This is a genomic window from Arthrobacter oryzae, from assembly GCF_037911235.1.
Lineage (GTDB): Bacteria > Actinomycetota > Actinomycetes > Actinomycetales > Micrococcaceae > Arthrobacter > Arthrobacter oryzae_E.
The window spans coordinates 1-42,609 of the sequence record NZ_JBBLYW010000044.1 but is presented as its reverse complement, the minus strand read 5'-3'; the positions used below and the strand labels follow the sequence as shown (position 1 = coordinate 42,609).

48 protein-coding genes, 2 tRNA genes and 1 pseudogene are annotated in these 42,609 nt (G+C 65.4%); 16 read left to right on the top strand and 35 right to left on the bottom strand.

Annotated elements, in window-relative coordinates; translation table 11 throughout:
* Positions 1-69 precede the first annotated feature (69 nt).
* The 6 genes from rlmB to WMN78_RS13270 form a co-directional block, all read right to left on the bottom strand.
* Positions 70-1,056 carry a 23S rRNA (guanosine(2251)-2'-O)-methyltransferase RlmB gene (rlmB, locus tag WMN78_RS13295; RefSeq protein WP_340534183.1) on the bottom strand — a complete coding sequence of 329 codons (987 nt, stop codon included), beginning with the start codon at positions 1,054-1,056 and terminating at the stop codon, positions 70-72.
* A 102-nt stretch (positions 1,057-1,158) separates the two neighbouring features.
* Entirely contained in the window at positions 1,159-2,622 is a 1,464-nt protein-coding gene (cysS, locus tag WMN78_RS13290) for a cysteine--tRNA ligase (RefSeq protein WP_340534182.1), read from the bottom strand.
* 57 nt (positions 2,623-2,679) lie between these two features.
* Complete coding sequence (locus tag WMN78_RS13285) at positions 2,680-3,006, bottom strand: hypothetical protein (RefSeq protein WP_340534181.1); 327 nt, start codon at positions 3,004-3,006, stop codon at positions 2,680-2,682.
* Between the two features lie 68 nt (positions 3,007-3,074).
* Entirely contained in the window at positions 3,075-3,572 is a 498-nt protein-coding gene (ispF, locus tag WMN78_RS13280) for a 2-C-methyl-D-erythritol 2,4-cyclodiphosphate synthase (RefSeq protein ID WP_340534180.1), read from the bottom strand.
* 1 nt (position 3,573) lies between these two features.
* Positions 3,574-4,395, bottom strand: coding sequence for a 2-C-methyl-D-erythritol 4-phosphate cytidylyltransferase (gene ispD, locus WMN78_RS13275; RefSeq protein ID WP_340534179.1), 822 nt, complete (start codon positions 4,393-4,395; stop codon positions 3,574-3,576).
* Between the two features lie 112 nt (positions 4,396-4,507).
* On the bottom strand, positions 4,508-4,990 hold the full coding sequence (locus WMN78_RS13270; protein WP_011690592.1) for a CarD family transcriptional regulator: 483 nt from the start codon (positions 4,988-4,990) through the stop codon (positions 4,508-4,510).
* 350 nt (positions 4,991-5,340) lie between these two features.
* Between WMN78_RS13270 and WMN78_RS13265 the strand changes: the two genes are divergently transcribed.
* Positions 5,341-5,877 (top strand): hypothetical protein, encoded by a 537-nt coding sequence (locus WMN78_RS13265; RefSeq protein ID WP_340534186.1) that lies wholly within the window; start codon positions 5,341-5,343, stop codon positions 5,875-5,877.
* A 100-nt stretch (positions 5,878-5,977) separates the two neighbouring features.
* Here WMN78_RS13265 and WMN78_RS13260 read toward each other — a convergent pair whose 3' ends face one another.
* Complete coding sequence (locus tag WMN78_RS13260; protein ID WP_043478332.1) at positions 5,978-6,658, bottom strand: response regulator transcription factor; 681 nt, start codon at positions 6,656-6,658, stop codon at positions 5,978-5,980.
* Entirely contained in the window at positions 6,655-7,875 is a 1,221-nt protein-coding gene (locus tag WMN78_RS13255; protein WP_340534185.1) for a sensor histidine kinase, read from the bottom strand. The genes WMN78_RS13260 and WMN78_RS13255 overlap by 4 nt, the downstream gene beginning before the upstream one ends.
* Positions 7,876-8,079: 204 nt before the next feature.
* On the opposite strand from WMN78_RS13255, the gene phoU reads away from it, so the two are divergent.
* On the top strand, positions 8,080-8,742 hold the full coding sequence (gene phoU / locus WMN78_RS13250) for a phosphate signaling complex protein PhoU (protein WP_340534178.1): 663 nt from the start codon (positions 8,080-8,082) through the stop codon (positions 8,740-8,742).
* 149 nt (positions 8,743-8,891) lie between these two features.
* Here the strand turns inward: phoU and WMN78_RS13245 are convergent, their stop codons facing one another.
* Positions 8,892-9,638, bottom strand: coding sequence for a phosphoglyceromutase (locus tag WMN78_RS13245; protein WP_340534177.1), 747 nt, complete (start codon positions 9,636-9,638; stop codon positions 8,892-8,894).
* A gap of 111 nt (positions 9,639-9,749) precedes the next feature.
* Between WMN78_RS13245 and WMN78_RS13240 the strand changes: the two genes are divergently transcribed.
* Positions 9,750-10,610, top strand: coding sequence for a class I SAM-dependent methyltransferase (locus WMN78_RS13240; RefSeq protein ID WP_340534176.1), 861 nt, complete (start codon positions 9,750-9,752; stop codon positions 10,608-10,610).
* A gap of 28 nt (positions 10,611-10,638) precedes the next feature.
* On the opposite strand, the gene WMN78_RS13235 is transcribed toward WMN78_RS13240, so the two are convergent.
* Both WMN78_RS13235 and WMN78_RS13230 read right to left on the bottom strand, forming a co-directional pair.
* The gene (locus tag WMN78_RS13235) at positions 10,639-10,995 is read right to left on the bottom strand and encodes a DUF2516 family protein (protein WP_305939783.1); all 357 of its coding nucleotides are present in this window, start codon (positions 10,993-10,995) and stop codon (positions 10,639-10,641) included.
* A gap of 9 nt (positions 10,996-11,004) precedes the next feature.
* On the bottom strand, positions 11,005-12,189 hold the full coding sequence (locus WMN78_RS13230; protein WP_340534175.1) for an aminotransferase class I/II-fold pyridoxal phosphate-dependent enzyme: 1,185 nt from the start codon (positions 12,187-12,189) through the stop codon (positions 11,005-11,007).
* Positions 12,190-12,278: 89 nt separating this feature from the next.
* Here WMN78_RS13230 and tmk point away from each other — a divergent pair, with 89 nt between their 5' ends.
* The 3 genes from tmk to WMN78_RS13215 all read left to right on the top strand — a co-directional run bounded on the left by tmk (position 12,279) and on the right by WMN78_RS13215 (position 15,743).
* Positions 12,279-12,959 (top strand): dTMP kinase, encoded by a 681-nt coding sequence (gene tmk, locus WMN78_RS13225; RefSeq protein WP_340534174.1) that lies wholly within the window; start codon positions 12,279-12,281, stop codon positions 12,957-12,959.
* Complete coding sequence (locus WMN78_RS13220) at positions 12,956-14,098, top strand: DNA polymerase III subunit delta' (protein WP_340534173.1); 1,143 nt, start codon at positions 12,956-12,958, stop codon at positions 14,096-14,098. Before tmk ends, WMN78_RS13220 begins: the two co-directional genes overlap by 4 nt.
* Positions 14,099-14,168: 70 nt before the next feature.
* Positions 14,169-15,743: an alpha/beta hydrolase gene (locus tag WMN78_RS13215; protein ID WP_340534172.1), complete on the top strand. Its 1,575-nt coding sequence runs from the start codon at positions 14,169-14,171 to the stop codon at positions 15,741-15,743.
* 31 nt (positions 15,744-15,774) lie between these two features.
* On the opposite strand, the gene WMN78_RS13210 is transcribed toward WMN78_RS13215, so the two are convergent.
* A complete protein-coding gene (locus WMN78_RS13210) occupies positions 15,775-16,551 on the bottom strand; it encodes an HAD family hydrolase (protein WP_340534171.1) in 777 nt (258 codons plus the stop codon).
* A 237-nt stretch (positions 16,552-16,788) separates the two neighbouring features.
* On the opposite strand from WMN78_RS13210, the gene WMN78_RS13205 reads away from it, so the two are divergent.
* Positions 16,789-16,861 (top strand) — tRNA-Thr (locus tag WMN78_RS13205).
* Positions 16,862-17,323: 462 nt separating this feature from the next.
* On the opposite strand, the gene WMN78_RS13200 is transcribed toward WMN78_RS13205, so the two are convergent.
* The 11 genes from WMN78_RS13200 to WMN78_RS13150 all read right to left on the bottom strand — a co-directional run bounded on the left by WMN78_RS13200 (position 17,324) and on the right by WMN78_RS13150 (position 23,668).
* Positions 17,324-17,848 (bottom strand): hypothetical protein, encoded by a 525-nt coding sequence (locus WMN78_RS13200; RefSeq protein ID WP_340534170.1) that lies wholly within the window; start codon positions 17,846-17,848, stop codon positions 17,324-17,326.
* 166 nt (positions 17,849-18,014) lie between these two features.
* Positions 18,015-18,476 carry a hypothetical protein gene (locus WMN78_RS13195; RefSeq protein ID WP_340534169.1) on the bottom strand — a complete coding sequence of 154 codons (462 nt, stop codon included), beginning with the start codon at positions 18,474-18,476 and terminating at the stop codon, positions 18,015-18,017.
* A gap of 234 nt (positions 18,477-18,710) precedes the next feature.
* A complete protein-coding gene (locus tag WMN78_RS13190) occupies positions 18,711-19,493 on the bottom strand; it encodes a maleylpyruvate isomerase family mycothiol-dependent enzyme (protein WP_340534168.1) in 783 nt (260 codons plus the stop codon).
* Between the two features lie 47 nt (positions 19,494-19,540).
* Positions 19,541-20,140, bottom strand: a complete 600-nt coding sequence (locus WMN78_RS13185; RefSeq protein WP_340534167.1) for a TetR/AcrR family transcriptional regulator — start codon at positions 20,138-20,140, stop codon at positions 19,541-19,543.
* Between the two features lie 147 nt (positions 20,141-20,287).
* Positions 20,288-20,470, bottom strand: a complete 183-nt coding sequence (locus WMN78_RS13180; protein WP_340534166.1) for a hypothetical protein — start codon at positions 20,468-20,470, stop codon at positions 20,288-20,290.
* A gap of 171 nt (positions 20,471-20,641) precedes the next feature.
* Entirely contained in the window at positions 20,642-20,773 is a 132-nt protein-coding gene (locus WMN78_RS13175) for a hypothetical protein (RefSeq protein ID WP_340534165.1), read from the bottom strand.
* A 15-nt stretch (positions 20,774-20,788) separates the two neighbouring features.
* Positions 20,789-21,658 carry a hypothetical protein gene (locus WMN78_RS13170; protein WP_340534164.1) on the bottom strand — a complete coding sequence of 290 codons (870 nt, stop codon included), beginning with the start codon at positions 21,656-21,658 and terminating at the stop codon, positions 20,789-20,791.
* Between the two features lie 46 nt (positions 21,659-21,704).
* Positions 21,705-21,989 carry a hypothetical protein gene (locus WMN78_RS13165; protein ID WP_340534163.1) on the bottom strand — a complete coding sequence of 95 codons (285 nt, stop codon included), beginning with the start codon at positions 21,987-21,989 and terminating at the stop codon, positions 21,705-21,707.
* Between the two features lie 91 nt (positions 21,990-22,080).
* A complete protein-coding gene (locus WMN78_RS13160) occupies positions 22,081-22,605 on the bottom strand; it encodes a hypothetical protein (RefSeq protein WP_340534162.1) in 525 nt (174 codons plus the stop codon).
* Between the two features lie 109 nt (positions 22,606-22,714).
* The gene (locus WMN78_RS13155; protein ID WP_340534161.1) at positions 22,715-22,906 is read right to left on the bottom strand and encodes a hypothetical protein; all 192 of its coding nucleotides are present in this window, start codon (positions 22,904-22,906) and stop codon (positions 22,715-22,717) included.
* Positions 22,907-23,089: 183 nt separating this feature from the next.
* A complete protein-coding gene (locus WMN78_RS13150) occupies positions 23,090-23,668 on the bottom strand; it encodes a TetR/AcrR family transcriptional regulator (protein WP_340534160.1) in 579 nt (192 codons plus the stop codon).
* 97 nt (positions 23,669-23,765) lie between these two features.
* Between WMN78_RS13150 and WMN78_RS13145 the strand changes: the two genes are divergently transcribed.
* From WMN78_RS13145 to WMN78_RS13140, 3 genes and pseudogenes are all read left to right on the top strand, one after another.
* Positions 23,766-24,287 carry a hypothetical protein gene (locus tag WMN78_RS13145; RefSeq protein ID WP_340534159.1) on the top strand — a complete coding sequence of 174 codons (522 nt, stop codon included), beginning with the start codon at positions 23,766-23,768 and terminating at the stop codon, positions 24,285-24,287.
* A gap of 78 nt (positions 24,288-24,365) precedes the next feature.
* A pseudogene (locus WMN78_RS21145) lies at positions 24,366-24,548 on the top strand (DUF6454 family protein); the annotation flags it as partial.
* A 415-nt stretch (positions 24,549-24,963) separates the two neighbouring features.
* Positions 24,964-25,500 (top strand): hypothetical protein, encoded by a 537-nt coding sequence (locus WMN78_RS13140; RefSeq protein ID WP_340534158.1) that lies wholly within the window; start codon positions 24,964-24,966, stop codon positions 25,498-25,500.
* 139 nt (positions 25,501-25,639) lie between these two features.
* Here WMN78_RS13140 and WMN78_RS13135 read toward each other — a convergent pair whose 3' ends face one another.
* From WMN78_RS13135 to WMN78_RS13120, 4 genes are all read right to left on the bottom strand, one after another.
* Positions 25,640-26,146, bottom strand: a complete 507-nt coding sequence (locus tag WMN78_RS13135; RefSeq protein WP_340534157.1) for an HAD domain-containing protein — start codon at positions 26,144-26,146, stop codon at positions 25,640-25,642.
* A 6-nt stretch (positions 26,147-26,152) separates the two neighbouring features.
* A complete protein-coding gene (locus WMN78_RS13130; RefSeq protein ID WP_340534156.1) occupies positions 26,153-26,437 on the bottom strand; it encodes a DUF4190 domain-containing protein in 285 nt (94 codons plus the stop codon).
* Positions 26,438-26,541: 104 nt separating this feature from the next.
* Complete coding sequence (locus tag WMN78_RS13125; protein WP_340534155.1) at positions 26,542-27,633, bottom strand: hypothetical protein; 1,092 nt, start codon at positions 27,631-27,633, stop codon at positions 26,542-26,544.
* An 84-nt stretch (positions 27,634-27,717) separates the two neighbouring features.
* Complete coding sequence (locus tag WMN78_RS13120; RefSeq protein WP_340534154.1) at positions 27,718-28,125, bottom strand: hypothetical protein; 408 nt, start codon at positions 28,123-28,125, stop codon at positions 27,718-27,720.
* Positions 28,126-28,283: 158 nt separating this feature from the next.
* On the opposite strand from WMN78_RS13120, the gene WMN78_RS13115 reads away from it, so the two are divergent.
* The gene (locus WMN78_RS13115) at positions 28,284-29,531 is read left to right on the top strand and encodes an MFS transporter (RefSeq protein WP_340534153.1); all 1,248 of its coding nucleotides are present in this window, start codon (positions 28,284-28,286) and stop codon (positions 29,529-29,531) included.
* On the opposite strand, the gene WMN78_RS13110 is transcribed toward WMN78_RS13115, so the two are convergent.
* The gene (locus WMN78_RS13110; RefSeq protein WP_340534152.1) at positions 29,487-32,324 is read right to left on the bottom strand and encodes a cation-translocating P-type ATPase; all 2,838 of its coding nucleotides are present in this window, start codon (positions 32,322-32,324) and stop codon (positions 29,487-29,489) included. The two genes, WMN78_RS13115 and WMN78_RS13110, sit on opposite strands and share 45 nt — an antisense overlap.
* A gap of 143 nt (positions 32,325-32,467) precedes the next feature.
* Here WMN78_RS13110 and WMN78_RS13105 point away from each other — a divergent pair, with 143 nt between their 5' ends.
* Together WMN78_RS13105 and WMN78_RS13100 are read left to right on the top strand one after the other, a co-directional pair.
* Positions 32,468-33,469 carry a hypothetical protein gene (locus WMN78_RS13105; RefSeq protein WP_340534151.1) on the top strand — a complete coding sequence of 334 codons (1,002 nt, stop codon included), beginning with the start codon at positions 32,468-32,470 and terminating at the stop codon, positions 33,467-33,469.
* Positions 33,470-33,508: 39 nt separating this feature from the next.
* Positions 33,509-33,745 (top strand): hypothetical protein, encoded by a 237-nt coding sequence (locus WMN78_RS13100; RefSeq protein ID WP_425341152.1) that lies wholly within the window; start codon positions 33,509-33,511, stop codon positions 33,743-33,745.
* Between the two features lie 60 nt (positions 33,746-33,805).
* On the opposite strand, the gene WMN78_RS13095 is transcribed toward WMN78_RS13100, so the two are convergent.
* From WMN78_RS13095 to WMN78_RS13065, 7 genes are all read right to left on the bottom strand, one after another.
* Positions 33,806-34,651: an aldo/keto reductase gene (locus tag WMN78_RS13095; RefSeq protein WP_340534150.1), complete on the bottom strand. Its 846-nt coding sequence runs from the start codon at positions 34,649-34,651 to the stop codon at positions 33,806-33,808.
* 77 nt (positions 34,652-34,728) lie between these two features.
* The gene (locus WMN78_RS13090) at positions 34,729-35,184 is read right to left on the bottom strand and encodes a hypothetical protein (RefSeq protein ID WP_340534149.1); all 456 of its coding nucleotides are present in this window, start codon (positions 35,182-35,184) and stop codon (positions 34,729-34,731) included.
* Positions 35,185-35,191: 7 nt separating this feature from the next.
* Positions 35,192-35,815 carry a bacterial proteasome activator family protein gene (locus WMN78_RS13085; protein ID WP_340534148.1) on the bottom strand — a complete coding sequence of 208 codons (624 nt, stop codon included), beginning with the start codon at positions 35,813-35,815 and terminating at the stop codon, positions 35,192-35,194.
* Between the two features lie 183 nt (positions 35,816-35,998).
* Entirely contained in the window at positions 35,999-36,187 is a 189-nt protein-coding gene (locus tag WMN78_RS13080) for a YbdD/YjiX family protein (RefSeq protein WP_340534147.1), read from the bottom strand.
* 13 nt (positions 36,188-36,200) lie between these two features.
* Positions 36,201-38,501 carry a carbon starvation CstA family protein gene (locus WMN78_RS13075; protein ID WP_340534146.1) on the bottom strand — a complete coding sequence of 767 codons (2,301 nt, stop codon included), beginning with the start codon at positions 38,499-38,501 and terminating at the stop codon, positions 36,201-36,203.
* 153 nt (positions 38,502-38,654) lie between these two features.
* A complete protein-coding gene (locus WMN78_RS13070) occupies positions 38,655-39,194 on the bottom strand; it encodes a PadR family transcriptional regulator (protein WP_340534145.1) in 540 nt (179 codons plus the stop codon).
* Positions 39,195-39,327: 133 nt separating this feature from the next.
* Positions 39,328-40,311, bottom strand: coding sequence for an NAD(P)H-quinone oxidoreductase (locus WMN78_RS13065; protein ID WP_340534144.1), 984 nt, complete (start codon positions 40,309-40,311; stop codon positions 39,328-39,330).
* Positions 40,312-40,433: 122 nt separating this feature from the next.
* On the opposite strand from WMN78_RS13065, the gene WMN78_RS13060 reads away from it, so the two are divergent.
* The 3 genes from WMN78_RS13060 to WMN78_RS13050 all read left to right on the top strand — a co-directional run.
* Positions 40,434-40,521: transfer RNA gene (locus tag WMN78_RS13060), tRNA-Ser, on the top strand.
* Positions 40,522-40,726: 205 nt separating this feature from the next.
* Entirely contained in the window at positions 40,727-41,548 is an 822-nt protein-coding gene (locus tag WMN78_RS13055; RefSeq protein WP_340534143.1) for a VOC family protein, read from the top strand.
* Positions 41,549-41,924: 376 nt separating this feature from the next.
* On the top strand, positions 41,925-42,609 hold a 685-nt coding region (locus WMN78_RS13050), incomplete at its 3' end, for a lamin tail domain-containing protein (RefSeq protein WP_340534142.1).

Below are 42,609 nucleotides of genomic sequence, written 5' to 3'. Positions count from 1 at the left end.
TCGGGGAGCAGTTCACGGGTGAGAGAGCGTCGCTGTTTAAGCTGCAGGAACTGAGAGAGCGTTTCCGGGTTACTTCGTGGCGCGCTGCCTGGAAACTTCGTACAGCGAGATGCCGACGGCCATGGAGGCGTTGAGCGATTCCATGGCGGAGTCGATCGGGATGGAGATGATCTGGTCGCAGTTTTCGCGGACCAGGCGGCTGAGGCCCTTGCCCTCGGATCCCACCACGATGCACACCGGTTCCTTGGCCAGGCTGAGATCCGGCAGCGAAACGTCGCCGTCGCCGTCCAGTCCCAGCACGTAGATGCCCATGTTCTTGAACGCCTTGAGCGTGTTGTTCAGGTTAGCGGCGCGTGCCACCGGGACCCGGACTGCCGCACCGGCGCTGGTCTTCCAAGCGGAGGCGGTGACGCCGACCGAGCGGCGCTCCGGCACGATGACGCCATGGCCGCTGAAGGCTGACACGGAGCGGATGATCGCACCGAGGTTGCGCGGGTCCGTGATGCCGTCCAGGGCGACAAAGAGCGGGGCGTTGGCAACGTGGCCCTTCTTCCAGCTTTCTACCGTTTCCTCGGCGAGCTCGTAGGCGTCCTGGTATTCGTAGGGCGGAATCTGCAGCACAAGGCCCTGGTGGATTGCATCGTCCGTCATCCGGTCCAGCTCGGGCTTGCCCGTTTCCAGCAGCGGAATGCCGCGTTCGGCCGCAAGTTTGAGGGACTCCTTGACGCGGTCATCCATTTCGATGCGGATGGCAACGTGGAGGGCCTTCGCGGGGATTCCGGCGCGCAGCGCTTCGACCACGGAGTTGCGCCCTGTGACGACTTCCTCCGTGGCACGGCCCTTCGGGCCTGAACGGGCACCCGCGCCGCGGGCTGCCCCCGGGCGCTTGGCGGCGGACCGCTCGGCGAGCTGCTTGTTCTTGTGGGCCTTGTGGTACGGGCGGTCTTCCGCTTTGGGAGTGGGCCCCTTACCTTCGAGGGCCTTTCGGCCGTGGCCACCCGTCCCGATGGTGGGGCCCTTCTTCGCTTTGACCGAGCGGCGACCGTTGTTGGCCATGAGTTTCACCCTTGCTTTGTTGAGTAAGTCTGACCTCCAGTCTACTGACTCAGGTTAAATCGCCGGCGCAGCGCGCGTGCCTGCCGGCTGGACTCCCTCAGCTCAGCCGCGCTTGAGGCTCCAGGTGGCACCGTCCGGACCGTCCTCGACGAGGACTCCCGCCGCCGCCAGCGTGTCCCGGATGGCGTCCGATGCCGCCCAGTCCTTGGTGGCCCGCGCCTGCGCCCGCGCTCCAAGCTGGGCGTCGATGAGCACGCCCAGGGCTGTGTCCGCCTGGTCGTCCCGGGCAGGGGCCGCGACATCGTTCAGGCCCAGGACGCGCAGCATGTCCGTGACGGAGTGCAACGCTGCCCGGGCTGCCGTGTTGTCGCCCGCAGTGAGGGCAGTGTTGCCGGCCCGCACCGTGTCGTGGAGGGCAGCCAGGGCCTGCGGAACGTTAAGGTCATCGTCCATGGCCGCGGCGAAGGCGTCCGGCACTGTGCCGTGGCTACCGAACAGCAGGCCGGCGCCGGAAACGTCCTCTGACAACGTCCGCACTGCCCGGGCGACGAAACCCTCAATCCGTTCCATCGCGGCGGCCGCCTCCTGCAGCGACGTGGGCTGGTAGTCCAGCACGGAGCGGTACTGCGCCTGGCCAAGGTAGTAACGCACCACCCGCGGCGAAGCGAGCTCCAGCATGTCCGCCGGGCTGACGGTGTTGCCGATGGACTTGGACATCTTTTCGCCCTGGTACGTCACCATGCCGTTGTGCATCCAGAAGTTGGCGAAGGGGTGCCCTGCCGCCTGGGACTGGGCCATCTCGTTTTCATGGTGGGGGAACCGGAGGTCCAGGCCGCCGCCATGGATGTCGAATTCGGTGCCGAGGTATCTGGTGACCATGGCCGAGCATTCCAGGTGCCAGCCCGGACGGCCGGCACCCCAGGGCGAAACCCAGCTGGCCGTCGTCGGCTCCCCTTCCTTGTGGCCCTTCCACAGCGCAAAGTCCCTCGGATCCTTCTTTCCCCGGGGGTCGGCGTCGGGAGCTCCCTGCATGTCATCGATCTTCTGGCGGGTGAGCGAGCCGTAGCGGTCCCACGAGCGGACGTCGAAGTAGACGTCGCCGGAGTCATTGAGGGCGGGGTAGGCGTGGCCGCGGTCGATCAGGCGCTGGATCAGGGCGTGCATTTCCGGAATGTGGCCGGTTGCCCGCGGCTCGTAGGTGGGGCGGGAAACGCCGAGCGTGTCGTAAGCCTTGAGAAACGCCTGTTCGTAGCGGTAGGCCAGCGCCCACCACTCTTCCTCGCGGATCTCGTCCGGGCCTTCCTCGAAGTCCGGTTCAAAGGAAAGGGCGGACTTGGCAAGAATTTTGTCGTCGATGTCCGTGACATTCCTGACGACGGTCACGCGGAACCCGCGGTACTCCAGCCAGCGGGTGAGCTGGTCAAAGGCGATGGCGGACCGGATGTGCCCCACGTGCGGCAGGCCCTGCACCGTTGCGCCGCAGTAGTACAGGCTCACCTTGCCCGGTATCAGAGGAACGAAGTCGCGGACTTCGGCGGATGCTGTGTCGTAAAAGCGCAGGGTCACCGCTCCAGATTAGCCGATGGCCCCTGCGGCAGGACCCACCAGCCCATTTGCACCTTTTTACTTGCAGACTTCGCCGATCTTGTTGTTCTGCTCGCTCAGCTGGGCTGTCTGGTCCGCGCTTTTGGTGCCCAGCGACGTAGCGGCGACCTTCTTCATGATGTCCGCCATTTTTTGGATGGGCTCGGCAACCTCCGGGGCCACCTTGTCCGCCACTTCCTGGTAATGCTTGGCAATCTGGTCAGCCTGCTGCTGCTCATTTCCGGTGGGCACGAAGGTATCGCCGTTGAGGAACTTGCAGCTTTCCTCGACGCTCATCTTCGGAGTGCCGCAGCCGCTCAGCAGCATCCCGGCAACCAGTACGACGGCGGCAAACGGCTTCTTCACGAGGGGTCTCCTGGAGTGTTGGGCAGAGGAATGGCTCCCTTAAGCCTAGGCGAAAGGCATGCCCTGCTTCAGCCCGCCCGGTACACCAGTGCGGTGGCGAGAGCGGAAATACCTTCCCCCCGGCCGGTGAAACCGAGTCGGTCGCTGGTGGTGGCGCTGACGCTGACGGGGGCGCCCGCCGCTGCGCTAAGGACAGCTTGGGACTCCTCCCGGCGCGGACCGAATTTTGGCCTGTTGCCCACGAACTGCACCGCGATGTTGCCGATTTCGAAGCCCTCAGCACGCACGATGCGGGCTGCCTCGGCGAGGAGGGTGACTCCGGAGGCACCCGCGAATTCCGGCCGGTCCGTTCCGAAATGCGTGCCCAGGTCGCCGATCCCGGCGGCCGAGAACAGTGCATCCGCCGCTGCATGGGCTACGGGGTCGCCGTCGGAGTGGCCCGCCAGGCCCTGCTCGCCCTCCCATAGCAGCCCTCCGAGCCACAGGGCGCGCGGATTGTCCGGGGTGGCAAAAGCGTGGACGTCAATCCCGATTCCGGTCCTGGGGATGATGGGAACGGCGGCCATGTCAGCCTTCCACCCAGCGGGCGCCCAACGGGCCTTCCAGCAGGCCCTCGGCAATGATGAGGTCCAGGGGTGTGGTGATCTTCAGTGACTGGCTGGCTCCGCGGACGGCATGGACGGGAACACCGAGCCGTTCCACGAGCATGGCGTCATCGGTTATCGCGGCGGCCTGGGCTTCGTCGAATCCTGCCGCCTCCCGGTGCGCCTTCATGAGTGTCTCAAGGTCGAATCCCTGCGGGGTCTGCACGGCCCGGAGCTTCTCCCGCGGAGCCGTGCCCACCACAACCTCCGGCGCGATACGGGCGTCTTCGTCACTCGTTGCTTCAACGGTCTTGACGGTGTCTACAACGGGTATTACCGGAATGACAGCCAACGCGCCAGCCGCCAGGGAGTCAACCACGCGATGGAAGACAGACTCCGGTGTCAGGGCGCGGGCAGCGTCATGGACCAGCACCGCCTGAGTGCCCTCTTCCAAGGCAGCCAAGGCTGCACGGACCGATTCCGTACGCGTAGCCCCGCCGTCGACGATCGTCAGGAGCGGCCCGCCGTCGGCGAGTTCGCTGGTGAAGTCATCGCACATCCGCCGGAGTGCGCCGTCATTCGGCGGCAACGCGACGCAAACCTGCTGCGCTACGCCGGAGGCGACTATCCCGCGCAGGGCATGCATCAGGATGGGTTCTCCGCCGAGGGGGACCCTTGCCTTGGGCATGCCATAACCGAGCCGCTGCCCTGATCCGGCCGCGACCAGTACGACGGCGACGACAGGGCGGGTGGCGTGGTCCCCGGCATCCGGCGCGGCTCCGGCGGAAATTTCTGTTGCAGTCATGGGCACAACACTACGTGGCCGGGCCCTTCCGGTGCCGGGCAAAATTCCGGATTTTGTCCAGAAAAGGGCAAAAAGAAACCCCGGCGGCTGGTGAGCCACCGGGGTTCAATTCTTAGGAAGCCAAGACTTCGTCGAGAACGCTTGCAGCCTTCTCTTCATCCGTCTTTTCAGCCAGCGCCAGTTCTGAAATCAGAATCTGGCGGGCCTTGGCCAGCATACGCTTCTCACCTGCGGAAAGGCCGCGGTCGTGATCCCGACGCCACAGATCGCGAACGACCTCTGCCACCTTGATGACGTCCCCGGAAGCAAGCTTCTCCAGATTTGCCTTGTAACGACGCGACCAGTTGGTAGGCTCTTCAGTGAACTCGGCCCGCAGCACGTCAAAGACATGCTCCAAACCTTCTTTGCCCACTACGTCACGAACACCAACAAGGTCAACGTTCTCTGCTGGAACTTCAATGGTCAGATCACCCTGGGCCACCTTGAGCTTGAGATACATTTTCTCTTCGCCCTTGATGGTGCGCATCTTGATTTCTTCAATTTTTGCTGCACCGTGGTGAGGGTAAACTACTGTCTCGCCGACCTCAAAAACCATGTGGACTTTCCCCTTTCCCGCAGACCAGTTTATCACGATTCAGGCATACAACTGGCACGGATCGGGGCCTCGAACCCAGTAAATACAAGGAAAATGGGGCCAATCCACCCCTCCAACCCCTTGACGGATGCGGATATTAGTGCATGGCGGGGGCTATGCCAAGGGCGTTGGGATGCAACTGGCCGGCCTGGTTCCGGGCAGCGCGGACGGGCACGCAGTGCTGCGGGAGGGCAAGTTTCCGGACGCTAATGTGTAGGCCCCGAATCCTTGTTTGAGACCGTTTGAGGATAGGCTATGGCTGAATAATGTTTCAAGACTCTCAAGGAGTGCGTGACGTGCGTTTCACTGCGATGAACCGGGGCCAGCGCGGCAAGCTGGCAATGGCAACGGCAGCACTTGCCATCGGCCTGCTGTCGGTGACTGGCTGCGGCTACATCAACGCCCAGCAGACCACAGAGCAGTACTCTGCCTCGGACGGGACCCGGGAAGATCTTGGCCCGCTCCAGATCCGCAACTTCATGATCGTCTCCGCCGGCGAGGACAAGCCGGGCCGCGTCATCGGCGCCGTCTACAACTCCTCGTCCAGCGACGTCAAGCTGACCATCAGCGGGGCGGCCGGCTCGCAGACGCAAGTGTCTGTGAAGCAGAATTCCTACACGCTGCTTAACGAATCGACGGATCCGGCGATCCTCAGCAGCACAGGAGCCATCCCGGGCTCCCTGTCCGACGTGACCATCTCCGAGGACGGCACCAACCAGACCGCCAAGGTCAAGGTTCCCGTCCTGGACGCCACGTTGCCCGAGTACAAGGAGTACCTGCCGGCAGGCAGCGAGCCCACCGTCACCGAGACCGCGACGCCGACCCCGACGAGCGGCGAAGGCCACTAGCACGCACAGCAGAAAGGAGGGCTCCCGCAGCGCGGGGGCCCTCCTTTCTGCATGTCCGGGTAAGCCCCGTCCGGCGAGTGCGCCCGTCCGGCGAGTGTGCCTAGGGCTCGAACTTGTAGCCGAGGCCGCGGACCGTCACGAGGTACCTCGGCGCCGACGGGTCCGGTTCGATCTTGCTGCGCAGCCTTTTGACGTGGACGTCGAGGGTCTTGGTGTCGCCCACGTAGTCCGACCCCCACACCCGGTCGATCAGCTGGCCGCGGGTCAACACCCGGCCGGAATTGCGCAGCAGCATCTCCAGCAGTTCGAATTCCTTCAGCGGCAGTGACACCTGTTCGCCGTCGACGCTCACCACATGGCGTTCGACGTCCATCCTCACCGGGCCGGCCTGGACCGTGTTGGTGATGAGCTCTTCCGGCTCGCCCTGCCGGCGGAGGACGGCCCTGACCCGGGCAACGAGTTCTCGGGACGAATACGGCTTGGTGACGTAATCGTCAGCCCCGAGCTCCAGTCCCACGACCTTGTCGATCTCGGCGTCCTTGGCAGTCAGCATGATCACAGGCACGGTGGAGCGCTGGCGCAGCTGCCGGCACACCTCAGTGCCTGACTGGCCGGGAAGCTGGAGGTCCAGGAGCACCAGGTCGGCGCCGTTCCGGTCGAACTCCGTGATGGCGTCCAAGCCGTTGTCCACGACTTCCACCTCGAATCCTTCCTTGCCCAGAAGGTAGGACAGAGGGTCGCTGAACGACTCCTCATCCTCGACTATGAGAATCCTGCTCAAGCGCTGGCTCCTTGTTCATGGACGCCGGTGGCGTCGTTACTGTGGGGTGAGGTGCTGCGGGCGGACGCTGCCGGCGCCGCGGGGGCGTCGCCGTCGTCCTGGCCCTCCATCTCAGGAAGCCTGATGGTGAACGTTGATCCTTGGCCGGGCTGTGACCACAGCGTCACTTCCCCGCCGTGGTTGGAGATCACGTGTTTCACGATGCTCAGGCCCAGTCCGGTTCCGCCGGTCTGCCGCGACCTGGCGGCATCCGCGCGGTAGAACCGTTCAAAGACCCGTTCCTGGTCCTCAGGGGACATGCCGTCGCCCTGGTCCGTGACCGAGATGGAGATCAGGCCTTCCTTGGCGCGCACGCCGATACCCACCCGGGTGTTCTCCGGCGAGTAGCGGATGGCATTGTCTATCAGGTTTCGCAGTGCCGTCACGAGCAGGTCCTGGTCGCCGTAGACCATGGCGTCCACCCGGCCGCCGACCACGATGGAGATGTTTTTGCTTTCCGCGGGCAGCTGCGAACGGTCAACGGCTTCAGTGACCACGGCGTTGATGTCCACGGGGTGTCCCTGCTGGGCCACGTTGGCACCCTGCAGCCGGGAGAGCTCAATGATGTCCTGGACCAGAGCGGCAAGCCGCGTCGATTCCTTCTGCATGCGCTTGGCGAAGCGGCGGACGGCCACTTCGTCGTCCGCCGATGATTCCAAGGCCTCTGCCAGCAGGGAGATGGCGCCCACCGGAGTTTTGAGTTCGTGGGAGACGTTGGCCACGAAGTCGTTCCGGATCTCCTCGGTGCGGGTGAGTTCGGTCCGGTCGTCCGCGAGCAGGAGGATGTATTCCTCGCCGAGCATGGCTGCCCGGACCTGGACGATGATGGTCCCCTGCCCGAGCGGACCGCGTGGCAGTTCGAATTGCTTTTCGAGGATGACGCCGTCGCGCCGCACCCTGGCCGTCATGTCGAGGAGCTGTTCGTGGACTACCGTGTGCCCGCGGACCAGGCCGAAGGCGTACGCCGCGGGACTCGCCCTCACGACGCCGTCGATCGCGTCCACCACTACGAAGGCACGGCCGACGACGGCAAGCACCTCCGCGGCGCCGGCAGGCAGCGCCGGTTCGTCGAACTCAACGTCCACCAGCTTGCGCTGTTGCTCGCTGACCCTGAACGCGAGCACGCCAAAGATGCCGAATGACAGGCCGATTAGGCCTGCGATGACACCGATGAGCATAGGATCCACCGCTCCAGCTTATGCTCTGCTTCGGGCGTCGAAGTCGAATCTGATGCGTTTCACCTACGGGTTCAGCTAACGTTCACCTATAGGTGCGTAACAGTTCACCGGCCGCTGACAGAGTAATTAGTTGGACTGCAGAGCGGTGACACGAAATCTGCCTCCTATCGCGTGGGAGGTGGGTTTCCAAGGAAAGGACGCGGAGTGCGTAAGGTTTTTCAGGAGGAGCTCACACAGGTGGGCGAGCAGCTCGTCGAGATTTCAAAGCTGGTCAGTGAGGCCATTTCCAAGGCAACGACTGCCTTCGAGGGGGCCGACGTCGACCTCGCCCAGGACGTCATCGCCGCTGACGCCAGAATCGATTTCCTGCAGAACAGCCTGGACGAGAGGGCCATCGACATTCTGGCCCTTCAGGGTCCCGTGGCCAGTGACCTCCGGATGATCGTTGGTTCACTGCGGATGAGTGCCTCGCTGGAGCGCATGGGAGACCTTGCCCGGCATATCGCCCAGCTTGCGCGGCTCCGGTACCCGGCCAACGTGATTCCGCCGCAGCTCGCAGACACCTTCAAGAGCTTCGCCGAGCAGGACCAGCTGATCGCCGACAAGCTCACCGAGCTTCTGGAAACCCGCAACCTGGAAGTAGCCCGCGACATCCTCAAGGCGAATGCCACTGTCAACGACCTTCACCTGAGCGTCTTCAAGGCAATCGCCCGCAGCGACTGGAACGAATCCCCGGCCACAACCGTGGACGTCGCCCTGGCAAGCCGCTACTTTGAGCGGTTCGCTGACCACGGCGTGTCAGTCGCCCAGAAGGTCACGTACCTGGTCACCGGCGCGTGGCACCCGCACAGCACCGAAATCAGCTGATTTCCTGCGGAGTTTTTGTCCAGATAACGGCCTTTTGAGGGCGTTTTGGCCGCGTTATCTGGACAAAAACTCCGGCGGTGGAGAATACGACGGCGGGCCGGTCACCTGAGGTGACCGGCCCGCCGTCGTTTTATACCTGCGACGTAGCCTTACTTCTTGCCCTGGTTGGCGACTGCCTTGATGGATTCGGCGGCGGCCTCGGGGTCGAGGTAGGTGCCGCCCGGGTTCAGCGGCTTGAAGTCATCGTCGAGGTCGTAGACCAGCGGGATGCCGGTGGGGATGTTCAGGCCGGCGATGGCTTCGTCGCTGATGCCGTCAAGGTGCTTGACGAGCGCGCGCAGGGAGTTGCCGTGGGCCGTGACCAGGACGGTCTTACCGGCCTTGAGGTCTTCCTTGATGTCCGATTCCCAGTAGGGCATCAGGCGGATGAGGACGTCCTTCAGGCACTCGGTGCGCGGCAGGGCGTCGCCCAGGTCCGCGTAGCGGGGGTCATGCGCCTGGGAGAACTCGCTGTTGTCGTCCAGGGGCGGCGGCGGGGTGTCGTATGAACGGCGCCATTCCATGAACTGCTCTTCACCGTATTCGGCCAGCGTCTGCGCTTTGTCCTTACCCTGCAGGGCGCCGTAGTGGCGTTCGTTCAGGCGCCAGTCGCGCTTGACGGGGATCCAGCCGCGGTCCGCCTTGTCCAGGGAAATGTTGGCCGTGTTGATGGCACGCTTCAGGAGGGAGGTGTAGAGGACGTCCGGGAGAACATTGTTCTCAACCAGGAGCTCGCCGCCGCGGGCTGCTTCCTCGCGGCCCTGGTCGTTGAGGTCAACATCCACCCAGCCGGTGAACAGGTTCTTGGCGTTCCATTCGCTGTGGCCGTGGCGCAGCAGAATCAGCTTGTAAGTCATGGTTTTCATCCTAGCCGAGCAGGTGGCGGCACTGCCGAGCGTTACATCGGGTGCACGGGCGGAACCAGAAATCCGGGCTAAGCGCGGCGGCGGGACGGTTAAGCTTGTCCGGTGGTGCAGAAAGCTGAACGGGTCGCCCCTGCCCGGACCGGAAAGGGGGCCGGCGGCGGAACCGGCGGCGCAGGCAGGACCGGCAAGCCGGTAGGCAACGTCACCCGCGGCACCACAAACCCCAACAGGATGCGGCGCCTGGACCGGTGGCTCACGGGGACGCAGGCCTGGCGGCTGCGCCGGGCATCCGACCCGCTGGTCGTCGACCTCGGCTACGGCGCCTCGCCGGCCACCGCCGTCGAACTGTTCGAGCGCTTGTCCGCGGTGCGCGCGGACGTCCGGGTGGCCGGGATAGAAATTGAGCCGGAGCGGGTCCGGGCGGCCAAAGCACTGGAACGGGCCGGGCTGAGCTTCCATGTGGGCGGATTTGAGATTCCCGTGCCCGGGCAGCCGGTGATGGTCCGTGCGTTCAACGTCCTGCGGCAGTACGAGGAAGCGGACGTTGAGGGCATCTGGGCGCTGGTCCGGGGCCGGCTCGGCCCGGACGGACTGTTCATCGACGGCACCTGCGACGAGATCGGACGGCGCGTGACGTGGGTGGCGCTCGACGCCTCCGGACCGCTGAGCCTGAGCATCTCCATGCGCTTCGGCGGTTTTGTGCTGCCCTCGGACATTGCCGAGCGGCTACCGAAGGCCCTCATCCACCGAAACGTGTCCGGCGAGAGAATCCACGGCTTCCTGCAGGCACTGGACAGGGCCTGGCTGGACGCCGCACCGCTGGCTGCCTTCGGGAACCGGCAACGGTGGACGGCCATGTGCCGGTCAATGCTCGACGGCGGCTGGCCCGTCCACGACGGACCTTCCCGCTGGCGGTTGGGAGAGTTAACGGTGAGCTGGGACGCTGTGGCGCCGTCCGCTTAGCGGCCGGCCGCCTGCCCGGGCAACCCGGCTACCAGGGCCCGTAAGGACCCATGTTGCGGCTGCCGCCGCGGCCGGCGTCCTTCACTGCGGGCCGCACGTCGGCGAGGTACACGGAAGCGGCGGTCACAGCGGCAAGTCCGAACAGGCCGAGCGGGCCGAGAAGGCCGCCGCCGCCCCCGCCGAAGACGGACAGGGCGCCGATGGCCAGGGCACCGCCGGTCAGGGCCAGCCAGAAGGTCTTGGTCCGCTTGGACACGGCCTCGAAGGCATTCGCCTTGTGGCGCAGGCAATCGAAGAAAGCCCACACCTCGATGCCAAGGGCGACGAGCGCCAGGATGAAGTACACCCAGTTCTCGACGAACATAATCAACTGTTTTCCGTCCACGTCCCCAGCCTAGCCGTCCAGAGCGTCCAGGGCCTGCTCCAAATCGGCCCAAAGGTCCTCGATGTTTTCGATCCCGACGCTCAGGCGGACCAGGTTGTCCGGTACGCTGACCGGCTCGGCCGCGTGGCGTCGTCGTCGTTCAATCAGGGACTCAACGCCGCCCAAAGAGGTGGCGGGAAGCCACAGCTGCAGGGCGCGGACCAGTTTGTCCGCCGCATCCGCACCGCTGAGTCCGCCGGCCGGGGCGATCTGGATGCACAGAACCGAACCGAAGCTCTTCATCTGTGACTTGGCGCGCTCGTGCCCGGGATCCGTTGGCAATCCCGGGAACCGGATGCTGTCGATCCTGGGGTGATTGCTCAACCGAGCGGCGAGGACGGCGGCCGACGCCTGGGAGCGTTCGATGCGCAGGGCCAGAGTCCGCAGCCCGCGCAGTGCAAGCCACGCCTCGAACGGCCCCGCGATGCCGCCGTGGATGATGCGGTGGTGCAGCAGGGTTGCGCGGATCCCGGCGTCCGAGGTCACCAGGGCGCCAAGGACGACGTCGGAATGTCCGGCCAGGTATTTGGTGACCGAGTGCAGGACGACGTCGGACCCCAGGCTCAGCGGCTGCTGGACCAGGGGCGTGGAAAAGGTGTTGTCAGTGACAACGACCGCGCCGGCCTCGTGTGCGGCAGCAGTCAGGGCCCGGATGTCCGCGATCCCGAGCATCGGGTTGGTGGGGCTTTCCAGCCAGAGCATGCTGGCGGCCTTGCCCTCGGCCGGCGCCAGCAGTGCTTTCACGGCATCCGTGTCCGCAATGTCCACGGTGCGGAGCTCGAACAGCCCCTTCTCCGCGAGTTCCGTGGCCATCACCAGGGAACCGGCATAGCTGTGCGAGGGCATAACCAGCACTCCCCCGGCCGGGATGAGGGACAGCGCCGAACTGACGGCGGCCAGGCCGGACGCGTAGAGCAGGCCCGGCAGGGACGCGCCCTCCAACTGACCCAGCGCTTCTTCGAACGGATCCCAGGTGGGATTGGAGTAGCGTCCATAGCCGCGGTCGCCGTCGGCGAGCGGCCCAGTGCCGAAGTAAGTGGAGGACAGGACGATGGGCTGGTTGACCGGCGCATCGCGTTTACGGGGCGGGCGGCCGGCGGCGACAACCACCGTTTCGGCCGACAGCGCGGCGGCCTGCTGTTCGGAAAGACTCATGGTCAAAGAGTACGTGGGAGGCCCGCAGCGCCGGAAAGGCGTTACGGCCGGGCACCTGCGGTGTCAGTGATTGTCGGTAGGCTGGTCTTGTGACTACCCAGAACCCCGGACTGTTCATCGCCTTCGAGGGCGGCGACGGCGCAGGCAAGTCCACGCAGGCCGCGGCGCTGGCCGGGGCCCTTGAATCGCGCGGCTTCACGGTGCTGCGCACCCGGGAGCCGGGCGGCACCCCGATCGGCGAAAAGCTGCGGTCCCTGGTGCTGGACCACGGCCACGGCCACATCGACGCCCGCACCGAAGCCCTGATCTTTGCCGCCTCCCGTGCGGCCCACGCTGACCAGGTCATCCTGCCGGCACTGGAACGCGGCGACATCGTGCTGACGGACCGCTACATTGACTCCTCGGTGGCCTACCAGGGCGCCGGGCGGGGGCTCGGCACCGCTGCCGTGCGCCAACTCAACGAGTGGGCCACGTCCGGCCTGCAGCCGGACCTTACAGTGCTGCTCGACGTCGAACCCGCGGTCGGCCGTCTCCGCCGCACTGCCGGCGACGCCGCCGAGGACCGGATGGAATCCGAGGCGGACGAATTCCACGCCAGGATCCGCACTGCGTTTCTGGACCTCGCCGCCGACCGCCCGGACCACTATCTGGTGCTGCCCGCGCGTCAGCCCGTCGCCGAGCTGGCCGGGCTCATCCTGGCGCGGGTGGACGCGCTGATCCTGTCGCGGCCGGTTTCCCCGCAGGTTTCCAGGGAAGGCGTGGCCCCGTGACCGTCTGGGATGACCTGCAGGGCCAGCCCGCCGTCGTCGCCCAGCTCCGCCAGGCCGCGCAGGGCGAGGGCCTGACCCATGCCTGGCTTTTTACCGGCCCGCCCGGGTCAGGCCGGTCCAACGCCGCGAAGGCCTTTGCCGCCGCCCTCAACTGCGACCAGGAGGACGTCACCAGGCGCGGCTGCGGCGAATGCGCGGCCTGCCGCACCATTCTGGGGGAAACGCATTCAGACGTGGTTTTCGTCCGCACCGAAAAGGTCACCATCACCATCGACGAAGCCCGTGACCTTGTGGCGACGGCGGGAAACCGCCCCTCGTCCGGACGGTGGCGGATCATCGTGGTGGAAGACGCCGACCGCATGGCGGAACGCACCACGAACGTCCTCCTTAAGGCCATTGAAGAGCCCACTCCCCGCACCGTGTGGATGCTGTGCGCGCCGTCACCGGCGGACGTCCTGGTCACCATCCGGTCCCGCTGCCGCCCGGTGGCGCTGCGGCTCCCGCCTGCTGCCGACGTCGCGGCCCTGCTGGTAAGGCGCGACGGCGTCGACCCCGCCCTGGCCGAACGCGCTGCCCGCGCGGCACAGAGCCACGTGGGCATTGCCCGCCGGCTGGCCCGTGACGAGGACGCCCGCGAACGCCGGATGGAAACCGTCCGGTTCCCGCTGGGATTGCGGGGCATCACCGCAGCGGTCCTGATGGCCGAAAAGCTGGTGAAGATCGCCACCGAGGAAGCCAACAGCTCCAATGAAGTGCGCGACGCCGAGGAAAAAGCAGCGCTCCTGGCCACGCTCGGCGCGCCGGAAAGCGGCACCCTGCCGCCTGCCATGAGGAGCCAGATCAAGCAGCTTGAGGACGACCAGAAGCGGCGCGCCAAACGCTCCATCACCGATTCCCTTGACCGGACGCTCACGGACCTGCTCTCCTTTTACCGCGACGTGCTGATCATCCAAATGGGGAACGCCGTAGAATTGGTGAACGTTGAACTTAGGAGCGAGCTGACGGAGTTTGCCGGGCGTTCCAGCGCAGAGGCAACGCTTGCACGGATGGATGCGATCAACAAGGCGCGTCAGAGAATCACCACCACAAACGTTGCGCCGTTGCTGGCCATCGAATCCATGGCCGCAAGCCTGATCTGATGCCGTCCCGATCCGACCCTTTCCGCTGATGTTTCCCCGAGCCCACGCCACTTCCCCCAAGGAGCCCTGCATGAAGCCTGCCCGACGCCTGCCCTCACGGTCACGGTCCGGATCGACGGCGGTCAAGGCAGCTGCCGGCTCCCTGGCCGTGCTGCTGGCGCTGACGGGCTGCACCCTGTTCGGCTCGTCCAACGGCGGATCGAACGGCAGCAGCACTGGCAAGGCCGATCCTTCGATCGCTCAGGCGGCTCCCGAAGAGCTCCGGAACTTCTACTCGCAGGAGGTGTCCTGGACGTCCTGCGAGGACAGTTTCCAGTGCGCCAAGATCAAGGTGCCCCTGGACTACAGCAAGCCCGACGGCGACAGCATCGAGATCGCGGCCCTCAAGATGCCTGCAGAAGGCCAAAAAACCGGCAGCCTGCTGGTCAACCCCGGCGGCCCGGGCGGGTCCGGGTACGACTTCGTCAAGGACGCGGGGGCGACGAACATTTCCAGTGAGGTCCGCGCCAAGTACGACCCGGTGGGCTTCGATCCCCGCGGGGTGAAGCGGTCCTCCCCGGTCACCTGCCTCACCGACCAGGAACGCGACGAGTCCCGGGCAAAGAACTATGACCTCAGCTCGGACGCAGGCCTGGCCGCCGCCGTGGCCGACAACAAGGCAACAGCGGCCAAGTGCGCCGAGAAGACGGGCCCGGTGCTGGCGCATGTGGACACTGTCAGCGCGGCCAAGGATCTGGACATCCTGCGCGCCGTGGTCAACGACGCCAAACTGAACTACCTGGGCTACTCCTACGGCACTTTCCTCGGATCCACCTACGCCTCGCTGTTCCCGGACAACGTGGGCCGCATGGTGCTGGACGGTGCGCTGGACCCTTCCCTCAGCAACGAGGAGCTCACCAGCGGCCAGGCCCGCGCCTTTGAGAAGGCCATCCGCGCCTACGTAGAGAAGTGCCTCGGGGACGACGGCTGCCCCCTGAGCGGAACCGTGGACAACGGCGTCCAGCAGATCCGCGACATCGTGGCGGCCGTCGACGCCAATCCCCAGCGCGCCCAGGACGGCAGGATGGTCACCGGCTCAGCGTTCGTCAGCGGCCTCATCCTGCCCCTTTACAACGACGACAACTGGCCGCTGCTGACCCAGGCGCTGGACGCGGCCCTCAAGGGTGACCCCTCGCCGATGTTGCGGCTGGCGGACTTCGGCGCCGACCGGGATCCGAGCGGCAAATACACGTCCAACAGTGCCTTTGCCTTCAACGCCATCAACTGCCTGGACTACCCCATGGTTAGCGATCCGGCTGCTATGCGGGCCGAAGAGCAGAAGCTGCGGCAGGACTCCCCCACCCTGGGCTACTTCTTCGCCTACGGCGGCACCAACTGCCAGGACTGGCCGCACAAGAGCACGCGCACACCGGCACCCGTGGAGTACCCGGGCTCGGCCCCGATTGTAGTGGTGGGCACCACCGGCGATCCGGCGACCCCGGTGGAATGGGCCGGCGCCCTGCGCAAGCAGCTGGGCAACGCCTCCCTGGTGACGTGGGAGGGCGAGGGCCACACCGCCTACGGCCGCGCGAACAGCTGCGTCACCGATGCGGTGGACGGCTACCTCCTGACCGGCGAGGCACCGGCGGATAACACGAAGTGCTAGGCCGGCCGGCGGCCGGGCTCGGCGTAACAGGCTAGACGGACCGGGGCTCCAGCAGCACCGGCAGATCGCGGATGGACTGCACGACGGCGGTGGCCCCCGCCGCGCGCAGCGCGTGCTCCCCGTGTGCCCCGGTGAGGACGCCTGCCACCGTGGTGGCGCCGGCCCGGAGTCCTGACTGGATGTCCGCACAGCTGTCCCCCAGCACAGCCACCTTCCGGACGTCGTCCACGTCCAGGGCAAGGACCGCCGTCAGGATCATGTCCGGGTACGGCCGGCCCCGCCCTGCGTCGGCCGGGCAGAGGCTGAGGTCCGCCAGCCCCATCCAGCCAAGGCTCTCCAAAACCATGTTCTGGGTGTGGCGTCCGAAGCCGGTGGCCAGGCAGACCATGATCCCGGCCTCGCGGAGCCAGCCAATGGCGTCCTCTGCACCGGGAACTGCCTGGATGACGCCGTCCGCTATCAGCTCATCGCAGCTGCGTTCGAAGTAGGTGTTGGCTGCGGCGGCACGGTGCTGGTCCTCAAACAGGTGGCTGAAGACACCGAGCTTCGACATGCCTGCAGTGTCCCTGGCGTAGCGAAGCATCCGCTCGAACTGTTCCGAGCCTTCCTCGACCCCCTGGTCCGCCAGGGTGAGGGTCATGGCGCGCTCGAGGAGGCCGCCGTCGAACACTGTAGTTCCCACCATGGCCAGCACGGCAAGCTCGACGTCGTGGGGGGCGTCCGGCGGCAGCGTGCGGTGCAGTGCGGGTACGGCTTCGCGAGCAGATGCGGCTGCTTGTGCGGACGTGTCCGCGGTGTCCGGAGTCATGGAAAAGCCCCTTCGCTGGCACGCAGCCGCCGACGCGGCCGCGTTTGGTCGTTCCACAGTGCAAGCCCTCCGGGACACCCCGCTGAACCCGCATCGACCGCAGGGTGAACATCCAGACAACGTCCGCCACGGCAATCTTCGGGGCCGCCGAACCGCTCATTTTGACCCGGGCAAGGGACTCTATTACAGTTGTCTCTTGCATGATCCGCCCGGTTCTTCCGGGAGTTTTTGTGCGGTGCTTCCTTAGCTCAGTCGGTAGAGCGTTTCACTCGTAATGAAAAGGTCATCAGTTCGATTCTGATAGGAAGCTCGGGAAGAACCCCGTGTTGTCGCTGGTTCGGCGATGATGCGGGGTTTTTTACTGGTTTCGTTAGGACCTCGATCTGAGGCCAGGGCACACTCATGGCAACACTTTGAACTGCGTCCGTAAATTTTGTGCGATCGGCGGGACGCGATCGTAGCCCTGCCCCAGTAGACGTTCCGCCGTCGGAGCAGACCACTGTGGGACGAGTTCAATTCCGAGCGATCGTGATGATGAGCGGCGACGAAGACTACGACGCCGACCACGTCGAGAAATACCTGCGAGTGACCGCCACCTGCGGCTTCCGGCCCCCTGCGGTTCCCGGCCGCGGTGGCGTAATATCTGCCCCGCGTGGCGGAGTCACCTGCACCTCGCCGAGCCTCTGCCGTTTGATCACTGCATGGCAAGCGAACGGGTTTATGACCTGCGGGACAAGGAAGTTGTCTTCACCCGGTACCGGGTTATCGGAGACTACGACTGGTCGTGGACTATGAAGTTGCCGGAAGTGACCGGGATGTTCTCAACGAAGTTCGTGGCACAGAAGCCATTGGTGAGCGCGTCCGCGGGCCCTAGGGTAGATAAGCCGAAGACAGCTGTATCCGGCACACTGGGATTTCCCTGCCCGCCGTCCGTCACGCGCACCAAAATGGTTCTGCCGACGGTACCCTCGGGGCCTTGTGTGACCGTGCCTACAACAACGCCGCGGCTGCCGTCAGCGTTCACGCAGAATGCCTCGGCCTCTAAGCTGGCGGGCGGGTTGTTGCTTGGCGCATCCGTGACCGACAGAGTCCCTGCGGCGTCCAGCCCGATCCCGGGCGAGGCGTCGCTTGCAGCGACTCTGATGGTGGTGTCGCTGAACGATCCGGGCCCTTGTGCTCGGAAGGTTCCCTTTCCGAGGACCTGGTCCGGCGCCGCGGCGTAGGCCGGGCCGGTGAACGTTGTGGCGGCGACGAGTGCCGACAAGGGTAGGACCAGTAGAAGCGGGATTTTTTGCACTTTGGATTCCTCCGTTTGCTGGTGCGCACTGCGCACGGTGGGTACCGGCGGGACTCAGCACGACGCGCGAAGTGCCCGCGGTGTTTCGGGACATTGCCCTGACGAACCAGGGTTTGAGATGCGGCGCTAATGAGATGCCAGATGGTCGTGTGATGCCTTGCGGCAGTCAGGGAGCTGCCGGGTCAACGAATGAGACCTGGGCGACGTACTGCTGGAAAAGCTTGAGTGCGTCCTCCGGGTTGAGGTATCCAAGTTGCAATGCCACCTGCAGGGCCCGGAGTTGGGCGAGGCACGTTTCGGCGGATGTTACTTTGGTGGCGACTGAGTGGGAGCTGGCAAGGTTGGCGGCCAAGGCTGCAGCGCCCGACAAGAGGACCGCGGCCAGACAGAGAAGTTGCCATACCGTTGACGACTCCTGCAGGGAGAACACTTTCTGCAGGGCTGAGGTGAACTTAGTCCCGCCGAAGGCAGGACCGGCTGTCAGGATAGCTGCCAGGACGCTGCCCCAGACGGTGAAGTTCACGAGCCGGTTCCGGCGCGGCCGTTCCCGGCGTAGATAGGCGCCGATTGCGGCCTCCTGCACTCCAATTCGGTCGGACAATTTCTGGCGGGCTTCTGTCGGTTTCATTTTCTCTATCAGCTTTCCATCGGGAATGGGTCGGTGATCGCTAGTACTCATGCAGGGATCATGAGTCCGTGGCCTGTGACGAACATGAAAGGTTCCGTCCTTGTGGCCTGGGCCCACAGCGCACCGGGCCTGAGTGCCTTCCAATCGGCCTCAAGAAACCCTTATGGCCTGGGTAATTCCTCTCGCCGTCCGGATATGGAACGGAGGGGAGCCTGAATGCCCGTCTCTGACGCCTCAGAGTGGCAGAGGGTGGCGAAGGACTCCGTGGGCTTGTCCCCGTCCGGACAGGATGCGGCAACATTCGAGGGCGTCGATTTCGAGCCACCCGCCGTCTGACCCACCTTTTCTGGTGAACGTACCGCCGGCCGGTCCGGTCAGTCTTAGGGCGAACGGCTCGCTGTGCAGGGTGGCCCATTCGGCGATGATGTCCGCTACGATCCGGCCATCGTGGTCTCGGGTCGGCTCCATCGGCATGCCAGCGGCCCGGCACACGTCAATGCGGTGCATCCACACGTCGCGGGTAAACCCAATGCCGAACAGGTAGCCCAGCGGCTGCCAACCGAGGTCGACTCCACCCACGCTGCCCAAAGGCAGCACCGGCAGCTTGCGGACAAGGACGGGCATCCGTTGGCGGGCCTTGAGAGCAGCGGCGGACGCCCGCTCCCAGCGGGCTGGGATGTCATCCGGCGTCAGTTGGCCCCTCTCTCGGAGCTGGGCTTCATTGAGTCCATCAACCCAGTGGTGGCCACCACTCTCGGAAATGAGTCTGCGCCCTTGCCACAGCTGGCGCAGGAACTCCACGGGCGAAGCCTGGGCCTCCGCGGAGGCAGTGACGTGGACGGCGACATCGCGCACCGTCCAGCGCGGGCAGTCTGTCGCCTTCTGCCAGTCAGCTGAACCTAACTGCGTAAGGAGCGCAAGGAACCGCCGGTTTTCATCAGCCGCGAGCTGCATGGCTTCGTTATGGACAATCCGGTGGACCGTCGCGACGTCGGTCGGATGGTCTTCTGCAGGCATGATGATCCCTGCCTTCTCGTAGGTCCGGCCCCTTAGGTCCGGGTCCGTTAGGTCCGGCTCCGTCGGTCCAGATGGTCGAAAAACATATCCAGCACGGTGTCCAGTTGTGAGACCCACCGGTCGCCGCCCGGGTCGTTGGCGAGCTGTTGGCTGGCCAGTCCGGCGACGAGGGCGGTAAAAATGTCCACATCCGCGGGTGCTGTCACGCCGGCGTCGGCGAGTTTTCGCACGTACCGGTGCTGCATCTGCAGCGCGGGTGCGTACGCATCGGCGGAGGGTTCATAACCGGGGATGGTGCGTTGGAAGATGAGCTGGCTTTGCGTCGGGTTGGAGACACCGAACTGCAGTACCGTACGGGCAACCAGCCTGGCGCCATCCCGCGGCGAGGCCGGATAGTCCGCCTGTTCTATCTGGTGAAGCAGGCTGCTGGCCGCCTGAGCGAACATCGCGTCGATAAGAGCGTTCTTGGAAGCGAAATAGGAATAGAGGGAAGGCTGACGAAGCCCCACACGGCGGGCAACTTCTGTCAGCGATATGGCGGACAGGCCGCGGTTTTCGGCCTCGGCCCATGCCGCCTCGATGATTTCGTCTCGCCGGGCCGCGTGCCGTCCCGGCCTGGGATCCTGCGGTTTGACCTTGGCTTCCACAGGACCCCTCCTGGAATTTCTAGTACTTAAAAGGGTAAGCGCAAGATTCCAATTGTCAATAGTTTTCCTAGAGCCTATTGGAAAACTATGAACTCCGTCTCCCTACCAGCTCGTCGGCCGCGGTGGGCAAGAAGCTAGCGGAGTCCTTCAGTAGCCGTACTTGTTGACCACAATCTGCACAATGTTGGTGTCGTCGGCCTGGCCGTAGTCAGTGATCGTGGTGCGTACGTTCCAGCCATCAATGACCCCAACAGCCCGGCAGCTCAGTCCGCCCGCGTTGAAGCGGGGGTTCCGCACGCACGCGTCAAACTCCCGTGGGATCAAACCCACCTGCTGAACGTACCGCTCCAGGTCACCCTCCCTGTACTTCCAGTGAGTGTCCCAGCGGTATGCATACTGGGAGCAAGGCCCATCAAGAGGAACGCAAAAAGCCCCGCCCGCCGGAGGCTGGGTTCTTAGGTTCCCCCATCCAGGCCCGGGTTGTAGGCGGTCGGCAATCGACTAGAGCTCAGCGACGATCTGGTCGCTCTTCCACGACGCCCAGAGGAAGAAGGCAGTAACAAAGACGACCGTGCCCGCCAGCACCACGAGCCATACTTTGCGGCTCCTGCTCGTTCTCTTCCTGCTCCCCACAGCGCACCTTCAGTTTCAGTCCCGGATTTTGTCCTCGAGATAGCCGGCAACCCATTCTTGGAGCCGGTCGGTGCTCCAAGTGACGGTGGCGACGAGGAGCACTTCGCGGTCCTCGCGGATAACGCGGGTGATGCCAACTTCCTTCCCGAGGTCCTTGACCATACGGCCCACTACCCGGTTGTGCTCGTGGCCGATGTCCTCCCGCAGTGACACCTCAAGCTCCCGGCCGCGGAGCTCGTCATCGCCCAGGTCTTCAACCTCAACGAGCGGCTCGTCCCCGGCCACCTCCTCATCAGCTGGTTGGTCGTCCCGGTTCAACCGCTCGATGAGTCTGCGGGCGTACTCGGCCATGGTGTCATCCGGGGACTCGCGAAAACCGGTGAGGTTGCCGTGGGAGTGGACCGACGGCAGTCCCGGCAAGAAGTTGTGGTCCTCTCCCGCGCCGCTGACCAGGACAGGATGGTTGTTGAGGTGGTAGCGCTTGATGCGGTGGCGGGCGATCTCCCACCGTGCCTGGGGCGCACGCTCCTGCACTATTGCCCCGAGGTAGGACACGAGCCCGTCCAGCAGGAGCAGCGACTCCAGGGACATGGTTTTCTGTTCCTCGTACATGTACTTTGCCCAGGAGGGCCACACCTCCCGCGGGACGGATCCAGGAGCCGTGGCGCCCGGATCCTCCGCGCGCGTTAGATGCGACAGGATCCAGCGCCAGAGAGGAACCAGGCTCTCGATGGAGCCGTCCAGAAAGGTGGCCGGGTCCTGGCCGTCGGCCCTCAATGCCTCACGCAGCCTCTCCAGTGCAGGCCCGCGCTCATCCAGATACTCCCGAAAGGCGGCCCCAGACTTGGCTTTGGTCATGTTGATGTAGTCGACGTACTGAGCCATGACATCCCCCTTTTTTACGGCCACAGCATACCGGGGAGCTTACCGGTCACCCGGGGATGCTGAAGAAGCTCGTCGGATCGTCAGCGCCCAGGAGGTCGTGGTGGAACACGATGGCGTCCACCGGTCGGGTGTCCACGAACAGTACTGCAACTGTCCGAGAGTGGACCACTGTGTAGCGGATCAGGTCTTCCACCCAGGAATGGATCCCGGTGTACTCCTGGACGTCCAGCCCGTCACGGAGCAAGCCCCGTTCCTCGAGCAGGTCATAGACAACATTCCAGGCGAGATCCATCAGTTCATGGATCGCCGCCTCCACTGTTGGAGCCGTCATGAGTCCATGGTCCTCTTGGGCACTGACAGTCTTGCGGAGCCGGCAGGCGTGTCCTGGATGTAGCCGCGCTGAAAGGTTAGAGGCACCACCCCTACCGGCGGTTGCCGACCGACTGATGCCAGTATCCGGCGTCTTCGCTCCCGGTCCGGAGTACGGCGTCTGGTTGCCACGGTGCGGGCCAGAGCTGAAGGAGGTACTCATCGACCGTGCCCTCGGCGAGCTCCCCCGAGTGCCCTTCGTCCCGGCCCTTGGCACTGACGCGGAGCCGGTAGGAACCAGGCGGAAGGCCTATTGGCCCAGTACTCAAATCAGCCCAGGCACTCCATATCATCTCTTGTCCTTCAGGAAGCGTGATGGATACCTCGACGACGTCCTCCCATTGCCCGTCATCGCTTCCCGGTGGAGCGTCCAGCAGCACCATGCGAACAGGCGATCCGCCCGACCGTCGGGCGAGGTTGACGTGCACCCCGCGGGGATGGGCAGCGCCCACCAAGCCGTTGACCTGCCCGTGGTATGAACGGTCAAAGTCCCCGTCAAAGAAGCCGTCCTCACCCCACGCCAGATCCAATTGCCCGTAGTCGGTCTCGATAACCTGGTCCAGCAGCACGCGTTCCACAGCCTCAGCGTAACCGCGGTCAACTGCCGGTCAACGAAATTCCTCGCGTCAACATACCGAAATCGGCGGCGGGCAGGCGGATGAATCAACGAGCAGTCAACCAAGCGGGCTACTCTGCTCCCGCCTCGCCCTCGTCCTTGATCTCGACGGCGGCGACGCGTTCGGCGGTGCGCCGGTAGGCCTCAGCGATGAAGTCTTCGATGTCGGCGGCCCCGATGCGCCAGATGCCCCTTTTGTCTTGAGTCGCTTCCGGCCTGTGAGGATGGTGCGTTCGGACGTGATCCTCCTCCGTTACTGACACTTTTCCCGCGAGTGTGAGGATGACGACCGTCGCAACTGCCCGGCCGTAACGGCCGCACCGGCATGCCCCCGCCGTCGCCCATGCCCCCGCGGGCGGCATCCGCCCGTCCTGCAGCCTGCCCGTCCTGTTCCCGTCAGGCCGCTTATCACTTCGTTCGTCACTCCGCTGGACGGCAGCCCGGTGCTACCCCCGTCTGGAAAACAGGACCGAGGCCACTCCCCGGGCGGCCTGCCGCGGGTCGGCGGGCAGCCCCGCAGGCAGGTTGCCGCTGAGCCACAGCGTGGCGAATCCGTGAACAAGGGACCATGCCGCCAGCGCCGCCTCCGGTGAATCCGGGCCGGATTCCGACGCCGAGAATGGGGCAACTCCCCGGTAGAGGGACTCGCCCGCCCGCGCCTTGGCCGCGATCAGCTCCGGGTCATCGGCCCGGTACAGCTCCGGCCGGAACATCACGGCAAAGTGGGCAGGGTGCCCGACGGCGAAGCCGACATAGGCCACCCCCACCTCCAGAAAGTCGCCGGTTTGCCGCTGCGCCTCGGCCAGCGCGTCCGCCAGGAGCCCGAAGCCCTGTACCGCGACGGCGGTCAGCAGGCCGGCCCTGTCCCCGAAGTGGTGCGCGGGGGCGGCATGGGATACACCGGCCCGCCTGGCCAGATCCCGCAGACTCACGGCCGACGGGCCGGACTCGGCGATGACGTCGAGTGCGGCGCTGATGATCGTGCGCGGAAGATTCCCATGATGGTAGGAGGCGTGCGTGCTCATGCCTCCAGCCTAACTCCAATCTAGCCATTGACAAGTTCAGGCTGAAGAGTAATCTAGTCAGTGTCAAGATTCCCCGATGCACCTGAAAGGACGCATCATGGCCCCACTCATCACCCTCCTGGCCGTAACCCTCCTGCTGCGTGCTGCGGGTGCCGCCGGCATCAGGCCGCTTCGGTCGTGGCACACCAGCCTGCGTGGTGGCCTCGCGGCCATGTTCACGCTTACTGGGACGGCGCACTTCAACGGCATGCGCGAGGACCTCATCGCAATGGTGCCGCCGACCCTGCCCTATCCCGAGCTGCTGGTCACACTGACGGGCGGGCTGGAACTGCTTGGAGCCGCCGGCCTGCTCCACCGCCGGACGGCGCCGTGGGCGGCAGGCGGACTGACCCTGCTGCTGGTGGCCATGTTCCCGGCGAACGTCCACGCCGCACTCGCCGGACTCATGGTCAACGGCGAACCGGCGACGGCGCTCCTGCCGCGGACGCTGATGCAGCTGGTATTCGTCGCCGCCACGGTCGTCGTGGTGCTCCCCTACATTAGGGCCTTGCCGCTCCGCCGGTCAGCGGCCACCCGTACGGCGCTGCCCGCCAGGATCCCGGAAAGTCTCCCCGAATAAGGGCAAGAAAGCTGCGGCGGCGGTCTCCGTCAGGCGGACCACGTTGGCGCTGTCGGCCCCGACCGCAAGACCAACCGAATCAGCAGCATCCGCCGGGGTTCCCGCAAACTGTTCACTTGGAATAGCCAAGGCAGCCTCCTGGGGATGCAGGACAACCCGAGCCACTTCTTCGACTACCAGGACTGCGAGTACGCCGGAACCGGGCACCAGCTCTGCTCTGGTGTTACCGACCTCATGGCTGCTGAAGGTAAGCCGTTCGAGCTCGGCGGCCTCGCCCTGACCGCCCACAGACGGAACTATCGTCCACGGGGTCCCGTTCCAGAACTTTTCCACTGCCGGGCACTCGATGACCCGCAACCCGGTTGCCCTGGAATTTGGCGGCGGCGTACTGCGCCTGTTCGCCGCCCCCGACGACGGCGAAGAAGTCGCTGGAACCGAACTCTTCGTATTCAAAGCCCGCCACTGAGCCAGTAAAGAATCCGTAGCCGTGAGGGGACCGTGACCTGACAGTGGGGCCGCACCAAGGTGCGGCCCCACTACATTCGACTATCTTCAATGACCCGGAGCAAGCCCGGAATGGGGTTCTTATCCAGCGGTGCCGTAACCTTGAACGCGGCAATGACAGTGTCCGCGACTTCGTTGCCCTGACTCTCATCACCAAGGACTAATCCAGCCAATGCCCCTTGCATCACACCTCTATATCGCCATGCCCAGATTCAGCGTCACTCTTATCGTCTTGCTTCTGACCGGCTGCGCCGTGCCGGGCCCCCTTCCCGGTGTGCAGTCAACTGTCGCTCCGACACAGATCAAAGCTAACCCGGACGCCCACCTGGCGAACCACAACGTCGAAGTCTCCACGGAACCTGCACCGCCGAAACGTTCACCGGCAAAACAGCAAGCCCTTGAGACGCCGGCGTCCGGTCAGGACTGGATTCAGTCGACGATGGCGAGGCACGGGGTCTACCCGCCAGCCGGAACCCAGGTGGGGATCGGGTCGATGCCGCCTGGCTGTGAAGGGGCGCACGGATGCACTTCGTACCATCTCGACCCCGCCACGGGGCAGGTTGCCGCGGCTATCACCATCCTTCCGGGTCAACTGACCGAGTACCTCCTCTTCCATGAGATCGCCCACGCCAAGGGCATACGTGATGAGTGCGGCGCGGACAACTTCGCGCGGTCCGTCCTTGGCCCCGTCCCCGGGCACTACTGTTGATCGCACGGCCGGACACAAGGGGGCATGAAACCTGACGAGGTACAGCACCCCGACCTGACCCAGGTGTTCGAGACGCTTGTCCAAACGGCGTCGGCGCTTCTCCTGGATTTCCAGTTGGATCTCGCGTCCCTCTTGACGGTCAATCTACGTCCCGGCCTCCGTCACCGCCATCAACGAACACCTCCGCTGCCACGACGTGAATGTCGCTCAGTCCCTGATCCGGCACCGGCTTCTCCAGGAGGACCGGCTGCCCATATCCATGGGCCCACGTGCGCGCGTCCGGCCCGAGCACGTCGTCGATCCACACAACTGAGTCCCAGTCCGCGTCACCCGCCGCTTCCATCCTGGCCAGCCACCGGCTCACCGACCGGAGCTTCGGCGTCGGCTCGTCCTCGTCACTGGGCAGCATCAACAGCGTCACGCGCAGCGGCTCCGCCTCGAGCTGAAGCTGCGCCTCCAGACCGGCTGTCAGCTCCGCCGGCCACGTCGACACCCAGGCGATCCGACCCAGCTCAGCGAGCCTCCGGACCAGTGCAACCTTCGAATCCGAGAGGGTCAGCTCCGGACGGTCCCCGCCACTGCCGGGCCGCGCCGGCGGGTTGAGGACCCCGTCGATGTCGAGGAGGATGATCGGGTTCTTGGGCATGGCCCGCTACATCAACTGATCCACTGCAGTGAACGCTGTCATCACCGCGAAGAAGAGACCGTAAATGCCGATGGCGTAGCCGATGGCAAGCGAAGCCCTGGCCAGCTGCCGGCCCTGCCCGCCGTCAAGGATGATCTGATTGAGGGCGACGTGGCCCGCTCCGACAGCGAAGACTGCGAGCACTGTGAAGCTCCCGAAGAAGAAGCCGGCCACCGCCACAATGGCGCAGATCAAAGACACGATGGCCATCCTGTTGTAGCCCGCCGACGACGGTGACTGTGCTGCTGACACTTCCATGAGCCCCCAACCCGAGCGTTTCGGCCGAGTCTACCCCGCGACGCTCCTGCTCCGGGCGGTCGGTCGCCGCAAGCCCGATCCGCCTGCTCCGAGCAGCGTCAGAACTTGACGCCGCGCACCAGGGTGATGAGTTGATCCTTTGTCTGCCCGGCCGATGGCCCCTCCGGGGAAATCAGGACCTCCGCCGTGAACGTTGCCAGGTCCTCGCCACGGACCACCATGACGGACAGGATCGTGATGGGCACGTCGCCCGCCGGCCGGAGTGACTTCGGGCCCGCCGGCTCGGTTGTCATAGTGAAGGACGCCTTGTCCCCGATGCCGTCGAGCGGCTCGCCGCGCATGCTTCGACCGCCCAGCGCCGGGGCTGCACCCTTGAGGACTTCGACCGAGAAGACAAGGGAGTCGGGGCCGGGTGTGCCCAAGTCACCGAATGTGTAGCGGCAGCTGACCTCACGCGGAAGAATCTGCGGCTGGGTACTCGCCCCGAATGCCTGCCTGACCGCATCGGGGCTGAGCAGGGCGCAGACCGGGTTGTCCGTCGTGGCGGGCGGTCCCACGGGCGGGGCCGAAGGGACGCTGAGAGCGGATCCGTTGCCCCAGCCGGCGTCCACTGCCGCCTGCGCGAGCGCACGGGCCATAGCGTCTCCGTCCGGGACGCCGGCTCCGTCCATGGGCGGGCCGACCACGTAGGGCATTTCGAGCGTCGCCTTCCCCCGGACAGCCGTCAGGACGACATTCGCGGACGCGCCGCCGGCCTCACCGCGAAAGTATCCCGTCCACTGCAGGCATGCGAAGTCCCCGATTCCGGTGACGGGTGAGCAGTCCGACGTCGACTTCGCCTTGGAAATGTCGGCGGCCGAGGCGGGAGATATGAGCGACACTGACAGGGCCGTCATACCTGTATCGGACTTGCTCGAATAGGTGCACAGGTAGGCCTTGGTTCCCAGGGGCCTGGCTCGGCTGTTCTGCCCCACAGGCATGATGCCGGGTACAGCCTTCGCCGCGATCTCCGGGGTAATGAGATCGCACGCCGGGCTGCCCGAACCTGAGGACGTGGGCCCGTTTTGGGCCCCGGGCTGAGCGCACGCGGAGAGGAACAGTACGAGCACGGCCACGAGCAAAACATGGAACGCCCGGTTGGGGGCCACGTTGCGTTCGGCCGGGGGAATCACCGGCAGCTCACCACTCATCGCATCAGTGTGGCAGTGCGCGGTGCCGAGCCCCAGAGTCAAAAGTACCGGGCTACCACCCTCCGCCCCTTGATGGCATCCCGGTCACCGGCGCTTGAAGGTGACCCCTCCGATGAGCCCTGCCAGGGCCGCCGGCAGGGCGAACAAACCAAAGATCTGCGGCATCAAGGATGGTGGCGTTGTGATCATCGTGGCCAGTCCCACCATTGCCATCGGTGCGGCAACGCAGAGCGTCACCCACAGCGGATACTGCCGGATCTGGGACCAGATGGCAGCTGCAATAGACGCAGCCGATCCGCCAAGCATGAACAACCTGCCGACGCGCAATCGGTCCACAAACTCCGGTACCGGCTCGTAGGCGTACAACAGTGTCCGCTCCAAAGAGATGCCTGTCAGGATGATGGAAACACCGACCAGGCACGCCCACGGCAGCGCCCGGCTCCTCCACCACCGGCGAACGACATAGTGTTCCCCTCCCCCTGAGTTCGTCACCCTGCGATCTTATCCGCTGGGCGCCGGAGGGTGCCCGCCCGGCGAACGCCGGCGCTATTGAATTCCGGCACGCAGTCCGAAACCCTTGGGCTGTGGAACAGCGCCTGCCCGACGGCACTTCTCGCCAACGCAGGGCACGACCGGGCTCACCGTGGAGCATGGTGCTCAGGTTCGGGCTGGTCAGCCTTGCCGTCGACGCGGTGTCCGACGGCGCTCGCCCGCTTTCCGGCCCGCTCCTGGCCCAGTTGGGGGCCTCCGCCCTTCTGGTCGGGCTGGTCACCGGCGGCGCCGAAGCCGCCGCCCAGGGGCTCCGGCTTGTCTTTGGACCGTGGGCGGACCGCACCGGAAAATACTGGACCTTCACTCTTGCCGGCTATGCCCTGACTGCACTGTGCATTCCCTTGCTGGCGGTGACGCCCGTCCTGGGTGCTGCAGGGCTGGCGCTGGCCTCTGTGCTAATCATTGGTGACCGCGTGGGCAAAGCCGTCCGGAGCCCTGCGAAGACGGTGCTGCTGGCCGCCGTTGCCGAGCCTATCGGGCGAGGACGCGCCTTCGCCGTGCACAAAACCCTGGACCTTGTCGGAGCGTTTTCCGGGCCGCTGATCGCCTCCGGGGTCATCGTGGCCACCGGCGCACTGTGGCCGGCCTTTGCGGTCCTCGCCATTCCCGGCGCCTTTGCCATGGCCCTTCTCTTCCGAATGCGGCGGCGCATCCCCGAGCCGCACGGGCCGCTGGCCGCGCAGGGCGTTCAGCAAGCGCCAGGCGTTCAGCAAACGCAGGACGCGAAAGCAGCGCCGGACTCCCGCAGGATTGCCGCCAAGCCAAAGGAACGCCTTTCTGCTGTGTTCATCCTCTTCGCCGTCTCCGCCTTCTTCTGGAGTGCCGGCCTGGTGGCCTTCGGAGTCATCGCATTCCATCTGACGGCAGCGGTTGATGTCCCCGTCCCGGCTGTCCCGCTTGTGTACGCCGCTGCCATGGCGGCAGCGGCCCTGGGAGCGCTCGCGAGTGGATACGCCTACGATCGCGCCGGTGGTGCCGTGCTTCTTGTCCTGCCGATCCTGATCACCTTGATCCCGGTGCTGGCGTTCTCAACCGTCATGGGACCGGTGCTGGCCGGTGCGCTCGTGTGGGGAGCGGCCACCGGCATCCAGGACTCCACGGTGAAGGCGCTGGTGGCCGATCTGGTGGAGCCGGCGAGGCAAGGGACCGCCTACGGAGTCTTCGCCGCTTTCGAAGGAGCCGGCGCACTCGCCGGCGGAGCCTTGTACGGGGCGCTCTACGGCTCCCGTCCGGCCCTCATTGCCGCTGTGGCGGCCCTTCAGGGCGTGGCACTGGTGCTGCTGATAGCCACCGCGGTCCGGTCACACCCCCGCACCGCCCCCGGCCCCGCTTTGGAGCCGGAATGACAATTTGCGGACTTCACCAAAAACCAGGACTGATGATGCCAGAAGCACACACGTTCCCCAGTGGTAGGCATCCATCGATGCTGTTCCAAAAGCGCGCTGCAGGAGCGGCACCTCAACCACTGCGACCTGAAGAATCACTGCCAGTGCCACAGCGCCCCACAGCCATTTGTTGACGAAGAGTCGGTGAAACGCGCTGGACGTTTCGGAACGGGAGTTGAATGCGTTGAACAGCTGGGCGAACACCAGGGTAGTAAACCCGGCGGTGCGTGCCACTTGCAGGGAATCGTCACCTTCCACCAGCCCGCCCGGCAGGAAGATGTCGATGGCGAGGAGGGACGCGAGCCCCATCACGAGGCCCACCGAAAGGATCCCGAACCACATCCTGCGCCCGATGATCCGCTCGGTGGTCCTGCGTGGCCTGCGCGCCATCACGTCGTCAATCTCGGGGTCCACCCCCATGGCGAGCGCCGGGCCGGAATCCGTCACCAGGTTGATCCACAGGATCTGGGTGGCGAGCAAGGGCAGCGCTACGGCCTCACCCGGGGCACCGGCCAGGCCCAGCGCCCCGGCAAAAACCACGCCGAGGAACACCGTGAACACCTCGCCCATGTTGGAGGACAGGAGGTAGCGCAGGAATTTTTCAATGTTCTCGAAGATGATGCGGCCCTGGCGGACGGCCGAGACGATGGTGGCGAAGTTGTCATCGGCCAGGATCATCTTCGACGCTTCCTTGGTCACTTCGGTCCCGGCGATGCCCATCGCGATGCCGATGTCCGCTGACTTCAACGCCGGCGCGTCATTGACGCCGTCGCCCGTCATCGCCACCACGTTGCCCTGTGCCTGGAGCGCATCGATGATCTGCAGCTTGTTCTGCGGGGCCACCCGGGCGTAAACCGACGCGGACGCGGTGACGGCGCGCAGCCCGGCTTCGTCCAGCGCATCGAGTTCCGCGCCCGAAACCGCCCGCTCCCCCGCCCCGGCTATCCCCAGGTCACCGGCAATCCGAGCCGCACTGAGCGGGTGGTCGCCGGTAATCATCAGTACCCGGATTCCCGCGTGCTGGGCAGCGGCCACCGCAGCGGCGGCTTCCGCCCGGGGAGGGTCGATGATGCCCACCACGCCGAGGTACACCAGTGTGCTCTCATCCGCCTCGTCCAGCACCTCCAGTTCGTGCCTGTCCTCGTCCCCGTACCGGCGGTAGGCGACGCCGAGTGTCCGGAAGGCCTGGGCGGACAAGGCATCCACCGCTGCGAGGGCCTGTTCGCGGCGAACACCGTCCAGCGGGACAATGCTTTCGCCCACCTGCAGCCCGGTGCAGCGTCCGAGCAGCACGTCGGGTGCACCTTTGGTGACCAGGGACAGAGTCCCCAGTTCCTTGTGGTGGGCCACCGCGGACATGAGCTTCCGCTCAGAGGTGAACGGCACCTCGCCGTGGCGTTCGTACTCCCCCACCCGTTCCGTGACCCCCTCGAGCTTGCGTGCCGCCACGAGGAAGGCAGCCTCGGTGGGGTCACCCTGGATCTCCCACTCGCCGTCGTGCTCTGTCAGCTGGGCGTTGTTGGCGAAGGTTCCGCCGGCAAGCACAAGGCCTGCCTCAAAGAGCACCGCCGGGTCGATGTCCTCCCGGCCGTCCTGGCGGGCGCGGCCTTCTGGCCGGTAGCCGACGCCCGTCAGTTCCACTTCTCCGGACGCCGTGACAATCCGGCCCACCGTCATTTGGTTCCTTGTCAGCGTGCCCGTTTTATCCGAGGCAATCACCGTGGCGGAGCCGAGTGTCTCCACCGAGTGCAGCTGCTTTACGACGGCGTTGCGCCGGGCCATGCGCTGGACGCCCAGAGCGAGCACTACGGAGAGGATGGCCGGCAGCCCCTCCGGGACAGCCGCTACTGCCAGCGATACACCGAGCAGCAGCACGGTCACCAGATCGCTGATTGAGGTGACACCGTTGACCGCCACCACAGTGACCATAACGACGACGGCGATGATGATCACCGTGATGCCCAGCAGCCGGCTCACGCCCGCAATCTCCTTTTGGAGCGGGGTGGGCTCGGCGACCGTCCGCTCAAGCATCCCGGCGATGGCTCCGACTTCCGTGTCCATGGCCGTTCCCGTCACCACCGCCCGGCCCACGCCCTGGGCGACGGCCGTTCCCTTGAACACCATGTTCAGCCTGTCCCCCAGCGGAACGTTCCCCGCCAGGGTTCGCGGGTCCTTGAAGACCGGTTCGCTTTCCCCGGTCAGGGAGGCTTCGCTGACCCGGAGCGAGGTGGCGGTGAGCAGGCGGGCATCCGCGCCCACGGCATCGCCCTCGCCCAGGACAAGGATGTCGCCGCGGACAAGGCCTGAAGACGGCACCGTCTTCAGCTCGCCGTCGCGCAGGACGGTGGAGTTGGCAGCGGTCATGACCTGAAGGGCCGCCACGGCGGACTCGGCTTTGTTTTCCTGGACGAAGCCAAGAACTGCGTTGAACAGGACCACGGCAGTGATCACCACGGCATCAACCGGAACTCCCGCGGCACCTTCCACTGCCCAGGCGACGACCGAAATGGCGATGGCCGCCAGCAACAGGTAGATCAGCGGGTCCTGGAACTGGGACAGGATCCTTCGCCACCACGGCGTCGGCGGCGCGGACGCCAGTTCGTTGGGCCCGTCGCGCTGGAGGCGCCGGGCGGCCTCGTCCGGGTGCAGGCCTGTACGTGGGTCCACGCCGTGCGTGGCCACCGCATCGGCTGCCTCGCGGAGGTGCCAGGAGCGGGCGTCGTGGGATGCCGCATGAGGAGGGGTATCCGTCATGCCGCTGTCACCCACATGCCTCCTACCCTTGCTCACCGGCCGGGCCGGCGCAAGGGGCCAACGGCCCCGTTGTGAGGCCCAGCCGCCGGGCAAACGGTTCGTTAGGTGACAACCAGCATGCGCCGGGCCCCTATGATGCTCGCATGGGAGAGCAACAATTGGCGGAAATTGCCTCCGCGCTGTATCAGCTGCCGCTCGAGGGGTTCGTGGCAGCACGGGCAGCTGCGGCGAAGGCTGCTGTTGCGGACAGCGGGCGTGAACTCGCCGATGCGGTCCGCACCCTGCCCAAGCCGTCCGCGGCGGCATGGGCTGTCAACATGCTGGCTGTTCATCGACCGGGCTCGCTTGCGGAACTCGCAGAGCTTGGCACCGCCATGCGCGGCGCGCAGGAGGACCTCGACGCCGTCGCCCTCCGCACGCTCTCCCAGAAGCGGCGGCAACTGCTCAACCAAGTAATGGACACGGCACGCGAAGTGGCGGAACAACAGGGCCGCCGGCTCAGCGGCGCTGTGGCCACCGAAGTGGAGCAGACGCTGCGGGCAGCCACGGTGGACGAAGGGGCTGCGGCCGCCGTTCGAAGCGGCCGCCTGGTCAGGGTGCTGTCGGCCGACGGCGTGGACCGGGTGGACCTCCGGGAAGCGGTGGCGGTTCCCGGAGTCCTGAGCCTGCCGGCGGGTCCGCCGTCGGAGGCTGGCGCGCCGGTAACGGCGAACGACGACGGTGCGAAGGCCGGCAGCGCGGCGGAAGGCAGGCGGACAGGCGGTAAGCCGCCGACGGCTACGGTGGAAAAGCCGCGTTTGAAGGCGGTGGGGACCAAACGGCCGGCTCCCACGCCGTCGGCGGTCGAGCGGGCAGCGGCGCGCCTCGCCGAAGCGGAAGACGCCGCTCAGTCAGCAGCGGAGGAAGCCCGGCGACGAGCAGCGGAATTTGAGGCAGCGGAGGTGGCAATGACCCGGCTGGGCGATGAAGCCCGCAGCCTCCGTGCACGCCTGAAAGAGGTGGACGAGGAGTTCGAGCTGGCAAGGAGGCAGCGGGATTCCGCTGCCGCACAGAGGCAGCTGGCTGCCCGGGCCGCGGACAAGGGGCGGCGGGCGGAGGACCTGGCCAGGGAAAGAGTACTCCGGCTTCGCGACACGCCGGACTGACTGGGCTTTACTGTCAGAGGCCGGTTGCACACTGGATTCATGGATAAGAACCTCAGCACCGGCAAGGCAACCACACGGGTGAATCTCGGCGGCGACGCCACGGAGCCCCGGGAATTCCACGTCACCTATTTTGATACCGACTGCGGCTTGATCCGCACGGAAGCGTTCGACACCCTGCCGGAGGCGGAACGATTCGCCAACCGGAAGGTTTCCGACGAGGACGGCTGGGCCGTCATCGACGCCGTGCCCGCGGAGCAGGGACGGCTGGCCGCCTAAAAGCTGGCGGCCTAAAGACGCAGGAGGCCCCGCACTGAGAGTGCGGGGCCTCCTAACCGTTTAGGCGAAGTCGGAAACTGCCGGGTCCGGTCCGATGCGGCCGGCGCCGTCAGCAGTCCGGTCCAGTCCGTTGATGGCCACGATGTCTGCCTCGTCCAAGGCGACATCCAAAGCCGCGAAGTTCTCGCGGATCCGGGACTCCGTGACGGACTTCGGAATCACCACGTTGCCGATGGCCAAGTGCCACGCAATGACCACCTGCGCCGGTGTAGCGCTGTGCTTGGCTGCGATCTCTGCGATGACCGGGTGCTCCAGGAGCTCCCCGCCCTGGCCCAGCGGCGACCACGCCTGAGTGAGGATTCCCTTGGACGCATTGAAGTCGCGCAGTTCGGCCTGGTTGAAGAACGGGTGCAGCTCAACCTGGTTGATGGCCGGCACAACCCCGGTCTCGTCGATGATCCTCTGCAGTCCCTCGGTGGTGAAGTTGGAGACACCGATGGACTTGACGCGGCCACGCTTCTGCAGCTCGACCAGCGCCTTCCAGGTGTCCACGTACTTGTCCTGCTTCGGCTGCTGCCAGTGGATGAGGTACAGGTCGAGGGTCTCCAGGCCCAGTCGCTCCATCGACGCTTCGAAGGCGGCCAGGGTGGACTCGTACCCCTGGTCCGCGTTCCACAGCTTGGTGGTGATGAAGATGTCCTCAGGCGCCAGCCCGGAGCGCTCGATAGCCCGGCCCACGCCTGCTTCATTGCCGTAGATTTTGGCGGTGTCGATGTGGCGGAATCCGGCCTCGAAGGCCTGGACCACTACCTTTTCCGCTACGTCGTCCTCAACCTGCCACACTCCGTAGCCGAGCTGGGGAATGGTGTTGCCGTCGTTGAAAGTCAGTTCAGGAGAAAAAGTCATTGCTCAATACTGCCAACCACAGCACTGTCCGGCCAGCCATATGCGGCCCGCTAAGCTAGGCGCTTAACCGGGAATAGCTAGGAATCCCGAGGCTGTTCGGCAAGGCGGCGTTCGGCGTCGGCGATCTGCTCAAAGACCGACTCGGCCCGCCGACGGACCGACGCAGCCCCGACCGGTACGGGGCCGACGGCGAGGCGAAGCATCGCTGCTGCCTCTGCCGTGGTGGCGAGCGAGTTGCCTGCCTTGGACAGCGACCGGTGAACGCCCGCCAGCGCCCCCGGTATGTCCAGCCCGTCGCTGGGTGAGCGCAGCTGGGCTTCGACGCACACCATCCGCACCCTCACGGCGAGGGCGGCGAGATCGTTGGCGATTTCCACCAGTTCGGCATAAAGCACGTCATCCTCGACGCCTTCCAGCACTTGGTGGAACCGGTCAAGCCCGCGAAGGAACCGGTCATGGGCGCGCCGCCATAGGCCTTTGCCCAGCTCGGCGTCGTCTTTGCGCCCCTGGCGGGCGGCTGCGAAGAATGCCACGCGGACCCTAGAGGTACTGGCCGGGACCGTGGTCCGGATCTTCCGGTGCGCCCGGCTTCTCTGCGCCGGGATGCGGTGCCCGGGCACGCTGTGGCTCGCCGTCCTCACCGATCACCACACCCGGCGCAATCACCGTCCCGGGCGGCAGCTGGCGCAGCTGCCTCTGCGCCGCGGCGTGTTCACGGGCAGCGTGCTGGGCGGCGATGGCGGTCTGGATGCCGTGGAACAGCCCTTCCAGCCAGCCGACCAGCTGGGCCTGGGCAATGCGCAGTTCCGCCTCCGAGGGAGTCGCTTGTTCCGGAAAGGGCAGGCTGATCCGTTCCAGCTCCTGGACGAGTTCGGGCGCCAACCCGTCCTCGAGTTCCTTGATGGAGCGTTCGTGGATTGCTGCCAGGCGCCCACGCGCGGCTTCGTCCAGGGGTGCCGACTTCACTTCATCCAGCAGTTGCTTGATCATGGTGCCGATCCGCATCACCTTGGCGGGCTCATCCACCAGGTCCTGGAGGTTGCTCCCCTTCGGCCGGGGGCCGGCTTGAGGGCCAAACGCCGGACCGGAAGATGCAGGGTCGTCCAGGGTGGTGCCCTCTACGGGGTCCTCAACAGCAGGCTGAGTGTCGTGCGGATCGCTCATGGCTTCATACTCTCACGAGCCGCGAGCGCAGGCGCCAGTCAACGAACACAGTTGACCCGGACCGTAACGGAAGGTGTGCCGGAACGGCCGAGGGCGCCGTCGGACCTTAACGATCCGGCGGCGCCCTCGGGCGGCGCAGGTGTTCCTGTCAGCGGCGGCAGCCGTTGAGCAGCGCAGGTGTGCTCAGCAGCAGCGGCCCTGGGGATTGCTGTCCTGGCGGTCCGTGTGGTCCCGCCAGAACTCGCGTTCGCTCATGGGAGCGTCATGGCCTGAGGCCTCATGATGCTCCAGGTACTTCGCATACGCGTCCGCACCCATGACTCCGCCGAAGTACCGGGCGAAGCCACGGAACCCTTCGAGTATCGTGTTCATGACCGGCTCCGCATCAGTGGTGGGCGGACTTTTCGAGGCGCAGGTCGGCGGGGAGTTTGTTCCACTCTGCCACGAGTTCGCGCTCAGCAGGCGTGGGAATGAATCCCGACGGCGCGTATGCCCGGGAGGGCACGGCCGGGTCCTCGTGGTCAGTGTGGGCGATGCCCTGCCTGGCATTGCGCAGCGCCTTTGCCGTGGCCACCATCGCCGTGATGATCACAATGATGCTCAGCACAACGAAGATCACCGACAGCCATCCCTGGATCATGGTGTTGCGCACCACGGCCTCCATGGCCGCGACAGTCTTGGCCGTCCCGAATTCCGTCTTGCCGTCAGCCAGGGCCTTGGAAAAGGCCGCGTTGTTGGCGAAATAACCCACTGCCGGAACCGCCGAGAAGATCTTCTGGAAGCTGGCAGTAATGGTCACAACTGCCGCGAAAGCAAGCGGAAGGGCCACAATCCAGAGGTACTTGAACGAGGCCCGCCGTGCCGCGATGGCCAGGCAGACGGACAGCGCAATGGCTGCGAGCAGCTGGTTGGCGATTCCGAACAGCGGGAACAGCGTGTTGATGCCGCCCAGCGGGTCTGTGACGCCCATCAGCAGCACGAGGCCCCAGGCGCCAACCATCACTGCCGTGCAGAGCCAGGCTCCCGGCCGCCAGGAGTGCTCCTTGAACTTGGGGATGAAGTTGCCGATGGAATCCTGCAGCATGAAGCGTGCCACGCGCGTGCCGGCGTCAACGGCGGTGAGGATGAACAGCGCCTCGAACATGATGGCGAAGTGGTACCAGAACGCCATCATGGCCGTGCCGCCGATGAACTGCTGCATGATGTGGGCAAGGCCCACGGCCAGCGTGGGCGCACCGCCGGTACGGGACACGATGCTCTCCTCGCCGACGTTCCTGGCCGTCTCCGCCAGGAGGTCCGGAGAGATGTTCACCCCGGCCAGGCCCAGGCTGTTGACCCAGGTGGCGGCAGTTTCCACCGTGCCGCCGGTCAGGGCAGCCGGGGAGTTCATGGCGAAGTACAGGCCTCGGTCGATGGAGATGGCTGCCACGAGGGCCATGATGGCCACGAAGGACTCCATCAGCATGCCGCCGTAGCCGATCAGGCGGGTCTGGCGTTCCTTTTCGATCAGCTTCGGGGTGGTGCCGGAGGAGATCAGTGCGTGGAAGCCGGATAGCGCGCCGCAGGCAATGGTGACGAACAGGAACGGGAACAGCGCCCCGGGGAACACCGGACCGTTTTCCCTGCTGGCAAACTCGCTGAAGGCCGGAACAGTGATTTCGGGGCGGACCACGATGATGGCGAGCGCCAGCATGACAATCACGCCGATCTTCATGAACGTGGAGAGGTAGTCCCGGGGAGCCAGCAGGAGCCATACCGGCAGGATGGCGGCGATGAAGCCGTACACGATGAGGCCCCAGGCGATGGTGACCTTGTCCAGGGTGAAGAACGCGGCGCCCCACTCGGTTTCCGCCACGATGCCGCCGCCGATAATGGCGGCCATCAGCAGCACGAAACCGATCAGCGAAACTTCCATGACCTTGCCGGGCCGGAGGAAGCGCAGATAAACACCCATGAAGAGGGCGATGGGGATGGTCATACCCACGGAGAAGACGCCCCAGGGGCTTTCGCCCAGGGCGTTCACGACGACGAGCGCGAGGATGGCGACGATGATCACCATGATTAGCAGTGTGGCGATCAGTGCGGCGGTCCCGCCGATGACGCCGAGTTCCTCACGGGCCATCTGGCCCAGGCTGCGGCCGCCGCGGCGCATGGAGAAGAACAGTACGAGGTAGTCCTGCACCGCTCCGGCCAGTACGACGCCGATGATGATCCAGATGGTGCCGGGCAGGTAACCCATCTGCGCCGCGATGACCGGACCCACGAGGGGGCCGGCACCGGCGATGGCGGCAAAGTGGTGGCCGAACAGGACGTTGCGGTCAGTGCGGACGTAGTCCTTGCCGTCTGCCTTGTATTCGGCAGGAGTGGCCCGGCGGTCATTCGGCCTGGTGATGTAGCGCTCGATCACCTTGGAGTAGAAGCGGTAGCCGATCAGATACGTGCAGACAGAGGCGAACACGAACCAGATCGCGTTGACCGTTTCGCCTCGGATGATGGCCAGCATGAACCAGGAGACGCCGCCCAGCAACGAAATTGCCGCCCAGATGGCGATCTTTGCAGGTGTCCATTTGCGTTCTTCGGCTTCCAGCACCGCCTCGTCCACCGATGTTGGCGGAAGCTTTGGATCAGGCACCAGCGCGTCCTCCGTTATTACTGTCCGCGCCTTGCCATCCGGCATTTTGCCCATGTCTCCTCCTCGAGAACCCAGCTTAAAAGTGATCTCCCCTTCGCACCATACCAACGCCCCGGACGCAGGGATACTGCTTTTAGATGGGGGGTTCCGCACGCCTCGGCGAACGGTCGGGCGGGAGCGTTGAACGGCAGGAATCCGTAGGGTTGGCTAAGGGTTGGCCGGCGTCGTCAACTGCGCCATGCGCGCTTCGCAGAGGTCCAGCCACCGGACCTCCGCTTCGGTCTGGAAGATCAGCGAATCCAGCACAAGCAGCCATGCGGTGTCCGCCCGGCGCTGGCTGGCGGACGCATCGCGACGCGACTTCGTGTAGTCCTGCAGCGCCTTCACCGACGCGACCCGCTGGGCCTGGATGACGGCTGCGACATCGACGCCGGGAATGGTCACGGCGAGGGCGAGCTTGATGGCGAGTTCGTTCCTGGGAGGATTGCTGCGGCCCACCGGGGCCCGGAACCAGCCCGTGACTTCGACCCGGCCGGCGTCCGTGATGCTGTACACCACGTGGCCTTCGCCGTCGCCGCCGTCGTTCCTGACCAGCCCGTCCCGCTCCAGCCGGTCCAGTGTGGTGTAAACCTGTCCGATGTTCAGCGGCCAGGCAGAGCCTGTGCGGTCCTCGAACTCGACCCTCAACTGGTACCCGTAACGGGGTTTGTCCTGAAGCAGGGCGAGGAGACTATGGCGAATGGACATGCTGCCCCCTGATGTCGCAAAGACGACGGCATACACGCGCCCCCAAGACGCGTGCATACCGCGTATGGAATTACACTAGCGTTATTTCGCCGTCAGGGCAATACTGGGTATCCATCCGCGGCCGGCCCTCGGGCTACATAACCAGCAGGACTTTCCCCACATGATCCCCGGAGTCGAAGTACTCGTGGGCCGCGCGGACCTGATCCAGCGGGAAGGTCTTGGCAACCAGGGGCCGGATGCGGCCATCGGCCAGCAGCGGCCACACGGCTTCCCGGACCGCGTTAATGATGACGCCCTTCTCCGCCACCGGACGCGGGCGCAGCGCCGTGCCGATAATGGCGGCCCGCTTGCTGAGGAGCTTCCCGAGGTCCAACTCCCCTTTGGTGCCACCCTGGAGGCCGATCACGATGAGCCGGCCGTAGTCGGCCAGCGCCTCGACATTCTGCCGAAGGTACTTGGCGCCCACCACGTCCAGGATGACGTCGGCACCGTGTCCGCCGTTTTGCGCCCGGAGGGCTTCGGGAAAGTCCTCCTCGGTGTAATTGATGGCGATGTCCGCGCCGAGGAAGGCTTTGGCGGTGCCCACCTTCTCCGCAGTGCCCGCTGTGGCGGCCACCCTGGCGCCGAAGGCCTTGGCGAGCTGGATAGCCATGGTGCCGATTCCGCCCGTGGCACCGTGGATCAGGACTGTCTCGCCCGGCTGGAGCTGCGCCGTCATGAACAGGTTCGAGTAAACGGTTGCCGCCACTTCGGGGAGGGAGGCGGCGGTGACCAGATCCACGCCGTCGGGAATCCGCAGCACCTGTTCGGCAGGGACCGCCACCTGCTGGGCATAACCGCCGCCCGAGAGCAGCGCCACCACCTTGTCCCCTAAGGAAAACGGCTTGGACACATCGGGGCCGAAGCCAGCTATCCGGCCGGACACTTCGAGGCCAAGGATCTCCGAGGCTCCGGGCGGCGGCGGGTAGAAGCCGCGGCGCTGCTGGACATCGGCACGGTTGAGGCCGGCGGCGACGACGTCGATCAGCACCTCGCCGGGACCCGGAACCGGTGCCGGAACCTCGCGCACTTCGAGCACCTCAGGCCCGCCGGCCTCGCTAACGTAGACGGCCTTCATGGAAAACTCCCGATTCCTAGCTGCTTCCTGCCACAAAAATAGTGTGCAGTGGCCGCGCCCGCCCGCAAACACTCCCCGCGGTTTTTGTCGCAGCCAACTGCCTATGAAACACTACTCGGTAAGGAAGGTTGTCCGAGCGGCCGAAGGAGCTGGTCTTGAAAACCAGTGTGCGGTAACCCCGTACCAAGAGTTCGAATCTCTTACCTTCCGCGAACGATGCCCCCGGGTCCTGAACCATCAGGAGCCGGGGGCATTTTCCGTTAAGTCCCGTTTGAGTCCCGTGAAGGGAGCTGCTGCCCGGGACCACTGAATCGCGACCATTGAAAGTGTCGGTGCTCCGGAATAGTGTCTGCTGTGTCTTCACTGACCAGCCCCACCGCGGTTCTGTTGCCGCGGAAACCCGACAGGAGCCACTATGCCCAGCCCTGACATCACTCCCGGCGCACCCTGCTGGATCGACCTCATGACATCGGACACCGCCAAGGCCCGGAAGTTCTACGGCGAACTGTTCGGCTGGGATTTCCAGGCCGCCGACCAGGAAAAGTACGGCGGCTACATCACCGCCACGAAGAACGGCAAGTCGGTGGCCGGCATGATGCAGAAGGACGAAAGCCAGGCCGGAATGCCGGACGCTTGGTCCACCTACCTGCGTTCGGACGACGCCGCCGCTACCGCCGCCGCAGTCACCGAGCACGGCGGCCAGGTCTTTATGCCTCCGATGGACGTCCCGGATCAGGGGGTCATGGCGATCTTCGGTGATGCCACCGGCGCGGCCATCGGCGTCTGGCAGCCACGCGAAATGACCGGATACGAGCTCGTGGCCGAGCCCGGCACGCCAGCGTGGCACGAACTTCACACCAAGGACTACCCGACCGCCGTCAAGTTCTATGAAGATGTTTTCGGCTGGGACACCGACGTCATGAGTGACACTCCCGAATTCCGTTACACGACGCTGGGCGCCGGGGAGTCAGCGAAAGCGGGCATCATGGATGCCTCGGCCTACCTGCCGGCCGAAGTTCCGTCCAACTGGCAGATCTACTTTGCGGTGGAGGATGCCGACGCCTCGATCGAAAAAGCCGTAGGCCTTGGCGCGCAGGTGATCGACGGACCGGACGACACCCCGTTCGGCCGGCTGGCAACCCTCGCCGACCCCACGGGGGCAATGTTCAAGATCGTAGCCGACACCGGGCAGGGCGCCGGCGATCCGGCCGCGTCAGGAGATACCACCGGAGCTTAGAACGTCCCCGCGTTTCATTTAAGTAAATTGATATAAGAAATACCGGCCAGCAGCTTCCATCAGAGCTACTGGCCGGTATTCTTTTGGCATGTCCGGCACATGGGGCGCGCCGGCTTACGCACAAAAAGAAAAGCACTGCCGCAGAACATTGTCGCCGTGACCGGGCCGATGCCGCCCCGTGGCCGGCGGTGAACGTTTCGCTGGGGGACGTCTCGCAGAATGCACGCTGAATCAACCGCACGTTCATTCGACCCTGTTTTGCTGTGCCGGAAACTACTTGACCAGGAGTAAAGTCCGGGCCCTTTTGTCCGCGCCACAACGCCGGACACATTCCACCGAGCCCTTACCCGGGGCACCCTAATGAGAGTTAGAGCGGATGAAACGCACACCATGGAAAATTGCGCTGGGCACGGCGTTGTCAGCGGGGCTTATCGCAGCTCCGCTGGCCGCCGTCCCGGCGTTTGCAGTGGAGGGCTCGCCGGCCGCTGCAGGCACCTCCCCCGTCGTCATCAACGAGGTTTACCTCAGCGGCGGCAGCTCCGGAGCGGCCTACAAGAATAAGTTCGTAGAGCTGTACAACACCTCCGATGCGCCGGTAACGCTGGACGGCTGGTCACTCCAGTACCGCTCGGCCACCGGAACCGCGGCGCCCACCGCGGTTGCGGCCCTCAAAGGCAGCATCCCGGCCAAGGGCCACTACCTGGTACAGGGCGGGACCAACAGCCCCACCTCGACCGCAGCCGACCTGCCCACACCGGACCTGATGGCCACCGTCATCAACCCCTCCGGAGGCGCAGGGACCCTGATCCTGGCCAGGCAGACCACGGCCATCAGCCCGCTGGCCACCGGTTCGGTGATCGAGCCCGCCAACGTTGCCGACCTGCTGGGCTACGGCGGATCCAACACCTTCGAAACCCAGCCTGCTACCGCCCCGGCCGGTAACACCGACGTCAAGAGCCTGAACCGCTCCAACGCTGCGGACGGCAACAACAACGCGGCCGACTTCGCCCTCAGTGCCGCGATCACGCCCACCGCCGCCGGCGGCACAGTGGACCCGGGCC

Coding starts and splice junctions, on each gene's coding strand:
- rlmB (WP_340534183.1), bottom strand. CDS start 1,056: ATGGCCAACAACGGTCGCCGCTCGGTCAAAGCGAAGAAGGGCCCCACC.
- ispF (WP_340534180.1), bottom strand. CDS start 3,572: ATGGCCGCCGTTCCCATCATCCCCAGGACCGGAATCGGGATTGACGTC.
- ispD (WP_340534179.1), bottom strand. CDS start 4,395: ATGACTGCAACAGAAATTTCCGCCGGAGCCGCGCCGGATGCCGGGGAC.
- WMN78_RS13270 (WP_011690592.1), bottom strand. CDS start 4,990: ATGGTTTTTGAGGTCGGCGAGACAGTAGTTTACCCTCACCACGGTGCA.
- WMN78_RS13265 (WP_340534186.1), top strand. CDS start 5,341: ATGAACCGGGGCCAGCGCGGCAAGCTGGCAATGGCAACGGCAGCACTT.
- WMN78_RS13255 (WP_340534185.1), bottom strand. CDS start 7,875: ATGCTCATCGGTGTCATCGCAGGCCTAATCGGCCTGTCATTCGGCATC.
- WMN78_RS13245 (WP_340534177.1), bottom strand. CDS start 9,638: ATGACTTACAAGCTGATTCTGCTGCGCCACGGCCACAGCGAATGGAAC.
- WMN78_RS13230 (WP_340534175.1), bottom strand. CDS start 12,189: ATGAGTCTTTCCGAACAGCAGGCCGCCGCGCTGTCGGCCGAAACGGTG.
- WMN78_RS13215 (WP_340534172.1), top strand. CDS start 14,169: ATGAAGCCTGCCCGACGCCTGCCCTCACGGTCACGGTCCGGATCGACG.
- WMN78_RS13210 (WP_340534171.1), bottom strand. CDS start 16,551: ATGACTCCGGACACCGCGGACACGTCCGCACAAGCAGCCGCATCTGCT.
- WMN78_RS13195 (WP_340534169.1), bottom strand. CDS start 18,476: ATGAAACCGACAGAAGCCCGCCAGAAATTGTCCGACCGAATTGGAGTG.
- WMN78_RS13190 (WP_340534168.1), bottom strand. CDS start 19,493: ATGCCTGCAGAAGACCATCCGACCGACGTCGCGACGGTCCACCGGATT.
- WMN78_RS13170 (WP_340534164.1), bottom strand. CDS start 21,658: ATGGCTCAGTACGTCGACTACATCAACATGACCAAAGCCAAGTCTGGG.
- WMN78_RS13165 (WP_340534163.1), bottom strand. CDS start 21,989: ATGACGGCTCCAACAGTGGAGGCGGCGATCCATGAACTGATGGATCTC.
- WMN78_RS13150 (WP_340534160.1), bottom strand. CDS start 23,668: ATGAGCACGCACGCCTCCTACCATCATGGGAATCTTCCGCGCACGATC.
- WMN78_RS13145 (WP_340534159.1), top strand. CDS start 23,766: ATGGCCCCACTCATCACCCTCCTGGCCGTAACCCTCCTGCTGCGTGCT.
- WMN78_RS13140 (WP_340534158.1), top strand. CDS start 24,964: ATGCCCCTTGCATCACACCTCTATATCGCCATGCCCAGATTCAGCGTC.
- WMN78_RS13135 (WP_340534157.1), bottom strand. CDS start 26,146: ATGCCCAAGAACCCGATCATCCTCCTCGACATCGACGGGGTCCTCAAC.
- WMN78_RS13125 (WP_340534155.1), bottom strand. CDS start 27,633: ATGAGTGGTGAGCTGCCGGTGATTCCCCCGGCCGAACGCAACGTGGCC.
- WMN78_RS13115 (WP_340534153.1), top strand. CDS start 28,284: ATGGTGCTCAGGTTCGGGCTGGTCAGCCTTGCCGTCGACGCGGTGTCC.
- WMN78_RS13110 (WP_340534152.1), bottom strand. CDS start 32,324: ATGACGGATACCCCTCCTCATGCGGCATCCCACGACGCCCGCTCCTGG.
- WMN78_RS13105 (WP_340534151.1), top strand. CDS start 32,468: ATGGGAGAGCAACAATTGGCGGAAATTGCCTCCGCGCTGTATCAGCTG.
- WMN78_RS13100 (WP_425341152.1), top strand. CDS start 33,509: ATGGATAAGAACCTCAGCACCGGCAAGGCAACCACACGGGTGAATCTC.
- WMN78_RS13095 (WP_340534150.1), bottom strand. CDS start 34,651: ATGACTTTTTCTCCTGAACTGACTTTCAACGACGGCAACACCATTCCC.
- WMN78_RS13085 (WP_340534148.1), bottom strand. CDS start 35,815: ATGAGCGATCCGCACGACACTCAGCCTGCTGTTGAGGACCCCGTAGAG.
- WMN78_RS13080 (WP_340534147.1), bottom strand. CDS start 36,187: ATGAACACGATACTCGAAGGGTTCCGTGGCTTCGCCCGGTACTTCGGC.
- WMN78_RS13075 (WP_340534146.1), bottom strand. CDS start 38,501: ATGGGCAAAATGCCGGATGGCAAGGCGCGGACAGTAATAACGGAGGAC.
- WMN78_RS13070 (WP_340534145.1), bottom strand. CDS start 39,194: ATGTCCATTCGCCATAGTCTCCTCGCCCTGCTTCAGGACAAACCCCGT.
- WMN78_RS13065 (WP_340534144.1), bottom strand. CDS start 40,311: ATGAAGGCCGTCTACGTTAGCGAGGCCGGCGGGCCTGAGGTGCTCGAA.
- WMN78_RS13055 (WP_340534143.1), top strand. CDS start 40,727: ATGCCCAGCCCTGACATCACTCCCGGCGCACCCTGCTGGATCGACCTC.